The organism is Pseudomonas sp. LBUM1655, assembly GCF_059716085.1.
Genome location: NZ_CP166801.1, coordinates 4295057 through 4350112 on the forward strand (window position 1 = coordinate 4295057; position 55056 = coordinate 4350112).

57 protein-coding genes and 2 pseudogenes (1 of these 59 running past the window's edge) are annotated in these 55056 nt (G+C 59.5%); 23 read left to right on the top strand and 36 right to left on the bottom strand.

Annotated features, from left to right (window positions below):
• Nucleotide 1, top strand: a 1-nt sliver of a protein-coding gene (gene htpX, locus ACA074_RS19110) for a protease HtpX (protein WP_007908619.1). The gene continues 887 nt to the left of window position 1, outside the view; a 1-nt sliver of its 888-nt coding sequence is all that appears in the window; the start codon falls outside the window, past its left edge; only part of the stop codon is in view: it crosses the left edge, with 1 base visible at nucleotide 1.
• 125 nt (nucleotides 2-126) lie between these two features.
• Here htpX and ACA074_RS19115 read toward each other — a convergent pair whose 3' ends face one another.
• On the bottom strand, nucleotides 127-783 hold the full coding sequence (locus ACA074_RS19115; protein ID WP_497677603.1) for a thiopurine S-methyltransferase: 657 nt from the start codon (nucleotides 781-783) through the stop codon (nucleotides 127-129).
• 101 nt (nucleotides 784-884) lie between these two features.
• Here ACA074_RS19115 and ACA074_RS19120 point away from each other — a divergent pair, with 101 nt between their 5' ends.
• Nucleotides 885-1652: a DODA-type extradiol aromatic ring-opening family dioxygenase gene (locus ACA074_RS19120; RefSeq protein ID WP_497615066.1), complete on the top strand. Its 768-nt coding sequence runs from the start codon at nucleotides 885-887 to the stop codon at nucleotides 1650-1652.
• Between the two features lie 129 nt (nucleotides 1653-1781).
• Here ACA074_RS19120 and ACA074_RS19125 read toward each other — a convergent pair whose 3' ends face one another.
• Entirely contained in the window at nucleotides 1782-3455 is a 1674-nt protein-coding gene (locus ACA074_RS19125) for a DEAD/DEAH box helicase (RefSeq protein ID WP_008088238.1), read from the bottom strand.
• 424 nt (nucleotides 3456-3879) lie between these two features.
• On the opposite strand from ACA074_RS19125, the gene ACA074_RS19130 reads away from it, so the two are divergent.
• Nucleotides 3880-4671, top strand: coding sequence for a crotonase/enoyl-CoA hydratase family protein (locus tag ACA074_RS19130; protein ID WP_497677604.1), 792 nt, complete (start codon nucleotides 3880-3882; stop codon nucleotides 4669-4671).
• Nucleotides 4672-4768: 97 nt separating this feature from the next.
• Here the strand turns inward: ACA074_RS19130 and ACA074_RS19135 are convergent, their stop codons facing one another.
• Entirely contained in the window at nucleotides 4769-5524 is a 756-nt protein-coding gene (locus ACA074_RS19135; protein WP_497677605.1) for a spermidine synthase, read from the bottom strand.
• A gap of 151 nt (nucleotides 5525-5675) precedes the next feature.
• Between ACA074_RS19135 and ACA074_RS19140 the strand changes: the two genes are divergently transcribed.
• Nucleotides 5676-7022 carry a class II 3-deoxy-7-phosphoheptulonate synthase gene (locus ACA074_RS19140; protein WP_497677606.1) on the top strand — a complete coding sequence of 449 codons (1347 nt, stop codon included), beginning with the start codon at nucleotides 5676-5678 and terminating at the stop codon, nucleotides 7020-7022.
• Between the two features lie 43 nt (nucleotides 7023-7065).
• Here the strand turns inward: ACA074_RS19140 and ACA074_RS19145 are convergent, their stop codons facing one another.
• Together ACA074_RS19145 and ACA074_RS19150 are read right to left on the bottom strand one after the other, a co-directional pair.
• Nucleotides 7066-8292: a winged helix-turn-helix domain-containing protein gene (locus tag ACA074_RS19145; protein WP_497677607.1), complete on the bottom strand. Its 1227-nt coding sequence runs from the start codon at nucleotides 8290-8292 to the stop codon at nucleotides 7066-7068.
• A gap of 64 nt (nucleotides 8293-8356) precedes the next feature.
• Nucleotides 8357-8578: a DUF1127 domain-containing protein gene (locus ACA074_RS19150; RefSeq protein WP_187677670.1), complete on the bottom strand. Its 222-nt coding sequence runs from the start codon at nucleotides 8576-8578 to the stop codon at nucleotides 8357-8359.
• 97 nt (nucleotides 8579-8675) lie between these two features.
• Between ACA074_RS19150 and ACA074_RS19155 the strand changes: the two genes are divergently transcribed.
• Nucleotides 8676-9530: a LysR substrate-binding domain-containing protein gene (locus ACA074_RS19155; protein WP_187677831.1), complete on the top strand. Its 855-nt coding sequence runs from the start codon at nucleotides 8676-8678 to the stop codon at nucleotides 9528-9530.
• Here ACA074_RS19155 and ACA074_RS19160 read toward each other — a convergent pair.
• Nucleotides 9520-10266: a sulfite exporter TauE/SafE family protein gene (locus ACA074_RS19160; protein WP_497677608.1), complete on the bottom strand. Its 747-nt coding sequence runs from the start codon at nucleotides 10264-10266 to the stop codon at nucleotides 9520-9522. The genes ACA074_RS19155 and ACA074_RS19160 overlap by 11 nt on opposite strands.
• Before the next feature lie 113 nt (nucleotides 10267-10379).
• Here ACA074_RS19160 and ACA074_RS19165 point away from each other — a divergent pair, with 113 nt between their 5' ends.
• The 3 genes from ACA074_RS19165 (at nucleotide 10380) to ACA074_RS19175 (ending at nucleotide 12541) form a co-directional block, all read left to right on the top strand.
• Nucleotides 10380-11336: a LysR family transcriptional regulator gene (locus ACA074_RS19165; RefSeq protein ID WP_187677672.1), complete on the top strand. Its 957-nt coding sequence runs from the start codon at nucleotides 10380-10382 to the stop codon at nucleotides 11334-11336.
• Between the two features lie 73 nt (nucleotides 11337-11409).
• A complete protein-coding gene (locus ACA074_RS19170) occupies nucleotides 11410-11874 on the top strand; it encodes a MarR family winged helix-turn-helix transcriptional regulator (RefSeq protein WP_401271952.1) in 465 nt (154 codons plus the stop codon).
• 247 nt (nucleotides 11875-12121) lie between these two features.
• Nucleotides 12122-12541 (top strand): organic hydroperoxide resistance protein, encoded by a 420-nt coding sequence (locus tag ACA074_RS19175; protein WP_187677674.1) that lies wholly within the window; start codon nucleotides 12122-12124, stop codon nucleotides 12539-12541.
• Between the two features lie 74 nt (nucleotides 12542-12615).
• On the opposite strand, the gene ACA074_RS19180 is transcribed toward ACA074_RS19175, so the two are convergent.
• Together ACA074_RS19180 and earP are read right to left on the bottom strand one after the other, a co-directional pair.
• Nucleotides 12616-13185 (bottom strand): elongation factor P, encoded by a 570-nt coding sequence (locus ACA074_RS19180; protein WP_028619992.1) that lies wholly within the window; start codon nucleotides 13183-13185, stop codon nucleotides 12616-12618.
• A gap of 48 nt (nucleotides 13186-13233) precedes the next feature.
• Entirely contained in the window at nucleotides 13234-14376 is a 1143-nt protein-coding gene (earP, locus tag ACA074_RS19185) for an elongation factor P maturation arginine rhamnosyltransferase EarP (RefSeq protein ID WP_497677609.1), read from the bottom strand.
• Between the two features lie 125 nt (nucleotides 14377-14501).
• Between earP and ACA074_RS19190 the strand changes: the two genes are divergently transcribed.
• Nucleotides 14502-14909 (top strand): hypothetical protein, encoded by a 408-nt coding sequence (locus tag ACA074_RS19190; RefSeq protein WP_187677676.1) that lies wholly within the window; start codon nucleotides 14502-14504, stop codon nucleotides 14907-14909.
• A 2-nt stretch (nucleotides 14910-14911) separates the two neighbouring features.
• On the top strand, nucleotides 14912-15394 hold the full coding sequence (locus ACA074_RS19195; RefSeq protein WP_042607891.1) for a GreA/GreB family elongation factor: 483 nt from the start codon (nucleotides 14912-14914) through the stop codon (nucleotides 15392-15394).
• A gap of 9 nt (nucleotides 15395-15403) precedes the next feature.
• Here the strand turns inward: ACA074_RS19195 and cysB are convergent, their stop codons facing one another.
• From cysB to ACA074_RS19220, 5 genes are all read right to left on the bottom strand, one after another.
• On the bottom strand, nucleotides 15404-16378 hold the full coding sequence (gene cysB, locus ACA074_RS19200; protein WP_007908591.1) for an HTH-type transcriptional regulator CysB: 975 nt from the start codon (nucleotides 16376-16378) through the stop codon (nucleotides 15404-15406).
• Between the two features lie 113 nt (nucleotides 16379-16491).
• Entirely contained in the window at nucleotides 16492-16995 is a 504-nt protein-coding gene (locus ACA074_RS19205) for a universal stress protein (protein ID WP_187677677.1), read from the bottom strand.
• A gap of 98 nt (nucleotides 16996-17093) precedes the next feature.
• Nucleotides 17094-17999, bottom strand: coding sequence for a 5'-nucleotidase (locus ACA074_RS19210; protein ID WP_187677678.1), 906 nt, complete (start codon nucleotides 17997-17999; stop codon nucleotides 17094-17096).
• A 32-nt stretch (nucleotides 18000-18031) separates the two neighbouring features.
• On the bottom strand, nucleotides 18032-18985 hold the full coding sequence (locus tag ACA074_RS19215; RefSeq protein WP_497677610.1) for a putative 2-dehydropantoate 2-reductase: 954 nt from the start codon (nucleotides 18983-18985) through the stop codon (nucleotides 18032-18034).
• Nucleotides 18986-19372 carry a thioredoxin family protein gene (locus ACA074_RS19220; RefSeq protein ID WP_187677680.1) on the bottom strand — a complete coding sequence of 129 codons (387 nt, stop codon included), beginning with the start codon at nucleotides 19370-19372 and terminating at the stop codon, nucleotides 18986-18988.
• Here ACA074_RS19220 and ACA074_RS19225 point away from each other — a divergent pair.
• Together ACA074_RS19225 and ACA074_RS19230 are read left to right on the top strand one after the other, a co-directional pair.
• Nucleotides 19371-19814, top strand: coding sequence for a PilZ domain-containing protein (locus ACA074_RS19225; protein WP_401271956.1), 444 nt, complete (start codon nucleotides 19371-19373; stop codon nucleotides 19812-19814). The genes ACA074_RS19220 and ACA074_RS19225 overlap by 2 nt on opposite strands.
• Before the next feature lie 130 nt (nucleotides 19815-19944).
• On the top strand, nucleotides 19945-21021 hold the full coding sequence (locus ACA074_RS19230) for a 3-deoxy-7-phosphoheptulonate synthase (RefSeq protein ID WP_042560279.1): 1077 nt from the start codon (nucleotides 19945-19947) through the stop codon (nucleotides 21019-21021).
• A gap of 65 nt (nucleotides 21022-21086) precedes the next feature.
• Here the strand turns inward: ACA074_RS19230 and ACA074_RS19235 are convergent, their stop codons facing one another.
• Nucleotides 21087-21368: a GNAT family N-acetyltransferase gene (locus ACA074_RS19235; RefSeq protein ID WP_003226804.1), complete on the bottom strand. Its 282-nt coding sequence runs from the start codon at nucleotides 21366-21368 to the stop codon at nucleotides 21087-21089.
• 636 nt (nucleotides 21369-22004) lie between these two features.
• Here ACA074_RS19235 and oprI point away from each other — a divergent pair.
• Nucleotides 22005-22256, top strand: a complete 252-nt coding sequence (gene oprI, locus ACA074_RS19240) for an outer membrane lipoprotei OprI (protein ID WP_003199355.1) — start codon at nucleotides 22005-22007, stop codon at nucleotides 22254-22256.
• A gap of 122 nt (nucleotides 22257-22378) precedes the next feature.
• Here the strand turns inward: oprI and ACA074_RS19245 are convergent, their stop codons facing one another.
• From ACA074_RS19245 to ACA074_RS19255, 3 genes are all read right to left on the bottom strand, one after another.
• On the bottom strand, nucleotides 22379-23350 hold the full coding sequence (locus ACA074_RS19245) for a L,D-transpeptidase family protein (protein WP_187677683.1): 972 nt from the start codon (nucleotides 23348-23350) through the stop codon (nucleotides 22379-22381).
• A gap of 110 nt (nucleotides 23351-23460) precedes the next feature.
• Nucleotides 23461-23754: a hypothetical protein gene (locus ACA074_RS19250; RefSeq protein WP_007955656.1), complete on the bottom strand. Its 294-nt coding sequence runs from the start codon at nucleotides 23752-23754 to the stop codon at nucleotides 23461-23463.
• Nucleotides 23755-23811: 57 nt separating this feature from the next.
• Nucleotides 23812-24417: an arylesterase gene (locus ACA074_RS19255; RefSeq protein ID WP_489879079.1), complete on the bottom strand. Its 606-nt coding sequence runs from the start codon at nucleotides 24415-24417 to the stop codon at nucleotides 23812-23814.
• A 10-nt stretch (nucleotides 24418-24427) separates the two neighbouring features.
• Between ACA074_RS19255 and ACA074_RS19260 the strand changes: the two genes are divergently transcribed.
• From ACA074_RS19260 to greB, 3 genes are read left to right on the top strand one after another with little or no spacing between them, the layout of a single operon-like run.
• A complete protein-coding gene (locus tag ACA074_RS19260; RefSeq protein WP_187677685.1) occupies nucleotides 24428-25111 on the top strand; it encodes an ABC transporter ATP-binding protein in 684 nt (227 codons plus the stop codon).
• Nucleotides 25111-27615, top strand: coding sequence for an ABC transporter permease (locus tag ACA074_RS19265; protein ID WP_497677611.1), 2505 nt, complete (start codon nucleotides 25111-25113; stop codon nucleotides 27613-27615). The genes ACA074_RS19260 and ACA074_RS19265 overlap by 1 nt, the downstream gene beginning before the upstream one ends.
• A 34-nt stretch (nucleotides 27616-27649) precedes the next feature.
• Nucleotides 27650-28147, top strand: coding sequence for a transcription elongation factor GreB (gene greB / locus ACA074_RS19270; protein WP_305439016.1), 498 nt, complete (start codon nucleotides 27650-27652; stop codon nucleotides 28145-28147).
• A 6-nt stretch (nucleotides 28148-28153) separates the two neighbouring features.
• Here greB and ACA074_RS19275 read toward each other — a convergent pair whose 3' ends face one another.
• The 3 genes from ACA074_RS19275 to ACA074_RS19285 all read right to left on the bottom strand — a co-directional run bounded on the left by ACA074_RS19275 (nucleotide 28154) and on the right by ACA074_RS19285 (nucleotide 30676).
• Nucleotides 28154-28462, bottom strand: coding sequence for a class I SAM-dependent methyltransferase (locus ACA074_RS19275; RefSeq protein WP_497677612.1), 309 nt, complete (start codon nucleotides 28460-28462; stop codon nucleotides 28154-28156).
• A gap of 249 nt (nucleotides 28463-28711) precedes the next feature.
• Nucleotides 28712-29146, bottom strand: coding sequence for a DoxX family protein (locus ACA074_RS19280; protein WP_187677689.1), 435 nt, complete (start codon nucleotides 29144-29146; stop codon nucleotides 28712-28714).
• A gap of 108 nt (nucleotides 29147-29254) precedes the next feature.
• On the bottom strand, nucleotides 29255-30676 hold the full coding sequence (locus ACA074_RS19285; RefSeq protein WP_187677690.1) for an MltF family protein: 1422 nt from the start codon (nucleotides 30674-30676) through the stop codon (nucleotides 29255-29257).
• 235 nt (nucleotides 30677-30911) lie between these two features.
• Here ACA074_RS19285 and ACA074_RS19290 point away from each other — a divergent pair, with 235 nt between their 5' ends.
• The 3 genes and pseudogenes from ACA074_RS19290 to ACA074_RS19300 form a co-directional block, all read left to right on the top strand.
• Nucleotides 30912-31721 carry a TatD family hydrolase gene (locus ACA074_RS19290; RefSeq protein ID WP_497677613.1) on the top strand — a complete coding sequence of 270 codons (810 nt, stop codon included), beginning with the start codon at nucleotides 30912-30914 and terminating at the stop codon, nucleotides 31719-31721.
• Between the two features lie 101 nt (nucleotides 31722-31822).
• Nucleotides 31823-33304: a methyl-accepting chemotaxis protein gene (locus ACA074_RS19295; RefSeq protein WP_497677614.1), complete on the top strand. Its 1482-nt coding sequence runs from the start codon at nucleotides 31823-31825 to the stop codon at nucleotides 33302-33304.
• Between the two features lie 186 nt (nucleotides 33305-33490).
• Nucleotides 33491-33712 (top strand): annotated as a pseudogene (locus tag ACA074_RS19300) (terminase); the annotation flags it as partial.
• Nucleotides 33713-33716: 4 nt separating this feature from the next.
• Here the strand turns inward: ACA074_RS19300 and ACA074_RS19305 are convergent.
• From ACA074_RS19305 to ACA074_RS19320, 4 genes and pseudogenes are all read right to left on the bottom strand, one after another.
• Nucleotides 33717-34511 (bottom strand): acyl-CoA thioesterase, encoded by a 795-nt coding sequence (locus tag ACA074_RS19305; RefSeq protein WP_489879075.1) that lies wholly within the window; start codon nucleotides 34509-34511, stop codon nucleotides 33717-33719.
• Between the two features lie 127 nt (nucleotides 34512-34638).
• A pseudogene (locus tag ACA074_RS19310) lies at nucleotides 34639-34734 on the bottom strand (metal ABC transporter ATP-binding protein); the annotation flags it as partial.
• 16 nt (nucleotides 34735-34750) lie between these two features.
• Nucleotides 34751-35515 (bottom strand): CHAD domain-containing protein, encoded by a 765-nt coding sequence (locus ACA074_RS19315; protein WP_489879074.1) that lies wholly within the window; start codon nucleotides 35513-35515, stop codon nucleotides 34751-34753.
• 79 nt (nucleotides 35516-35594) lie between these two features.
• The gene (locus tag ACA074_RS19320; protein ID WP_401269573.1) at nucleotides 35595-35873 is read right to left on the bottom strand and encodes a hypothetical protein; all 279 of its coding nucleotides are present in this window, start codon (nucleotides 35871-35873) and stop codon (nucleotides 35595-35597) included.
• Nucleotides 35874-36088: 215 nt separating this feature from the next.
• On the opposite strand from ACA074_RS19320, the gene ACA074_RS19325 reads away from it, so the two are divergent.
• Nucleotides 36089-37141, top strand: a complete 1053-nt coding sequence (locus tag ACA074_RS19325) for a patatin-like phospholipase family protein (protein WP_187677696.1) — start codon at nucleotides 36089-36091, stop codon at nucleotides 37139-37141.
• 70 nt (nucleotides 37142-37211) lie between these two features.
• On the opposite strand, the gene ACA074_RS19330 is transcribed toward ACA074_RS19325, so the two are convergent.
• The 6 genes from ACA074_RS19330 to kdpF form a co-directional block, all read right to left on the bottom strand.
• Entirely contained in the window at nucleotides 37212-37910 is a 699-nt protein-coding gene (locus tag ACA074_RS19330; protein WP_187677697.1) for a response regulator, read from the bottom strand.
• 48 nt (nucleotides 37911-37958) lie between these two features.
• Nucleotides 37959-40610 (bottom strand): DUF4118 domain-containing protein, encoded by a 2652-nt coding sequence (locus tag ACA074_RS19335; protein WP_497677615.1) that lies wholly within the window; start codon nucleotides 40608-40610, stop codon nucleotides 37959-37961.
• Between the two features lie 130 nt (nucleotides 40611-40740).
• Nucleotides 40741-41286: a potassium-transporting ATPase subunit KdpC gene (gene kdpC, locus ACA074_RS19340; RefSeq protein WP_187677699.1), complete on the bottom strand. Its 546-nt coding sequence runs from the start codon at nucleotides 41284-41286 to the stop codon at nucleotides 40741-40743.
• 229 nt (nucleotides 41287-41515) lie between these two features.
• Complete coding sequence (kdpB, locus tag ACA074_RS19345; RefSeq protein ID WP_187677700.1) at nucleotides 41516-43573, bottom strand: potassium-transporting ATPase subunit KdpB; 2058 nt, start codon at nucleotides 43571-43573, stop codon at nucleotides 41516-41518.
• 24 nt (nucleotides 43574-43597) lie between these two features.
• The gene (gene kdpA, locus ACA074_RS19350) at nucleotides 43598-45292 is read right to left on the bottom strand and encodes a potassium-transporting ATPase subunit KdpA (RefSeq protein WP_401269561.1); all 1695 of its coding nucleotides are present in this window, start codon (nucleotides 45290-45292) and stop codon (nucleotides 43598-43600) included.
• Nucleotides 45293-45300: 8 nt separating this feature from the next.
• Entirely contained in the window at nucleotides 45301-45390 is a 90-nt protein-coding gene (gene kdpF / locus ACA074_RS19355; RefSeq protein WP_007899818.1) for a K(+)-transporting ATPase subunit F, read from the bottom strand.
• Nucleotides 45391-45790: 400 nt separating this feature from the next.
• On the opposite strand from kdpF, the gene eat reads away from it, so the two are divergent.
• The 3 genes from eat (at nucleotide 45791) to ACA074_RS19370 (ending at nucleotide 48146) form a co-directional block, all read left to right on the top strand.
• Nucleotides 45791-47155 (top strand): ethanolamine permease, encoded by a 1365-nt coding sequence (gene eat / locus ACA074_RS19360; RefSeq protein ID WP_497677616.1) that lies wholly within the window; start codon nucleotides 45791-45793, stop codon nucleotides 47153-47155.
• A 129-nt stretch (nucleotides 47156-47284) separates the two neighbouring features.
• A complete protein-coding gene (locus ACA074_RS19365) occupies nucleotides 47285-47452 on the top strand; it encodes a DUF2897 family protein (protein WP_103305695.1) in 168 nt (55 codons plus the stop codon).
• A gap of 136 nt (nucleotides 47453-47588) precedes the next feature.
• Nucleotides 47589-48146, top strand: a complete 558-nt coding sequence (locus tag ACA074_RS19370) for a TetR/AcrR family transcriptional regulator (RefSeq protein ID WP_497618275.1) — start codon at nucleotides 47589-47591, stop codon at nucleotides 48144-48146.
• Here the strand turns inward: ACA074_RS19370 and fabF are convergent.
• The 6 genes from fabF to ACA074_RS19400 form a co-directional block, all read right to left on the bottom strand.
• A complete protein-coding gene (gene fabF / locus ACA074_RS19375; RefSeq protein ID WP_489879071.1) occupies nucleotides 48143-49417 on the bottom strand; it encodes a beta-ketoacyl-ACP synthase II in 1275 nt (424 codons plus the stop codon). The two genes, ACA074_RS19370 and fabF, sit on opposite strands and share 4 nt — an antisense overlap.
• A gap of 32 nt (nucleotides 49418-49449) precedes the next feature.
• Complete coding sequence (locus ACA074_RS19380; RefSeq protein WP_497677617.1) at nucleotides 49450-50244, bottom strand: SDR family NAD(P)-dependent oxidoreductase; 795 nt, start codon at nucleotides 50242-50244, stop codon at nucleotides 49450-49452.
• A gap of 210 nt (nucleotides 50245-50454) precedes the next feature.
• Nucleotides 50455-50790, bottom strand: coding sequence for a ComEA family DNA-binding protein (locus tag ACA074_RS19385; RefSeq protein ID WP_489879069.1), 336 nt, complete (start codon nucleotides 50788-50790; stop codon nucleotides 50455-50457).
• A 110-nt stretch (nucleotides 50791-50900) separates the two neighbouring features.
• Nucleotides 50901-52895: a polysaccharide biosynthesis protein gene (locus ACA074_RS19390; RefSeq protein ID WP_497659670.1), complete on the bottom strand. Its 1995-nt coding sequence runs from the start codon at nucleotides 52893-52895 to the stop codon at nucleotides 50901-50903.
• 104 nt (nucleotides 52896-52999) lie between these two features.
• The gene (locus ACA074_RS19395; RefSeq protein WP_497677618.1) at nucleotides 53000-54022 is read right to left on the bottom strand and encodes an MraY family glycosyltransferase; all 1023 of its coding nucleotides are present in this window, start codon (nucleotides 54020-54022) and stop codon (nucleotides 53000-53002) included.
• Nucleotides 54019-54987 (bottom strand): UDP-glucose 4-epimerase family protein, encoded by a 969-nt coding sequence (locus tag ACA074_RS19400; RefSeq protein ID WP_497677619.1) that lies wholly within the window; start codon nucleotides 54985-54987, stop codon nucleotides 54019-54021. Before ACA074_RS19400 ends, ACA074_RS19395 begins: the two co-directional genes overlap by 4 nt.
• Nucleotides 54988-55056 lie beyond the last annotated feature (69 nt).

Sequence of the window (55056 nt, forward strand, 5' to 3'; positions counted from 1 at the left end):
ATCAGACTGGCGTAAAAACAAGAAGGCCCGCAGTGATGCGGGCCTTTTTTTGCTTAGAGTAATGGGTTGTTTCCACTGGCCTGATTGCTGGCTTGCCAACGATGAGGCCGGAACAGCCAACACAAACTAACGAGGCGAAATACGGTAAACCCGCTCCTCTAGCCGCGTCACCCCGGCCTGCAGAAACTTCCCGCTCTCACTCAGCACATCCTGCTCTTCCAGCACCTGCACCTGCCAAGCACCGCCCAACAACCGCTGCACCTCATCATCCACCACTGCAAACGGCGGCCCGGGCATCTGCGCCTGATCGTAATCCAGCGTAATCAGCAACCCTTGCACTCCCTGCGGCAGGATCTGCTGAAGATGCGCCACATAGCGCTCACGCATCGGCGGCGGCAAGGCTATCAGCGCTGCCCGGTCGTACAGCGCCGTGCAATCAGCCACATCCTCTGCCGTGAGCGTGAAGACATCACCGCACCACAATTCAATGGAGTCGGCACGATAGATCTTGAACCCGTCTGTCTCGCTAACCTGCGGCTGTACATGTTGCTCACTGAAAAAGGCCTCAATGGCCTTTTCCGACAACTCAATCCCGAGCACCTGATGGCCACGCCCAGCTAACCACAGCAAATCCAGACTTTTCCCACACAACGGAACCAACACCCGCGCCTGCGCAGGAATCGGGAGGTCAGGCCAGTGCCGTTGTAGATGCGGGTTCACCTCAGGCAAATGAAAACCGATCTGGTCCGAAGCCCACTTCTTGTGCCAAAACTCAGGCTGCATGAATCCCCCTAAAAATTCGATCAAAAAGCGTTAAAACTTATATTAGATTTAGATCAATGATGTGGCTGAAGATGAGTCATCTTAACGCTCAGGAACCCATCATGTTTCCCAGCCTGTTTATTTCCCATGGTTCACCCATGCTTGCACTGGAGCCCGGCGCGAGTGGCCCGGCGCTAGCCCGACTGGCCGCTGAACTGCCCCGACCTAAATCTATCGTGATCGTCTCCGCACACTGGGAGAGCCACGAATTGCTGGTCAGCAGCCATCCGCAGCCCGAGACCTGGCATGACTTCGGCGGCTTCCCTCGGGCGTTGTTTGAAGTGCAGTACCCGGCACCGGGCAATCCGCAATTGGCTGTCGAGGTCGCCGAGTTGCTGAGCGCCAACGACCTGCCGGCACGCCTCGATCCGCAACGGCCGTTCGACCACGGCGTGTGGGTGCCGCTGTCGCTGATGTACCCGCAAGCTGACATTCCGGTGGTGCAGGTTTCGCTGCCGAGTCGCGGCGGTCCAGCGCTGCAAACCCGTGTTGGTCGTGCGTTGGCAGGCTTGCGTGAACAAGGGATTTTGTTGATCGGCTCGGGCAGCATCACCCACAACCTGCGCGAGCTGGACTGGCATGCCGGTCCGGAAAGCGTGGAGCCGTGGGCAAAAGACTTCCGTGACTGGGTGATCGAAAAGCTTGCGACCGATGATGAAGCGGCGCTGCATGACTACCGACAGCAGGCACCGAACGCGGTGCGCAGCCATCCGAGTGATGAGCACTTGTTGCCGTTGTACTTTGCCCGGGGTGCCGGGGGTGAATTCAGTGTGGCGCATAAGGGATTCACCATGGGTGCACTGGGTATGGATATTTACCGCTTCGGCTAAAGGCAAAATCAAAAGATCGCAGCCTTCAGCAGCTCCTACCCTGCGATCTTTTGATCTTTCAAACAGGCAAAAAAAATCCCCGAACCAGTCGGGGATTTTTTATGTTCGATCAATCAGCCCAAGGGCGGATCAATCTTCACGATAGCGACGCAGTTTCAGCTGCTTACCGGCAACGCGAGTGTCCTTCAGCTTGGTCAGGAGTTTGTCCAGACCATCTTCCGGCAGCTCAACGAGGCTGAAGCTGTCACGTACCTGAATGCGACCGATCGCTTCACGGGCCAGACCACCTTCGTTGAGGATGGCGCCCAGCAGGTTCTTGGCGGCGATACCGTCACGCGCACCCAGCGCGGTACGGCAACGAGCACGGCCTTCGCCCAAAGGCATTGGCGCACGACGCTCGCGGTCACCACGATCCGGACGATCACCGGTACGCTCAGGACGGTCGCCACGCGGTGCGTTGTTCGGCACCAGTGGACGTTCCTTCTCGATTGCAGCCAGGTTCAGCGCTTGACCGTTAGTGGCCTTGCGCAGCAGAGCAGCAGCCAGAGCACGCGGGGTGCAGCCGATATCAGCGGTCAGACGATCGAGCAGTTCACCGTGAGTCGATTCGGCATCAGCGACCAGCGGCGACAGGCTGTTGGTCAGTTTCTTGATGCGCGCATCGAGAACAGCCTGAGCGTCCGGCAGACGAACTTCAGCCACTTTCTGACCGGTTACACGCTCGATCACTTGCAGCATGCGGCGCTCACGCGGAGTCACCAGCAGCAGCGCACGACCTTCGCGACCGGCACGACCGGTACGGCCGATACGGTGAACGTAGGATTCCGGATCGTACGGCATGTCCACGTTGAAAACGTGGGTGATGCGCGGAACGTCCAGACCACGAGCAGCAACGTCGGTCGCAACAACGATGTCCAGACGGCCATCCTTGAGCGAGTCGATCACGCGCTCACGCTGGTTCTGGGCGATGTCACCGTTCAGCGCAGCGGCTTTGTAGCCTTTGGCGTCCAGGGCACTGGCCAGATCCAGAGTCGCTTGCTTGGTGCGCACGAACATGATCAGAGCGTCGAAGTCTTCCACTTCCAGCAAGCTGAGAACGGCCGAAGTCTTCTGGTCAGCGTGAACCAACAGGTGAGCCTGTTCGATCGCGGTAACGGTCTGGGTCTTGGTCTGGATCTTGACGTGTTGCGGATCGCGCAGGTGGCGTTCGGCAATGGCGCGGATCGACTGCGGCAGGGTAGCCGAGAACAGAACGGTCTGACGGGTCGCTGGCAGAGCCTTGAAGATGACTTCCAGGTCATCCATGAAGCCCAGCTTCAACATTTCGTCAGCTTCGTCGAGAACCAGGTGGTTCACGGTCGACAGCACTTTCTCGTCGCGACGCAGGTGGTCACACAGACGACCCGGGGTAGCGACAACGATCTGCGCGCCATTACGGATTGCTTTCAGTTGCGGGCCCATCGGCGCGCCGCCGTAAACGGCCACAACGGTGACGCCTGGCATTTGCTTGGCGTAGGTTTCAAAAGCGGTTGCTACTTGCAGCGCCAACTCTCGGGTTGGCGCCAGGATCAGGGCTTGCGGTTCGCGCTTGGCAGGATCGATGCGGTGCAGAATAGGCAGAGCGAACGCGGCGGTTTTACCGGTACCGGTTTGCGCCTGGCCAATCATGTCCTGGCCGGCCATGATGATCGGGATCGATTGCTGCTGAATCGCCGAAGGCTCTTCGTAGCCGGTCGCTGCGACGGCTGCAAGAATATTCGGGTTAAGATTAAAAGCGGCGAATCCGCCGGTTTCCTGGGTCATGGGTCTGCCTCTAAGTGCATCCGCAAAGACCCATGCTCCAAAGCTGCGCATGCCGTGTTGAGACTCAAGAGTCGCCCTGGCAGCTTTGTCGGCGGGGATTTGCGAAAACGTATGAATGAAAAAAAAGAATCGTCCGGGAAGAGCCCGCAATGCGAACGTGCAGCCGAAGCTGACTTCGGGGAATTGCGCTACCTAAACGCGGCCCTGTTAAAGGCCGGCGCGCACTATACCGGATTTCGCCCAAATAGGGAGCTTTTTTTATTGCCTGAATGCGTGTGTCACCGCTGTGTAACGGGGTTTTGCGGATAATCGTGCGAAGGTCTATTTTTCAAAGGCCCGGCCACGCAGGTGATGACGCTTAAACGATTCATCGATCTGCGGCATACCGTCGCTGCACCCGCCCTTCCCGCCCGAGGAGTTATCCATGAATCAGCCCTGCCCCGGCCGCGTCAGCCGTGAACGTCGTGGCCATGTCCACCTGATCGGCCTCGACCGAGCCGCCAAGCGCAATGCTTTCGACCTCGACCTGCTCAATGAGCTGAGCCTGGCGTATGGCGAGTTCGAGGCGGATAGCGAGGCGCGGGTGGCAGTGGTGTTCGGCCATGGCGAACACTTTACCGCCGGCCTGGATCTGGTCAATGCCAGCTCGGCACTTGCCCAAGGCTGGATAGTTCCGACCGGCGGTTGTGATCCGTGGGGTGTTTTCGTCGGCCCACGGGTGAGCAAACCGGTGATTGTCGCGGCACAGGGTTACTGCCTGACCATCGGCATCGAGCTGATGCTGGCCGCTGATATCAACCTTTGCGCGAGCAATACCCGGTTCGCCCAGATGGAAGTGCAGCGTGGGATCTTTCCTTTTGGCGGCGCGACTCTGCGCTTTCATCAGGTAGCCGGTTGGGGCAATGCCATGCGGTGGTTGCTGACCGGAGACGAATTCGATGCACACGATGCCTTGCACCTGGGATTGGTGCAGGAAGTGATGGCCAGCGAGGATCTGCTGCCCCGGGCAATTGAACTGGCCGAACGGATTGCGCAACAGGCGCCGTTAGGGGTGCAGGCGACGTTGATGTCGGCGCGCCAGGCGCGGTATGAAGGTGAGACGGCGGCAGCACAGGGCTTGCCGGCGCTGGTGAAGAAGTTGCTGGCCAGCGAGGATGCCAAGGAAGGTGTACGGTCGCTGGTTGAGCGGCGGCCCGGGGTCTTCAAAGGCATCTGATGAAACGCACCAAATCCTGTAGGAGCTGCCGCAGGTTGCGATCTTTTGACTTTGATTTTTTAAAAGAAGGATCGCAGCCTTCGGCAGCTCCTACTGCTCAAGTCGCGGGACGAATCGCCTTGATCAACGACTGCAACGAATACCCCAACTGCGGCGCCAGCGCTTCAGCCCGGGCAGTCAGCGCCTGCATGTCCAGCGCCTGATCCAGATCCGCTGGCACAATCAGAATCACGTTGCCCTCCTTCACCGGCAATTCCCAGTAATGCCGGTGATAGAGCCCGCGCAACAACGCCGCGCCCAACGGTTTGCCATCATCGGTAGCCCACTGGTTAATCACCAGCCAGCCGCCCGGATTCAAGCGTTTCTGACAGTCGCCGAGAAAACTCCAGGCCAGATGCCCGACACCGGGGCCGACGTCGGTGTAAAGGTCGACGAAGATCAGATCGGCAGGCTCGGCGCTCGGCAGCAATTCAAGGGCATCGCCGACGCGGATGTACAGGCGCGGATCGTCATCCAGGCCAAGATATTCGATGGCCAGACGCGGCACGTCCGGACGCAGTTCGATGGCTTCGACATCTTCCAGCGGCAGAAACTTGAGGCAAGCCTGAGTCAGCGTACCCGCGCCCAATCCGAGGAACAGCGCACTCTCCGGATGCTCGTGGCACAGCGCGCCAATCAGCATCGCCCGGGTGTAGTCGTATTCCAGCCAGCTCGGGTCGGCAGTGAACACGCAGCTCTGCTCGATCGCATCGCCGAACTCCAGAAAGCGGTAATCGGCCACCTCCAGCACGCGAATCACGCCGAACTCGTCCTGTACCTCGGCGAGCAATAGCTCGGCGCGCTCCTCAGTCATTTCGTCTCCTGATGGTCACCGGGCGCGGTGACGCGATGGCACCGCTATGGCACCGTGGCAAAGCGGCGATTGTCGGCGATGGGGCGGGAACAGGTCACGCACTAATTTGCTGATACCATGGCGTTCCGTGCGTAGAACCTTAGAGACCGTGATGAGCCAACCCTGGAGCCCTGACAGCTGGCGCGCCCTGCCGATCCAGCAACAACCCCAATACCCCGACGCCGCGCATCTGCGCCAGGTCGAGCAAACCCTGGCCAGTTATCCGCCGCTGGTGTTTGCCGGCGAAGCGCGGGAGCTGCGTCGTCAGTTTGCCGAGGTGACTCAAGGCCGGGCGTTCCTGCTGCAGGGCGGCGATTGCGCTGAAAGCTTCGCTGAATTCTCAGCAGCCAAGATTCGCGACACGTTTAAGGTGCTGCTGCAAATGGCCATCGTCATGACCTTTGCCGCCGGTTGCCCGGTGGTCAAGGTCGGGCGCATGGCCGGTCAATTCGCCAAGCCGCGTTCGGCCAACGACGAAACCATCGACGGCGTGACCCTGCCGGCCTACCGTGGCGACATCGTCAACGGCATCGGCTTCGACGAAAAGAGTCGCGTGCCGGATCCGGAGCGTCTGCTGCAGTCCTATCACCAGTCCACCGCGACCCTGAACCTGCTGCGCGCCTTCGCCCAGGGCGGTTTTGCCGACCTGCATCAGGTGCACAAGTGGAACCTCGATTTCATCGCCAACTCCGCGCTGGCCGAGAAATACAGCCACCTCGCCGATCGCATCGATGAAACCCTGGCCTTCATGCGCGCCTGCGGCATGGACAGCTCGCCGCAATTGCGCGAAACCAGTTTCTTCACCGCCCACGAAGCGCTGCTGCTCAACTACGAAGAAGCCTTCGTGCGCCGCGACAGCCTGACCAACGATTACTACGATTGCTCGGCGCACATGCTGTGGATCGGCGACCGCACCCGTCAGCTCGACGGTGCTCACGTCGAATTTCTGCGTGGGGTGAACAACCCGATCGGGGTGAAAGTCGGCCCTAGCATGAACCCCGATGATCTGATTCGTCTGATCGACGTGCTCAACCCGAGCAACGATCCGGGGCGTCTGAACCTCATCGCGCGAATGGGCACGAACAAGGTCGGCGATCATTTACCGGCGTTGATCCGCGCTGTGCAGCGTGAAGGCAAGCAGGTGCTGTGGAGTTCCGACCCGATGCACGGCAACACTATCAAGGCCAGCAGCGGCTACAAGACCCGCGACTTTGCGCAGATCCTTGGCGAAGTGAAGCAGTTCTTCCAGGTGCACGAAGCGGAAGGCAGTTACGCCGGCGGGATTCACATCGAGATGACCGGGCAGAATGTCACCGAGTGCATCGGGGGCGCACGGCCGATCACTGAAGATGGCTTGTCGGATCGCTATCACACCCACTGTGATCCGCGGATGAATGCCGATCAGTCGCTGGAATTGGCGTTCCTGATCGCCGAAACACTGAAGCAAGTCCGTCGCTAAACCGCGTCACCTCCTTCGCGAGCAAGCTCGCGAAGGTGTCTGCTCAGTCACCACCGATCTGAGCCAATGCCGCCCGCAACCGCCCCGCACTCTCACGCTTACAATTCAGCTGCACCCTCTCCAACCCCAGCCAGTCCGCCATGCGCCGCAAATTCACCGCCAGCGCCAGCATCCCCTCTTCATCCAGCCCTGATTCCTCTTCATGCACCGCATGCACCGCCAGCCGCCCCGCCGCCCGCTCGGCACGCAGATCCACCCGTGCGGCTATCCGCTCATTGTTCAAAAACGGCAGCACGTAATAGCCGTAAACCCGCTTGTCCTGCGGCGTGTAGATCTCCAGCCGATAGCGAAAATCAAACAACCGCTCGGTGCGACTGCGCTCCCAGATCAACGAATCGAACGGTGACAACAGCGCACTGGCCGGCACTTTGCGCGGGATTTTCGGCTTCGGCAGGCAATAGGCGATTTGCCGCCAATCAGCGACTTCGCAGGACTGCAATTGTCCGGCCTCAACCAACTCGGCCAGACGCGGACGCGCATCAGCCGGATTCAGACGAAAGTAATCACGCAGATCCTTTTCAGTGCCTACGCCCAGCGCCTGCGCCGCATGCAGTAATAACCCGCGCTGAGCCTCAGCCTCATCAGGCAAAGGCTGCTGCAGGATCGCCGAAGGAATCACCCGCTCAGGCAAATCATACAAACGCTCAAAGCCCCGTCGCCCGGCCACCGTCACTTCACCAGCGGCGAACAACCATTCCAGCGCATGCTTTTCCGCACTCCAGTCCCACCACTGTCCGGGCTTGTCTTCACGGGTCGACAAACTGCCTGCGCCCAATGCCCCACGCTCTTGGACCGCATTCAGAACCCGGCGAATGACATCCTGCTGCTCAAGACCAAACTTCGCCAGTTGCTGATAGATGTCCTTACCTTGCCTGGCCCGCTGCATGCGCCAACCCAGCAACGGATACATCGACAGCGGTAGTAACGACGCCTCATGCCCCCAGTATTCAAAAAGCGTACGACGACGCCCCGAACTCCAGGCGGCCTGGTCGAGCAAGTCAGAAGAATAGGAACCCAGACGGGAAAACAGCGGCAGGTAGTGCGAGCGCACCACGGCGTTGACGGAATCGATTTGCAGCAGGCCCAGCCGTTCGATCAGCCGGTTGACGTGCGGCGCCTTGACGGTCGGCGGCTGGCGCCCGTTGAACCCTTGGGCAGCCAGCACCAGACGTCGCGCCTGTTTAAGGGAAAAGGACAGTGTCGCGGGCATGAGCATCTCCTTGTCTGCTCGCAACCTACCTCAGTCCAGAAGTGTTTGTGTAGCAATGGCCTCATCATTTATGCATCGGATCGTCCCAGAACGGCCGCACTGACTCGTGCTCGACGTCGGCACGACTGACCCCGATGTCTTTCAGCGCTTCGTCGCTCAGACTGGCAAGCAACTCTCGTTCACGGTGCAGTTCGTACCAGCGGCTAAACTTGTGCAGCAGGTCCGAAACCATATGGCCATGGCCGGAAAACGCTTCTTCACCTACAGACTCTCTTTGACCTTTCATCGTCTTGACCTCCGTTGTGGATGGCTCAAGTCTCGCGCCGGCGCTAAGATCAATCCAACGAATGTTTCTGATGGCATGCATCACGGAGATTCATCAATTGTCGGCCTACCCCAGTATCGATACCGATGTACTGCGCACCTTTGTCGCAATTGCCGATCAGGGCGGTTTCACCCGCGCTGGAGAGATGGTCAACCGCACGCAATCGGCGGTGAGCATGCAGATGAAACGTCTGGAAGAAGACGTGCTGCAGCGCCAGTTGTTCGAGCGTGACGGCCGGCAGGTTCGCCTGACCGCCGAAGGCCAGGTGCTGCTCGGTTACGCGCGGCGCATCCTCAAGCTGCACAGCGAAGTGTTCAACACTCTGCGCGAGCCGCACATGGTCGGCACCGTGCGCATCGGCACGCCGGATGATTACGTGATGCGTTTTCTGCCAGGGATCCTGTCGCGATTTGCGCAGTTCTATCCGCTGATCCAGATCGAAGTGCATTGCGAATCGACCAAACAGTTGTTGCAGCGCACCGATCTTGATCTGTCGATCGTCACCCGCGAACCCGGTAACGAGATCGGCCAGTTACTGCGCAAAGAACGGTTTGTCTGGGCTGAAGCGCAAAACTTCAGCGCCCATGAGCAGACGCCGCTGCCGCTAGCGATGTTCAACAGTGATTGTTTCTGCCGCTTGTGGGCCTGCAATGCGCTGGACGCAATGGGTCGCGATTACCGCATCGCCTACAACAGCACCAGTCTGTCGGCGCTGATGGCGGTGGTGAGCGCGGGTCTGGCGATCACCGCGCAACTGGAAAGCCTGATCACCCCGGACATGCGCATTCTGGGAGCCAACGAGGATCTGCCGCTGTTGCCCGAGGCCAGCATCATGCTCATCCGCAACTTGAACAATCCGTCGCCGATCACTGAATGCCTCGCCGAGCACATCGTCGAAGGCTTCAAACTTTAAAGGCAAGCATCACCGCGCACAGCACCAGAAACCCGCAGAACAGCCCACGCAGGAGTTTTTCCGGCATCGCGTGGGCAACTTTCACGCCCCAACTGATGCTGGCCAGACCGCCGATGGCCAGCGGCAGACCAATCATCCAGTCCACTTCGTGGTGCACCGCGTAGGTCACCAGCGTCACGCCTGTGCTCGGCAGTGCCAGCGCCAGCGACAAGCCTTGGGCGACCACCTGAGTAGTGCCGAACAGGCTGGTGAGTACGGGCGTCGCCACGACTGCCCCGCCGACACCAAACAACCCGCCCATGGTCCCGGACGCCGCACCGAGTACACCCAGCCACGGCCAGGAATAACGCATCTCGGACGTTGGCGCCGGGCGCTTGCCGAACATCTTCAGCAAGTTATAGGCGGACAATACGACCAGGAACGCGACAAACCCGATACGCATGGTTTGCGCATCGATGCCCACGGCCCAGATCGAACCGATCCACGCGAAGCAGAACCCCATCACCGCCAGCGGCAACGCATGACGCAGTTCGATGCGATTGCGCTGGTGATAACGCCACAGCGCCAGCATCACGTTCGGCACCACCATCACCAGCGCTGTGCCTTGAGCGATCTGCTGATCAAGGCCGAACCAGACGCCGAGCAATGGAATCGCGATCAAGCCACCGCCGATGCCGAAGATGCCACCGAGCGTGCCGAGGGCGGCGCCGAACAGCAGGTACAACAAAAACTCCATCACAGTCGAATTCCTCTTACGTCAGGCGAAACATCCTACGCAGTCGCGGCTGGCGGGGAAACGCATAGCAACGCACAATGGCTATGCCGAATTCGCACAAGCATTGAACCGACATGAATCCCAACCAATTGACCGATCAACTCGGATTGTTTCTCGATGTGCTGGAGAGTGGCAGCTTTTCCGCCGCCTCACGCCGTCATCCGCTGACGCCGTCGGCGGTTGCCCGGCGCATCGATAGCCTGGAAAGCGCGGTGGGCAGCCAGTTGTTCATTCGCAGCACGCATGCCGTACGCGCCACGCCGGCAGGTCTGGCCTTTGCCGAACGGGCGCGGCGGATCGTTGCCGAACTGCAACTGGCCCGCGCCGAAGCGGTGTCGCTGAGCAGTGCGCCGGAAGGTTTGATTCGCATCGATGCGCCGGCTGCATTCGGGCGCCGACACTTGGCACCGGTGATTGCCGACTTTCTGGTGTTGTATCCGGGGCTCGACGTGCAGTTGCACCTGATCGACAGTTTCGTCGACATGCACGGCTCGAATCTGGGCAAAGTCGATCTGGTGCTGCGTGCCGGACAAATGGCCGATACCCGACTGGTCGCCACCCCGTTGGCGAGCATGGTGCGCATCGCTTGCGCCAGTCCCGACTACCTCAAGCGTCGCGGTGTACCGAATCATCCTGCGCAGTTGAGCGAACATGACGGTCTGGATTGGGACGGTCTCGCCCCACCCTTTGCGTGGCGTTTCGAACAGGACGGGCAGATGCAATTACACCGCCCGGCGCGCATCCGCATGAGCGCCAATAACGCCGAGGCTCTGGTGTGCGGTGCATTGGCGGGGCTGGGCATCGCGCACCTGCCAACCTGGTTGGCCAGCGAATACCTGCTGCGCGGCGAATTGTTGCCGCTGTTTTGTGAAAATGGCCTGCCACGACCCGAATCCACCGGCATCTACGCCTTGCGGATGGAGCAGCAGACCCACTCGCGCAGCCGTTTATTGCTGGAGTATCTCAAGACCCGCTTCAGCCCGGTGCCACCCTGGGATCTGGCGCTGCAACGGGACTTGGGCCGGCACTAGGTTTCAGAGAATTATCTGGCGCATTAAAGATTCGAGCGCTAGATTCATGAGCATCATTGATCAAGGTTTACACATGAGCACCGAACGCAACACCCCAGACCACTGCGAAGACCTGTTGCTGGATAATCAGGCCTGCTTCGCATTGCATTCCACTTCGCTGATGCTGACCAAGGTCTACAAGCCGCTTTTGCAAGCGCTGGGCCTGACCTATCCGCAGTATCTGGCGATGATGGTGTTGTGGGAGAAGGATGGTTTGACGGTGGGAGAAATCAGCACGCGACTGTTGACTGATCCCGGCTCCCTAACGCCGTTGCTCAAACGTCTGGAAGGTGAAGGCTTGTTGAGCCGGACCCGCAGTCGTGAGGATGAGCGCGTGGTGATTGTTGAATTGACTGCGAAAGGCCGAGCACTCAAGGAAAAGGCCAAAACCGTTCCGCAATGCATTCTCGGTGCCAGCGGCTTTACCCTTGAGCGCCTGCAAAATCTGCAGGCTGAGCTGCAAGTGCTGCGCAGTCATCTGCAAGACAGCCTTATCTAGAACCCAAGGGATCTCTTTTTCTACCGAGATTTTGCCCGACCTGAACATTTTTTGCTGTCGGCTTTTGACCCTTCAACCTCTCTAGATCAATACATCCAGCGCGCTGAATCCCTCCACTTCGGCGCGCTCCTTCACTTTCCTTAAAAAATTATATTGCGCACTAAATATTTGCGGACTATATTCACCTCGAACTTACTTAGCGCGCAAACAGTTAGCGCAATCAATGACACTAAACGAGGCCCACACCATGCAAACTCTCTACACCGCAATCGCAACCTCCACCGGCGGCCGTGACGGTCGTGCGATCTCCAGTGACAACGTCCTCGACGTCAAACTCGCCACCCCGAAAGAACTCGGTGGTGCTGGCGGCGCAGCGACCAACCCTGAGCAACTGTTTGCTGCCGGTTATTCGGCCTGCTTCATCGGCGCGCTGAAATTCGTAGCCAGCCAGACCAAGCGCAAAATCCCGGACGACGCGGCGATCACCGCTCACGTTGGTATCGGCCAGATCCCTGGTGGTTTCGGTCTGGACATCGACCTGCACATCAGCCTGCCAGGTCTTGAACAAGCCGACGCGCAAAGCCTGGTCGACGCTGCCCACCAGGTCTGCCCGTACTCCAACGCCACCCGTGGCAATGTCGATGTACGTCTGCACGTCACCGTGTAAATAAAGCAAAAAATCGCAGGCACAAAAAAGCCCGACTCAATGGTCGGGCTTTTTCTTTCCGCAAAAAGCAGTGCTTATTTGGCACGGCCTTTGTAGGAACCGCCTTCGCGGGTGTCGATTTCGATCTTGTCACCGATTTCGATGAAGTCAGCAACTTGCAGCTCGGTACCGTTGCTCAGCTTGGCTGGCTTCATGACCTTGCCGGAAGTGTCGCCGCGAGCCGAACCTTCGGTGTAGTCAACTACGCGCACGATGGTGGTCGGCAGCTCTACGGAAACCAGACGTTCTTCGAAGAAGATCGCTTCGCAAACATCGGTCATGCCTTCTTCAACGAAAGGCAGAACAGCTTCGATGTCTTCAGCGTTCAGCTCGTACATGGTGTAGTCAGTGGTGTCCATGAACGTGTAGGTGTCGCCGCTGATGAAGGACAGGGTCGCTTCTTTGCGGTCGAGGATTACGTCGTCCAGTTTGTCGTCGGCGCTGTAAACGATCTCGGTCTTGTAACCGGTCAGCAGGTTTTTCAGCTTGGTCTTCATGATCGCGCTGTTACGGCCCGACTTGGTGAATTCAGCTTTCTGAACCAGCCAAGGATCGTTTTCGAGACGGATCACGGTACCGGGTTTCAGTTCTTTACCAGTTTTCATTGCGAATATCCGAATTTGGATGGGATTTACAAAAATCTAGGCCGCGTATCATATCCAATTTAGGTAAAACTGTACCAGCGCCGCGGCAAGATCGGCTTGCAAGCCCTGTTCCAGACACCATGCTTCTGCATTTTTCTGCAGTTGCGGCCAGTGCTTTCGGGCCGCTAGCCAGTGCTCGCCGATCGGCTGGCCGGCACTCCAGGCGCGCCACAGACCGTTCATCGCCTCGGCAGCAGCCGGTGAAAGTCCCTTTGTATAGAGCGCGAGGAAGGCATCGAGCTTGTCCAGATGAATGTCTTCGTCCTGCTGATAGATGTGCCAGAGCATCGGCCGCCCGGCCCACTGCGCCCGGACAAACGAATCCTCGCCGCGCACCGCGTTGAAATCGCAACACCAGAGCAAATGATCGTACTGATCCTGACGGACGAACGGCAACACCTGCACGGTCAGCGCCTGACGGATATGGATCGCCCCGACAGAGAGGGTCTCAACACCGAGCCATCGCGCGACGTCGCCGAGAATCCGCCCTTCCGGCACCAGCAACTGAGTCGGTGTGGCGTCTGCTGCCAACACGTCCAGCCAACTGGCCAGCCCGGCGTTCTCGTAGGCAAACAGGGAAATCAACTGGGCGTCAGGCGCGCGTTCAATCCCCAGACCTTGCAGGAATTGTCGCTGCGCTGCGGCATCCCGTTGAAACTGCTGACGCTGTGCAAGCAATCCTCGTTCACGCAGCAGCCCACCGGTGCCTGGCTGGAAGCCCGGAAAGAAGAAGATTTTCTGCACCGATTTGTACTTCACCGACGGCAGGCCGTGGCAGCCGGTGACCCAGTCTTCGGCACTCAAATAGTCGAGGTTCATCCATAGCGGCGGCTTTTCGCGCTCGGCCATGGCGTCCATGTAAGCACTCGGCAGTTGGCAGGCAAACGCGGCAATCACCACGTCGGCGGCGTCAGCATGGAGCCACTCGCTCGGCCAGTGGCGTACCTCGACGCCCTGCTGCCATTGCTGCGCTGCGCTGACGTCGATTTCCGGACAAATGCGCTCGAACGCGCGCAGATCATCGACCCACAGCCGCACCGTCAGCGAATGCTCGGCGACCAGTTGCCGGGCCAGACGCCAGGTCACGCCGATGTCGCCATAGTTGTCGACCACAGTGCAAAAAATATCCCAGCGGGTTTTCAGTGGCGGCATTCAAGACTCCCCGTTGGCAAAAGCAGCGATTGTCCGCATAAATGACGTCGTGCAGAAGAGCCGACGGCGATTAATCTTCGTGCGACAATCGCCACTTGCCCGTACCCATCCGCCAGGAGGCAGCCATGCCCTACCGTCCTAACCCGCGTCGCCCCTTGCCTGTTCAGCTTAGCGCGTTGCATTTGACCGGCAGCATTGCCCTGGGCATGTGGCTGGGCTTCCTCGCGATTGCGCTGACATGCTGGCTACTCTCGCGTTTTATGTTCAACGAACAACTCGCGCCGGTTGCCCAGGCGGTGCAGCAACTGGCCAATCCGCCAGCAGTGCAAGCCGTTCCGGAGATACCGCCGCAGAGCCCTCTGTTCGATCAGTACGAAGAAAACCTGCGCAAGAACGAGCAGCAGAATCGTCTGGATCAGGCGCGTAGCAGCAACCGCAATCAGTCGAACCCGAAATGCCAGTTCTGGCTGCAACAGGACCAAACCGCGCCAAGCGAAAAGAGCCGCGCCAACGTTTTACAATTCTGCGATTGATCATGAACAAGCACAGCGTCCACCAATTGATTCTCGACAAATTGCGCATCGACCTCGATATCGCCGAACGTGCGGCACAAACCGCTTACGAAACCGCGACCCACGAAGAGAACATCGCCGAAAACAAGTACGACACCCTTGGGCTGGAAGCTTCGTATCTGGCGGCCGGGCAAGCGAAACGCGTCGAGGAAATTCGTCAGTCGCTGGCGCTGTGCCAGAACCTGACACTGCGTGCCTATGACGAAAACCGAGGAATTGAGGTCGGCGCCCTGCTCGGCCTGGAAGACGAAAAGGGTCGTGAGCAATGGCTGTTTCTGGCGCCGGATGCGGCGGGCTTGAAGGTCGACGTGGTCGGCCAGCCGATTACCGTCATCACCCCGCGCTCGCCGCTGGGCAAAAGTCTGCTGGGCAAGTTCGAAGGTGATGAGGTGGAGATTCTGGTGGCGGGCACCCGGCAACAGTTTGCTGTCACCGAGGTGCTCTGAAGCAGGGACTTAGTGGACTGGCAGTTCGACGCCGTCGAACAGTTCTTCCAGCTCTTGCTTGTTGTGGCACTGAATGGCTTTGGCCATCACTTCGCGGGTCAGGTGCGGCGCGAACTTCTCAATGAAGTCGCACATGAAACCACGCAGGAAGGTGCCACGACGGAAACCGATCTTGGTGATGCTCGATTCGAACAGCTCGCTGGCATCCAGCACCACCAGATCGTTGTCGAGTTTGGTATCGACGGCCATTTTCGCCACGATGCCCACACCCAGACCCAAGCGCACATAGGTTTTGATCACGTCGGCGTCGGCAGCGGTGAACACCACTTTCGGCGTCAGGCCACGGTGGCTGAATGCTTCGTCGAGTTTCGAGCGGCCGGTGAAACCGAACACGTAAGTCACGATCGGGTATTCGGCCAGAGCTTCGAGGGTCAGCTTCGGCAGCTTGGTCAGCGGGTGGCCCTGGGGCACAACCACGCAGCGGTTCCAGCGGTAGCACGGCATCATCACCAGATCGCCGAACAGCTCAAGCGCTTCGGTGGCGATGGCGAAATCGACGGTGCCGTCAGCGGCCATTTCGGCGATCTGCATCGGCGAACCCTGGTGCATGTGCAGCGCCACGTCAGGGTATTGCTTGATGAAATTGCTGATCACCGGCGGCAACGCATAACGCGCCTGGGTGTGAGTCGTGGCAATCGACAGCGTACCTTTCTTCTCGTTGGAGAATTCCTGGGCGATCTGCTTGATGCTTTCGACCTTGCGCAGAATCTCACCGGCAGTGGTGATGATGCGCTCGCCGGCTGGCGTGACGCGGGTCAGGTGCTTGCCGCTGCGGGCAAACACTTCAACGCCGAGCTCATCTTCCAACAGACGGATTTGTTTACTGATGCCCGGTTGCGAGGTGTAAAGGCTTTGGGCTGTAGCGGAAACGTTGAGGTCGTGGTGCGCCACTTCCCAGATGTAGCGCAATTGTTGAAGCTTCATATGTATCCCTCAAAGCAGGTAGACGCCACGGGCATCAGCGACGGTATATAACTATATTAATGGTTTGAAGAATAAATCTAGAACTTTTTTGTCAAAGCGCCATTATTCCTGCCTCAGCGATCCTCCCGGCGCCGACGCTCCACCAGCGGCACCAGATAAACCGGCACCTTGGCCAATTGCAGTACCCGCGCCGCCGTGCGCCCCAAGGGTGTTTCCGCGCCTACCCCGTGGCTGTGACTTCCTACGATCAGCAAATCGACAGAGAGTTTCTGCGCCTGGTCGAGAATCACCTGCGAAGGATCGCCCTGTAGCACGCGCACCGCGCAAATCCGCTGCAGATCCTGCTCGCCCTCCTCGCCCAGTTCTTCACGAAAACTGTCGAGCACCCGCTGCTCGATATTGGCGATGACAGTTTTCAGACCCTGGCTGTGGAATTCGTTCAACGCCTGCTCGTCGAGATAACTCTGCAACACAGATTCGGCAAACAGCCCCATTGGTTCCACCGCATGCACTACATATAAGTCGGCATCGAACGTTCGCGCCAAGGCCAGGGCATGCTGCATCACAAACGGCGCGTACAGACCGAGGTCAGTGGCATACAGCATCGAACGAATCATATGACCTCCTCGCAAGCCAACATGGCGGAGATTTGATTCAGCTTAGCAGTGCCTTGGCGAGTACGACGTGTGACGCAACGTCTTGAAGCACAGGGCCTTTAGATCGATGGTTCGTTGCTGATGCCGTGTGGCACATGGCCGGTTGCAACCACTTCGCGGGCAAGCTCGCAGTGGCCGGCCTGATCGTCAAAGAACACGTCGGCGGCAAACGCTTCGAGAAACGCCGATTTGGTCAGGCCGCCGAGAAACAGGGATTCATCGAGACGGATATCCCACTCGCGCAGCGTGCGGATGACTCGTTCATGGGCCGGAGCCGAACGAGCGGTCACCAGCGCGGTACGGATCGGGCAGTCATCGTCGGGGAATTCGCGTTGCAGCAGATTGAGCGCCGCCAGGAAGCCCTTGAATGGCCCACCGCGCAATGGCTCACGCGCCGATTCGCGCTCCTTGGCCTGGAACGCTTCCAACCCGCCTGACTGATAGACGCGCTCCGACTCGTCGGAAAAGATCACCGCGTCACCGTCGAAGGCGATGCGCAGTTCGTCGCTGGCCGCACGGCTGGCGCCCCCGGACAAAATGGTCGCGGCGGCGAAGCCGGCATCCAGCGCCGCGCGAACGTCCTCGGCATGGGTGGAGAGAAACAGGTCGCAACCAAACGCCTTCAGATAGGGATAAGGACTGCGCCCGCCGACAAACGCCGCGCGGGAAATCGCCAGGCCGTAATGATGAATCGAATTGAACACGCGCAACCCGGTGTCGGCGCTGTTGCGTGACACCAGAATCACCTCGACCCGCGCGCGGCCGAGGCGACTGTTCAGGCTCAAGAGTTTTTCCACCAGTGGAAAGGCGTCACCGGGCGCGAGGATCTCGTCTTCGTGCTCGATCTGGTATTGCCGGTAGGCTTCGACGCCGCTCGACAGGTAGACCTTGTGGCTCTCGCTCAGGTCGAACAAGGCGCGCGACGAAATCGCCAGCACCAGTTTGTCATCGATGTTCTTGGCCATGCCTTCCCCCGCCCCCACAACAAAAAACCGACTTAAACGTTACGTCGGTCGATAAAACTCAAATTGCGATACAGCGCCTCGATGCGCGGCAGCTCACAGCCTGCCTCTCTCGCCGCCACCAGTGGTCGGGCATAAATCGCCTCCAGCTCCAGCGGTCGCTTATGCAGAAAGTCGTGGTACATGCTCGGCCAGTAGTCGGGCATTTTCTCGGTCATCATGAACAGGTACTCGGCATAACCGGGCAGGATCTCGTGACCGCAAGCCCGCGCGCCCTGCACCACTTCGGCCATAAGCGCCTGGATCAATGCGCGACTGTCGTCGTCGGCCATCAGTGGCGTAGTGCTGGCGCCGAGTAACACCGAGAGACCGTTGTAGGGAATATTCCAGACCAGTTTCTGCCAGCGTGCCTGATGTAGATTGGGCATTGCCTGGGAGTCGATACCCGCGGCACGGAACAGTCCGGCGCCCTCTTCGACCAACGCCATGCGCGCCGCGTCATCGACTGCCGGGCCGCTGTGATAACCGACGTTTACTGCGCCGAGGGCTTGGTGGGTAATCTGCCCGGGCCCGTCGCGATGCACGCAGACCAGGCACAGACCACCCAACACATGCAGGGACTCAGGCAACAACTCACGCAGACTGTCCTCGACGTCCAGACCATTTTGCAGCACCAGCACTTTCGCATCGGGCCTGGCCGCTTGAATGATCGCCGGAGCGAGGCCTACCGAACTGGTGGTCTTGGCACCGACCAGCAGCCAGTCGCACTTGGGCATGTCTTCAGCAGCAGAATAGGCCTGCACCGGATTCAGCATCAGCTTGCCGTGCACCGCGCTGTCCACCTGCAAGCCGCGCTCGGCCACAGCCGAAAACTCACTGCGCAACAGAAAGTGCACATCGAATCCGGCGCGTGCCAGCATCAATCCGTAGAACCCGCCGATGGCGCCAGTACCGATGATCCCCACTAGCGGTTTGTTGATTGTTCCCATTTATGGCAATTCCTCTGCAATTCGACCCAGCGCCTGCGCCAGCGAAGCGTTCAGCTCTTCGGCCGTAAGGCGCGTATGCAATGCCCCAAAGAACTCACCGTCGCGCACCACAAACAGCGCCGGCAAATGAAAGACCTGGTAACGCTCCACCAGCCCGCCGTTGTCACTGGCGTCGATCCAGCACAGCCGATCCACCGCCAAGTCGAAACCGGGCAATACCTCACGGGCATAGCGGCAACTGGCGCAGCCGACGCTGGTGAAAATCACCAGAGAAACGCCACTCATCGCCAGCAGCCGCTGGTCGGCGTCGAAATCGGTCAGTTCGGATTCGACCACTATACTGGGGGAAACAATGTCAAATGGCCGACACAGGGAGTCTGTGCTCATGGGACGTTTCATTCCTCATCCGGACGAAGTGCCGGTTGAATTAACCTTACTCAAGCCTGAGTGTATTTCCAGGCAACGGCTGCACACTATCAGCCTCGGCGGGATCGCTTGCAATTACCACCGTGCCTGGCGCCACGGTACGGCCCTGCAAGTGCGCATGCCGACGCTCAATGCCGACATCTGTTTTCCGGGGTACGTGGCGTGGTGTTTGCGCCGCAAAAAAGGCTATCTGCTGGGTATCGCCTTCACCGACGAACAAACGCTGTTCAGCGCGCGAATGGGTGAGCAGGTGTGTCAGATCGAACGCTACTGCCGCATGAACGACACCCACGACGACCTGCAGGATATTCAGGCGCTGGCCCTGCAATGGGTCGAACAGCACGCCGACGAGTTCTCCCAGGACAGCGTTCGCAAGGCTTTTGCCCAGCCAGTGCTGGATTAAAGCGGCGTTTGCCCATTGTCGAGCAGCGCCTGACGCGCTAAGGTTCCGTTCCCCCGACGCGCTAAAATCTGCTGTGCTCCGCCGCGCGGGGATCGCTGGCGGCCGGCACCCGTGACCTGACGAGTAAACGATGGCTGATTTACCGATCAACGACCTAAACGTCGCCTCTAACGAGACCCTGATCACTCCCGATCAGCTCAAGCGTGATATTCCTCTGAGCGACGCTGCCCTGCGCACCGTCACCAAGGGCCGCGAAGTCATTCGCAACATTCTTGATGGCACCGACCACCGTCTGTTCGTAGTGATCGGTCCGTGCTCGATCCACGACATCAAGGCTGCCCACGAATACGCCGAGCGCCTGAAGGTGCTGGCTGCGGAAGTCTCCGATACCTTGTATCTGGTCATGCGCGTGTATTTCGAAAAGCCGCGCACCACTGTCGGCTGGAAAGGTCTGATCAACGATCCGTATCTGGACGACTCCTTCAAAATTCAGGACGGTCTGCACATCGGTCGCCAGTTGCTGCTGGACCTGGCGGAAAAAGGCCTGCCGACCGCTACCGAAGCCCTCGACCCGATCTCCCCGCAGTATCTGCAGGACCTGATCAGCTGGTCGGCTATCGGCGCGCGCACCACCGAATCCCAGACTCACCGTGAGATGGCTTCCGGCCTGTCCTCGGCAGTCGGTTTCAAGAACGGCACCGATGGCGGTCTGACTGTGGCGATCAACGCCTTGCAGTCGGTTTCCAGCCCGCACCGTTTCCTCGGCATCAACCAGGAAGGTGGCGTGTCGATCGTCACCACCAAAGGCAACGCCTACGGTCACGTAGTGCTGCGCGGTGGCAATGGCAAGCCGAACTACGATTCGGTCAGCGTTGCCCTGTGCGAGCAGGCGTTGAACAAGGCGAAGATCAAGCCGAACATCATGGTCGATTGCAGCCACGCCAACTCCAACAAGGACCCGGCCCTGCAACCGCTGGTGATGGAGAACGTCGCCAACCAGATCCTCGAAGGCAACCAGTCGATCATCGGCCTGATGGTCGAGAGCCACTTGAACTGGGGCTGCCAGGCGATTCCAAAAGACCTCGCCGATCTGCAATACGGCGTGTCGATCACCGATGCTTGCATCGACTGGTCCGCCACCGAAAACACCTTGCGCAGCATGCACGCCAAGCTCAAGGATGTTCTGCCAAAACGCCAGCGCAGTTGATACGCGGTTTACAGGCATAAAAAAACGCCGGGCATTGCCCGGCGTTTTTGTGTGTGGCGTATGGCTCAGATCTTCGCGGCGCGACGCTGATGACGCTCCATGTAGCGCTCGACGTAGGAGCACGATGGAATCACCGTGTAGCCCATTTCTTCGGCGTATTGCAGCGCGCTTTCGGTCAGCGCTGCGGCAATACCACGGCCGCGCAGGGCGTTGGGCACAAACGTGCGATAGATGTCCAGGGTCTGTTTCCCCAGATCCATATAGGTCAGGTAGGCACGATGACCGTCCACATTGGTCTCGAACTGATGACCAGCCTGGTCATGGTGGATGGACAACGCCTCGCTCATCACTACTCCTCGCGGGTCTTGAATTCTGACCCCTACCTTACCGATGTTTTTCCGGCGAAGGAACATCTACGCCACCCCGTGCCTGTCGGACACCGAGAAGAGACACACCGATCTCGCACAACCGAGCACGTAATAAATAGTAGGCACCATTGGCGAAATTGCTCAAGGTGCGCTCGTCATCACGCTCAAAGACCGGGGTTGCTCCGATGGACGCAGGGTGGCTGGGGGAGAAGATCTCCCCGGCCGACTACCTGAACATTGCCGGATGTTGAGACTTAAGACGTGCGACCTTTTTTAAAGTCACCTCAACATGGACAAAGATAAGCGAAGCAGCACACAAATCCGGAACAAAAGTATGGACGAAGTCATATAGACAGACTTTAGCCACTACCTGCAATACAGCACGAGACACCGGGAACTTTTTCTCAATAACTCGCTCTGCGCGGGGCTTGCAGCTGGATACTTTTTAAACAGCTCAGTTAAAAGTTGCTCGAAAAAGAATCAACGCCTACAATTTTTTTTGCTTCTTGCCTTACGTCAGTTTACTTACTACAAGTAATGGGTAGTATGTACGCCGGCTATTTCCTCAATCGGAGGAGACAGCCACTTAATTGAAAGTCCTTGAAGGGGAACACGATGAACAACGTTCTGAAATTCTCTGCTCTGGCTCTGGCCGCAGTTCTGGCTACCGGTTGCAGCAGCGCATCGAAAGAAACCGAAGCACGTCTGACCGCTACTGAAGACGCAGCTGCTCGCTCCCAGGCTCGTGCAGACGAAGCTTACCGTAAAGCTGATGAAGCTCTGGCTGCTGCTCAAAAAGCACAACAGACTGCTGACGAAGCTAACGAGCGTGCTCTGCGCATGCTGGACAAAGCTAGCCGCAAGTAATAATCCCTCGGGATTGTTATCAAGCCGACCCATTTTTTGGGTCGGCTTTTTTGTGCCCGACGCTTTTGTCCGGGCATAAAAAAACCCGCCGATGCTGACATCGGCGGGTTTTGTTTTTCAGCTTACTGTTGCAGGTCGATCGGCGCAGTCGAAACAATCGGTGCCGAAGTACTCGGCGTACCGATTTCCGTCGGCAGGCCGTCTTCGGCCGCGACCACATCACGTACCACATCCCAGTTCATGCGCAGGTTGTTGGTGACGTCTTCACGCTTGAGCATCGCGTTGATCACCGCGGTGTGCTTGTCGACCACCGACGGGTTGCCCTTGTCGTCGATCGGCGTGTGCGCTTCCAGATAGACCTTGCCACCACTGCGACCGAACTTGTACGCATCGTTGATGATACGCACCGAGGTACCGACCGGGACCATGCCGGCCATCTCCAGCACGTTGTTGTTGAACATGCGGAAACAGCCATGGCTGGTGCGCATACCGATACCGAACTTCTTGTTCGAACCGTGAATCAGGTAGCCCGGAGTACCCAGGGTGAACTTGAACGGCCCCAGAGGATTGTCTGGACCTGCCGGCACCACGTTTGGCAGCGGATCACCATCAGCGGCGTGTTCGGCCTTGATCGACGCTGGAGGCGTCCAGGTAGGGTTCGGTGTCTTCGCCGTGATCGAGGTGTGCGCGATGGGCGAACCCCAGCCCTCACGACCGATACCCAGCGGGAAGGTGTACACCACGTTCCGGCCTTTCGGGAAGTAGTAGAGACGGTATTCGGCAAGGTTGATGACGATGCCTTCACGCGGGCCTGGCGGCAGAATGAAACGCGTCGGCAGGACGATTTCGGTACCGGCACCCGGCAACCAGGCATCGACGCCCGGGTTGGCCGCAACCATTTCCGAATAACCCAGATCGTAGGTTGTGCCCAGATCGGCGAAAGTGTCTTCGTACTTGGCTTTGATCACCTGCACCTGGCCGATGATGTCCTCACCGGGAGGGGGCAGGGGAAGCTCCAATGCAGCAACGGGACCGGCCACACACAGGGCGGCAAGTGACAGGCAGCGGGTGACGGCAGGAAAGCGCGGCAACATCCGGAAAATCCTTCGCATGATCAACAAGGGTATAAGTGCGCGATTGTACACCGCGCCTCGGGAATTCGGGGAGATGCGCCGATAGACCGTGCAAAGCGGCCTGAATGGCTTTAAAGCTCGAAGCGCAACTCAGGCCAGATCGGCGAAGTGCCGCGCTTCTGCGACTCCAGGATTGCCCGGCACAGCGAACACAGACGCTGGTCCTGGAACACCCGGCGATCCACGCTCGACCAGCGCGGCTGTGCCGGCAGCAGACTGCCGCACAGGGTGCGATCGGCCGAGCCGCCCAATTCGAGTTGACGGGTCACCAGATGCACCCGCACTTCCTGGCAGGCGAACAGATCCAACTGCTCGTCAGGCTCGATCAGTTGGTAGGCAAACAGGGACCAGGCAGAACGCGGCATTGGGGGCTCCAAATAAGGGGGCGCCACATTAGCCGAAAGCCTGCCGCTAGAAAAGCCTCATAACAGGGGTTTTAGCGTAGGCCAGACATTTTCCAGCAACTTGCCCTGAGCCCCGGCCGCCGGGTGCAGACCATCGGCCTGCATCAGGTCTGGATGACCGCCTACACCGTCGAGAAAAAACGGCACCAGCGGGATCTTTTTATCCTCGGCGAGATTGCCGTAGACCTTGGCGAAGGCATCGGTGTAGCGCTTACCGTAGTTAGGCGGCAATTGCATACCGAGCAACAGCACCTTGGCGCCGCTTTGGCGAGAGCTGTCGATCATCGAGGCAAGATTTTGTTGCAATTGCGTTGGCGGCATTCCGCGCAAGCCGTCATTGCCTCCCAACTCGAGAATCACCAGCTCAGGCTTATGCTCTGCAAGCAGCGCTGGCAGGCGCGCCTGGCCTCCGGCACTGGTGTCGCCGCTGATGGAGGCATTCACTACTTTGTCGTCGAAACCCTCCTGTTTGAGCCGTTGCTCAAGCAACGATACCCATCCCAAGCGGGTATCCAGTCCGAAACCGGCGCTGATACTATCGCCAACGATCAGGACAGTACCCGCCGCTGCGTTCTGGGCCATGCACATCAAGGCCAGGCCAGCACTCAAAAACCACACACGCATCGGATTCTCCATGGGCGCAAGCATTCTCACCGCGAAGAACCTCAGCAAAGTGGTTCCCAGCGCGGAAGGTGAACTGACTATCCTGCACGAACTCAGCCTGGAACTGAACAAGGGCGACAGCCTGGCCATCGTCGGCGCGTCCGGTTCCGGCAAATCCACCCTCCTCGGCCTGCTCGCCGGACTCGATTTGCCTAGCAGCGGCGAAGTCATTCTCGCCGGCCAGGCGTTAAGCAATCTCGATGAAGACCAGCGCGCGCGCATCCGCGCCGAGCATGTGGGTTTCGTTTTTCAATCGTTCCAGTTGCTCGACAGTCTCAACGCGCTGGAAAACGTCATGCTGCCGCTGGAACTCGATGGCCGCAAAGACGCCCGCGAGCGCGCCACCGAGTTGCTTAAGCGAGTTGGCCTCGGCCAGCGTCTGACACATTCACCGCGCCAGCTCTCCGGTGGCGAGCAACAACGCGTGGCGATTGCCCGAGCGTTTGCAGCCGAACCGGACGTGCTGTTCGCCGACGAACCCACCGGCAACCTCGACAGCCACACCGGCGAGCGCATCAGCGACCTGCTGTTCGAATTGAACAAGGAACGCGGCACCACTCTGGTGCTGGTGACCCATGACGAACGCCTGGCGCATCGCTGCCGGCGCCTGATCCGTCTTGAAGCCGGGCTGTTGGTCGCCCCTCTGGAGCCTTGATGGCACGCCTGCCGCTGTTGCGTCTGTTCAGTCTCGCCATTCGCCAACTCATGCGCGATGCCCGCGCCGGAGAATTGCGGGTGTTGTTCTTCGCTCTGGTGGTAGCGGTGGCGGCGAGTACCGCCATCGGTTACTTCGGTGCCCGCCTCAACGGCGCGATGATGTTGCGCGCCACTGAGTTTCTTGGCGCCGATCTGGTTCTGGAAGGCAGCTCGCCGGCCCGAGAGGAACAGATCAGGAGCGGTACCGAGTTGCGCCTGATCCACGCGCAAGTGGTGGAATTTTCCAGCGTCATCGCCACCGACAACGCCATTCAGTTGTCGAGTATCAAAGCGGTCGATCGCGCCTACCCATTGCGTGGCGAACTGAAGAGCGCTCCGGCGCCATTCGCCACTGAGGAGCCCGGCGGCGAACCACAACCCGGTGAAGCCTGGGTCGAGGCACGTCTGCTGACCGCGCTGGATCTGAAGATCGGCGACAGCATCGATGTCGGCATGAAGACGTTGAAGCTGACACGGGTGCTGACCTATGAACCGGATCGCGCCGGTAACTTCTATAGCCTCACACCCCGAGTGATGATCAACCTCGACGACCTCGTCGCGACCGGCGTGGTGCAGCCCGGCAGCCGGGTGAGCTATCGCGAACTGTGGCGCGGCGAACCGCAAGCGCTGGAAACCTATCGGCAGCTGATCAAACCAGGGTTGGCGGCGAATCAGCGAATTCAAGATGCCCGCGACGGCAACCGGCAGATTGGCGGTGCGCTGGGCAAAGCCGAGCGCTATCTGAACATGGCCAGTCTGGTCGCGGTGTTGTTGGCCGGGGTGGCGGTCGCGCTTTCGGCAAACCGCTTCGCCAGCCGCCGCTTCGATGCCAGCGCCCTGCTGCGCTGCCTCGGCTTGTCACGCCGGGAAACCATGGTGCTGTTCAGTTTGCAGCTGACTGTCCTCGGATTGCTCGCCAGCCTCAGCGGTGCCTTGCTGGGCTGGCTGGCGCAACTGGGTTTGTTTGCATTGCTGAACGACCTGCTGCCGAGTGATGTGCCACCGGGCGGTCTGTTTCCGGCGATCGCCGGGATCGGCACCGGGCTGGTAGCGCTGGCAGGGTTCGCCCTGCCGCCACTTGCCGCGCTGGGTCGAGTGCCGCCACTGCGAGTATTGCGCCGCGACATGCTGCCAATCCCGTCGAGCACCTGGATGGTTTACGGTGCCGCATTGGGCGCGCTCGGCCTGATCATGTGGCGTCTGAGTCTGGATCTGCTGCTGACGTTTGCCCTGCTGGGCGGCGGTGTCGTGGCGGCAGTCATTCTTGGTGGATTGCTGCTGTTGCTGCTGAACAGCTTGCGCCGCCTGCTGGCCCGGGCTTCCTTGCCGTGGCGTCTTGGCCTCGGCCAATTGTTGCGCCATCCGTTGGCGGCTGCCGGCCAAGCGTTGGCGTTCGGTCTGATCTTGCTGTCCATGGCATTGATCGCGCTGTTGCGTGGCGAACTGCTTGATACCTGGCAGAACCAATTGCCGAAAAACGCACCGAACTACTTCGCTCTGAACATCCTGCCCGCGGACAAACAGGCCTTTACGGATCACCTGATCAAGGTGTCGGCGCAAGCGGCGCCGTTGTACCCGGTAGTGCCGGGCCGGTTGATCAGCATCAACGGCGACCCCGTACAGCAAATCGTCAGCAAGGATTCGGCGGGTGACCGCGCAGTTCAACGGGATCTGAGCCTGACTTGGGCTGCTGACTTGCCCGCTGGCAATAAACTGACTGCCGGCTCATGGTGGAGCTCGCAACCGTCGGACGAAGTACCGGGCGTGTCGGTGGAAGGCAAAGTCGCCGAGAGCCTCAAACTCAAACTCGGCGATCACATGGTGTTCAACGTCGGTGGAGTCAACCGTGAAGCAAAAGTCACCAGCCTGCGCGAGATCAACTGGGACAACTTCCAGCCGAACTTCTTCATGATCTTCCAGCCCGGCACTCTGAAGGATCTGCCGGCTACCTACCTCACCAGCTTCTATCTGGCCCCCGGACACGACCAGCAGATAGTCGAACTGTCGCGCACCTTCCCGGCTGTGACCATCCTTCAAGTCGAAGCCCTGCTTGAACAGCTGCGTAGCATCCTCGCCCAGGTCACCCTGGCCGTGGAATATGTGTTGTTGTTTGTTTTGGCGGCGGGGATGGCCGTGTTGTTTTCCGGGTTGCAGGCGACGCTGGATGAGCGTATTCGCCAAGGCGCGCTCTTGCGTGCGCTGGGGGCGGAGCGGCAATTGCTGATCAAGGCACGGCGCATCGAGTTCGGCTTGCTTGGCGCGGTCAGCGGTTTGCTCGCGGCCATTGGTTCGGAAGTGGTGAGTCTGGTGCTGTATCGCTACGCATTCGATCTGCCGTGGCACCCGCATCCGTGGCTGCTGGTGCTGCCGCTGATTGGCGCAGCGTTGATTGGCGGCGCCGGCGTGTTCGGCACGCGCAGGGCGCTCAATGCAAGTCCGCTGACAGTGTTGCGCGAGGGTTGATAGACTCCAGCCGTCTCTCTCACAAGAAGTTGCCATGAGCCGTTATCGCCCTCCCCGCACCGCCGGCACCGCGCTGATCACCCCAGAAGGTGAAGCGCGGATGCGCGCCGAATTCCATGAGCTGTGGCATGTGCGCCGTCCGCAGGTGACGCAATCGGTCAGCGAGGCGGCGGCTCAGGGTGATCGCTCGGAGAACGCCGAGTACACCTACGGCAAAAAGATGCTGCGCGAAATCGACAGTCGCGTGCGCTTTCTCACCAAACGCCTGGAAGCGCTCAAGGTTGTCAGCGAAAAACCCAGCGATCCGAACAAGGTTTACTTCGGCGCGTGGGTGACCATCGAAAACGAGGAAGGCAAGCAGTCGCGCTACCGCATCGTCGGCCCGGATGAACTGGATCTGAAGCTGGGCCTGATCAGCATCGATTCACCTCTGGCGCGCGCCTTGATCGGCAAGGCGCTGGATGCCGAAGTGCGCGTGCAGACGCCGACCGGCGAGCAATTCGTGTACATCGTGGCGATCGATTATCCGTAATCGGGATCAGCGACGAGTAATCAATCCCTGCCGCGCGACGCGGATCAGTTGCTTGATCATTTGCGGGGCGTCTTCCTGGCTGGGCGCCTGAATCACGGCCAGATCGAAACTGTCACTGGCAAAACGCGCCAGCGACTCACCGTCTTCAACAAACTGGATCAAAAACGCGGCAGGACCGCCGCTGCGCCGTGGCCAGCCATCGATATAACGCAACAGCGTCGGCTGATGTTTACCGCCAAGGAGGATTTTTGGATTGCGCTGGGTGATATGTGCCGTGATCGGCGCGGGACGTGCTGGAGGGCGTAGTGCATTCATCGTGTCGTGTCTCAGCCTCAAAAAGTCTGCATGGCAGGTGAGAGGCAACACCGAACCAGCGCTTTAGCGGTATTTCGAAGCCCTGTTCCGGCTTCTGACGGCAACTGTTGAAGTCACCTGGCGCCCCGCAAGTAGCTGTTTAAATCGGCGCATGAGCAACATCCTAGAGAACGTGACCGATCAGTGTCAAGAATCGGCAGCAACAAAAAAGGCCCGCACAATGCGGGCCTTTTGCTTGAGCCAGAGCGTTCAACCGGCGATGGCGCGGTCCACCGAGAGCTTGCCGGCACCTTCGATCAATACCGCGAGGCTGCCACCGAGCAGTGCCAGGGCGAACTCGTAACCGTTGTTGGCCATGAACAGACCGTTGCTGATGTGCACGGTGAAGATCGCCACCAGCGACAGGAAGGTCAGACCCAATGCCGCCGGGCGAACCAGCAGACCGATGATCAAGGCCAGACCGGCGAAGAACTCGGTACCACCGGCCAGTGTGGCCATCAGATAGCCCGGGGTCAGACCGATGCTTTCCATGTACTGCGCGGTGCCGGCCAGACCGTAACCACCGAACATGCCGAAGAGTTTCTGCGCACCGTGAGCGGCGAAGATCACGCCGACCGCAATGCGCAGAATGGTCAGGCCGTAACCGGCGCGGGTAAACAGTACCTTGTTGATCAGAGTGCTCATTGTGTATTCCTTTTTTTGCGAGAAGTGTGTGTTGGTTGGCCGCTATATTAATCAGTTAATTTCATGTTAAAAGCGCAAATAATGCGCCATAACAATCAATTTATTTGATCATTTGCGTGAGACAACTTTCTGTCCCCGGGGCTCCAACGACTCTCGCTCCCGGTCGAACGCCAAGTAATACTTGTTCACGCTATTAACATAGCTGACGGCGCCCATTCCCACCTGCTCCATGGCAATGCGCTCGACCTGAAAAAACCACTGATTGGGATTCAGCCCCCGCCGCCGCGCTTCGGCACGCATGCCTTGCACCCGCTCCGGGCCGATGTTGTAGGCCGCCAGCGTGAAGGCCATGCGTTCGCGCTCATTGAGCTTGGGACTGCTGAAAAACTTGCGACGGATCATTGCCAGGTACTTGGCCCCGGCCTGCACGTTCGCATCGAGATTCTGGATGTTATTCACGCCGACCCGTTGCGCCGCGGATGGGGTGATTTGCATCAGCCCGGTCGGGCCGCTGCCACTGCGGGCATTGGGTTGCAGGGCGGATTCCTTGAACGCCAGTGCGGCCAGATTCAGCCAGTCCATGTTCTGCGCTTCGGCATGTTTCTGCAGGGTTGGCCGCAGCTTTTCCAGACGCTGGCGATCGGCCTTGGCCAATGGATAGTGAACTTGATAGAGACGGCGATAGATGCGCAGAAACGCTGCGTCTTCGTTCGAAGGCTTTTTGTACCCCGTCAGGAAGCGATCAATGCTCGCCCGCAGCATCGACGCATCACGGCGCACAAACCAGTACTCCTCGCCGGGCTCGCTGATCATCAACTGCCGATCAAAGCGCAGCTTGGGCAGGATCTTGCCCCAGCGTTCGGCAATCGGTTGCTCGACGATGGTCAGGTGGAAGATCCCGCCCTGGACCATTTCCAGTACATCTTCGACTGCGAGCGTCGGATCGACCCATTCGATGTTGATCGGTGCCAGTTTGTGCAGCGCCAGTTTCTGGTTGATCTGACTGACCGCGTCCCCTGCTGCACTGCCGGTTGGCAACGCGAGGGTTTTCCCGGAAAGTTGCTCAACCTTTGTGTAGCGCCGCTCGCCCTTGATCCCGACCAGCACTAACGGAACATTGCTGGCAATCGGCTCACTGCTGACTACCGCATAACCCGGTTGCAGTTGCAGTAATTCGCCAGGCGCAACCAGATCCCCCTCGCCGCGCTGCAAGGCGCCGAGCAGTTGATCCTTGGCTTTGGGAATGATCTTGAGGGTGACTTCCTGACCGTCACGGGCGTGGCCATTGAGGTATTGCTCGAAGGCGCGCAGGCGATGGTATTCGACGCCGATGGCCTGACCCTGGACTTCGCCGGAGCTGTTACGGCTCTGGTTGACCAGTACGCGCAACACCCGGCTGCTGCGAATCTCCGAAAGGTCGCGCACTTTCGCCGCCGGCACGGCTTGCAACGGCCCGGGCAAGCGCGCAACCGCCGTCATCGGCAGCAGCAACGATCCACACAACAGCAACAAAACCGAGGGACGAATCATCCACTCTCCGGAAAGAATGCGGGGTGAACTCACCATTAAACGGTCGAAATCACCGTCGAAAACAGAGCGCCTGAGCGCTGATAAAGTGCGAGAGACTGGCACAGTGATGGCTATTACGCCAACACGAGCGGTCTCGCGGCCTCAACAGACAGTCATAAGCCGTTGTAGTTCTTGGCTTTTCTTATGAATCTACAGCTCTGGTATGCTTCCCGGCCTTCGGCCCGAGGTAGCAACCATGCAACTCATCGATATCGGCGTCAACCTGACCAACCCAAGTTTCGCCGACAAACACCAGGCCGTGCTCGACCGCGCCTACGCCGCCGGGGTCTGCCAACTGGTGCTGACTGGCACCAGCGTCGAAGGCAGCGAACAGGCTCTGGAGTTGTGCCAGCAACTGGATGAGAGCGGCCAACGACTGTTCGCCACAGCCGGAATTCACCCGCATTCGGCCAGTGACTGGAACGCTGACAGCGCCAGCCGCCTGCGCAGTTTGCTGAACGAATCGAATGCGGTCGCGGTGGGTGAATGCGGACTGGATTTCAACCGTGATTTCTCGCCGCGCCCGCAGCAGGAAAAAGTCCTCGAAGAACATCTGGCGCTGGCCGTTGAGTTGCAATTGCCTGTGTTTCTGCATGAGCGCGATGCCAGTCAGCGCCTGCTGGAGATTTTAAAGGACTTCCGCGATCAACTGCCCGCGGCCGTGGTGCATTGCTTTACGGGTGAGCAAAAGGCGTTGTTCAGCTACCTCGATCTGGATCTGCATATCGGTATTACCGGCTGGATCTGCGACGAGCGCCGGGGCACGCATTTGCATCCGCTGGTCAAGGAGATCAAACGCGGACGACTGATGCTGGAAAGCGATGCGCCGTATCTGCTGCCACGCACGCTGAGGCCGAAGCCGAAGAACGGGCGCAATGAGCCGGCGTACCTGACTGAAGTGCTGCGCGAAGTGGCGTTGCATCGGGGCGAGACCGAGGAAGATCTGGCGGCGCATACCACCGCGTGCGCCCGCGCGTTCTATGGCCTCCCCGATCTTCCAGCGTAGGACTACGTTGCCTGTTGACCCATATCAAGTTCTTCCTCGTTGTATAGCGGCACAATGCTGGCACCTTGCCAATGCTGTTTCCGCTATCAGAGAAAACCTCCATGGGTGCCTGGCTTAGCAATATCTCGCTGAAATACAAATTCTGGGCGGTCAATGCGGTCGCCTTCGTCACCACCCTGCTGCTGGTGTTGTACGCCGTGCAACTCGAACAGCAGGCTCGCAGCCACGCCGCACAAGCCTCGGCGCAAGCCCAGGCGCAATTGCTCAAGGTTTGGCCGGCCGGGGCGGTGCTGCCCAAGACTGATCAGGTGCTGACGTTTAAACGCGGCGAAGCCCCACGCCTCAATGACCAACCTCTGCTGGAGATCACCGACAGCAACGGCTGGAACGAGATCAATCACCTGCCGCTGTTCGGCGATAACCCGCTGATGGGCGCCGAAGTGTTCAGCCGTGCCGACGGCCAACAAGTAGCGGTCATCGCTTATGGACCAAGCCTGACGCAAGTGTTCGGCGAGCGTTTTGCCAATTACGCGGTGGCGGTATTTATCCTGATGCTGGCGATGCTCGGCGCCTCGCAACTGCTGATCCGCTTCCTGCTCAGCCAACTCAACACGCTCAAGGACGTAATGCTGCACGTCGAGAAAAGCGGCGACTTGTCGGCCCGTGTGCCACTGGCCGGCAAGGACGAAGTCGGGCAGATGGCCAATGCGTTCAACGCCATGCAAGCGGGTTATCAGCGAGTGGTGACTACCGTCGCCAACACCGCACGGCAACTTGATGTCGGTGCGGCGCGCCTGGCGAAGAGCATGAACGAAGTGCGTCACGGCATGCTCGGCCAGCAAAGCGAAACTGATCAGGCCGCCACCGCGATCAACGAGATGACCGCCACCGTTTACCACATCGCCCAACACGCTGGCGCCACCCGCGATTTATCACAGACCGCCGACGGCCTGGCCGGCAGCGGTCAGCAGGTAGTTGCGCGGGTGCAGCATTCGATTGCCGGGCTGTCCAGCGGCGTGCAGCAAACCGCCGAGATGATTCAACGGCTGGCCGAAGACAGTCAGAAGATCAACGGTGTGGTCAGCGTGATTCACAGCATCGCCGAGCAGACCAACCTGCTGGCACTCAACGCCGCCATCGAAGCGGCGCGGGCCGGCGAAATGGGCCGTGGTTTTGCGGTGGTCGCCGATGAAGTGCGCAATCTTGCCAAGCGAGTGCAGACGTCGACCGATGAGATAACCACCATGGTCTCGGCGTTGCAGGCCGGCACCCGCGATGCGGTGGATTTCATGCAGGAGAGTTCGTACAAGGCCGACGACTGCGTGCAGCAGGCGCAGGAGGCTGGTGAGGCGCTGGCGGAAATCACCGGAGCGGTGGCGCAGATGCACGAGAGCAACACACAGATTGCCGTGGCGGCGGAGCAACAGAGTCAGGTGGCCGAGGAAATGAATCGCGCAGTGGTGAGTATTCGCGATGTGACCGAGAACACCGTGCAGCAGACGGTGGATTCGGCGACGACCAGTAATGAGCTGGCGACGTTGGCTGGGGAATTGAGCAAGGCCATAGGGCAGTTGAAACTCTGAAGATCAAAAGATCGCAGCCTTCGGCAGCTCATACATTGGAATGCGAACCTGTAGGAGCTGCCGAAGGCAGCGATCTTTTTGGACAATCACACCTATCACACCTATAGCCAACGTTGATTCGCCGCCCTCCCCGCCCCGGCCTATTCTTCAACCCATGTGTTCAACATGGATCGAGGAGTAGTCAACATGGGCAAACGTCACCCCAACCTTCCCGCGTGGCAATGGCGCGCGTACCCGAACAATCATCAGAGTCCGACCAATCTGGGGCTGCACCTGATTGCCATGCCGTTGTTCATCGTTGCGTTTCTGTTGATCGTATCCGGCGTGTTCAGCCTGAGTCTGGAGAGTGTGGCCATCGGTGTGATCGGCATCGTCGCGGCGCTGGGTTTGCAGCGCCGGCCTGGGCATTGACTCAGGCAAAGATCGTGACGGTCTGGCGACTCATGGCGATCAGTTCTCCTTCAGCGCTCCAAAGCTTGGCGGCAGCATGGCCGTAGCCGTCGACGGCGTACTCGGTTTCAACCCGATATTTGCACCAGTCCAGCGTGCTCACATCGCGCAACGGCTGAACGAATTCGATAGTCCAGGTCAGCGTACTGCCCGCTGCCACTTTCTTCAGGTGCGGCAACAGTGACGGCGGCCAGGCATCCACCAGTGCCAGAATGTGCGACTCAGTGACCGGCTCTTCTTTCACGTCCCCACGCAAACGCACCCAACCGCCCATGTCGCGCGACGTGTTGCCCGTAAATGGCAGACCGCCCACACTCCAGCGCATTGCCAAATGGCGCATGAACTCCGGGGTCACACCTTTGATATACGGCAGTTCCTGACAATCGTCCCAAGGCTTCATCTCGGGAGCAGGAAACGCTGGCACAGCCACTTCCGATGGGCGCGAGGCGCCAAAACTGCCTTGCACCAGTGTCACCACCTGACCATTCTGCATCGCCCGGCCCAGCACTTGGCTTACGGCTTTGCCTTCACGCAACACATCGACCTCAAAACTCACCGGCACTTCTGGCTCGACCGGGCCGACAAAGGTGATCGCCAGCGAACGCACCGGGCGATCCGCCGGCACCCTGGCGCGCATGGCTTCGTATTGCAGCGCGGCGACCAGGCCACCGAAACTGGCGCGGCCCTGCGCCCATTCGGCGGGAATGGTCAGCTCCGGTTGGCGGCGGACGGCATCGAGCAAATCGCAAAAGCGCATGGCAACCTCAAAAAGCGAAAAGTGAATGCGAGGATCTTAACCAGCCCTGCGAAGCGCCGCAGCGTCTATTCCGGTCAAATGGGCTGACAGATAGGCCTTACGCCAATTTCAAACCAAATGAAAACCACTGTGGGAGCGAGCCTGCTCGCGAATGCGGTGGGTCAGACAACAATGATGTCGACTGACATGACCTCTTCGCGAGCAGGCTCGCTCCCACAGGGATTCAGGGCGATTCGAGATTATTTGAAGCAGGTGGAGCTGAGCTTTTCCAAGACCCGATCCGCTTTGGTTTCAGCCTTGACCATGGTCGCCTGCCACGTCGCGACACACGGCTGCAGATCTGTTTCCAGCTCAGCCCGAGCCAGCCACTGCCAGCAATCGTGCCAGTCGCCCAACGCACCTTGTGCCGACTTCAAGCGCTCCAGCGCCGGCTTCGGTAAGCGATCCAGTTCGGGATAGGCCTCGATGCCGTAACGCACACGCTTGATCAGCAGACGCAGGCGATGCCGGTCGTGGGCTGGATCGTGCAGTGCCTCATCGAGTTTCTGCCATTGCTTGCCGAGGCGTTTTTCGATGCGCTTATCCAGCCCTTTGAGCAAACCCTGACGCTGGGACGCACGCAGGAAACGCGGGAAAGCGTCGAGGATCATCAGCAGCGAAACCACCTCGTGACTCGCCGCCAGCGCTGGATAGGCTTCGGCCATTTGCGCCATGCGTTTTTGCGCAGCTTCGGGTTGAGCATGCTGGAGCAGATACGCCGCCAGCACTTCGCGATCGCGCCACGGCGTAGTCAGTTGGCCTACCGCCGACGCCGCGCCTTCCAGTTGCTCGACACCCGGCAAACCGCGCAACGGCCGCAACAGACTGCGCAGCCGCCGCACCGTGGTGCGCAGATCATGCAGCGCCTCGGGATCGGTGCGCGCTGTCATTCGCGCCTGACAGGCCAGCAGCCGCACTTCCAGGCTCAGGACATGAGCCACCAACCGGTCAACCAACGCAGACATCACTTGCTCCTGATTCAAATGGCTTCAGAGATGAGTCTGCAACTTCGCAGCCTCAACCCGCTTGCGCTATGTCAGCAGCTTAGCGACCGGCGCGAGATTCGCGAATGTAGAAACGCGCCTTCTCGGCCTTGCTCGCGCAACCTTCGAAACCTTCGAATTGCTGCTGGGTCTTGGCTGCCGTCAGCAACGACAAGGCTTTGGAATAACTGACAGTGCCGGCAAAGCCTTCGGCCTTGGCCAGGTCCAGCTCATGCCACGCAGTGTCGAGCTGGCTGCCGCAACTGTCACGGTAGGCGGTTTTACCGGCGCAACCGGCCAATGCCAGGGCCATCAACGGCACACAGATCCAGGCTTTCATCACTTACACCTCAAAATAGGTCAACAGTCGTGCAGGTAAGACGGTCGGGCGGCAAAAAAGTGCCTTGCCCCTGCCTGAATCTGCGGTGGCAAGAGGATAGCGCCGAGAGACCATGGAGTATCGAAAAAACGACGTCACCGGCGCACAGGGCGACCTTGGCGATTGAGCCGTCCGCTCGATGGGTGCATTGTGCAACCTTGTCGGGAGGAAGTTTGATGAAAAAGCGTGTCGCACTGGTGCTGGGTTCCGGAGGTGCCCGGGGCTACGCCCATATCGGCGTCATTGAAGAACTGGAACGCCGCGGTTACGACATCGCCTGTATTGCCGGTTGTTCGATGGGCGCGGTAGTCGGCGGAATCTATGCCGCCGGCAAGCTCGATGAATACCGCAACTGGATCGAAAGCCTGGATTATCTCGACGTGCTGCGCCTGGTGGACGTGAGTTTCCGTCTCGGCGCCATTCGTGGCGAAAAGGTCTTCGGGCAGATCCGCAAGATCGTTGGCGATATCAACATTGAGGATCTGCGCATCCCCTACACGGCGGTCGCCGCCGACCTCACCAATCAACAGGAAATCTGGTTTCAGGAAGGCTGCCTGCATCAGGCCATGCGCGCCTCGGCGGCGATTCCCAGCCTCTTCACTCCAGTGATGCAAGGCAACCGGATGCTGGTCGACGGCGGCATTCTCAACCCGCTGCCGATTGTGCCAGTGGTGTCGAGCCACTGTGATCTGATCATTGCGGTCAATCTCAACTCGACCAACCAGCGGCATTACAAATTGCCGGTGATCCAGCGCCCGCCAGCCTTTCGTTCACGCTTCGACAGCCTGATCAGTTCGCTCGGTTCGAAGATGCCGTTCCGTCGCACCCAGGCCGAACAATTACTGCGCCTGGAACAGGAAGCCCTGAGGGCCGAAGCGGCAGCCATCAATCCGTGGCTCGAAGGCGCCGAGCCTGAAGCCCAGCAACCCGCCGCAGCCCCCGAACGCGAAGGCGAAGGCGCACCGAAATCCGCCACCGGCTCGTTCATCATCGATAACGTCGGCCCGGCCTCTTTGCTGGACTTGATCAACCAGAGTTTCGAGGTGATGCAGACCTCGCTGGCGCAGTACAAGATTGCCGGGTATCCACCGGACATCCTGATCAACGTGCCGAAGCGGGTGTGCCGGTTTTTCGAGTTTTACAAAGCGCCGGAGTTGATCGCACTGGGGCGGGAGATTGCTCGGGATACGCTGGATCGGTATGAGAGTGAGCAGAGCAGAGAGCCCTGAAGATCACGGCTGACTGATATGGCCTCATCGCTGGCAAGCCAGCGATAGCGTCAGTCTGGTCGACACAAGACTAAAGGCTGTTCTCGCTAATCAGCCGATACCCAACCCCCGCTTCCGTCACGATAAATCGCGGCCGGGTTGGATCATCCGCCAGTTTCTGACGCAAGTGCCCCACCACAATCCGCAAGTAGTGGCTGTCCTCGGTATGCGTCGGCCCCCAGATATCCTTGAGCAATTGCTGCTGGGTGATCACCCGCCCCGGATGCCGCGCCAGTTGCGCCAGCACGGCGTATTCCTTGCGGGTCAGCGCCACTTCGACGCCATCGAGCAGCACTCGCCGATAAGCCAGATCGACCGTCAGCGGGCCGAAATTCAGCGCCGCTTGTTGCGCCTCTCCCGCCGGCGCCTGACGCAACAACGCGCGCACCCGCGCAAGAAACTCCTGAATGCCGAACGGCTTGGTCACGTAGTCATTGGCACCGCCATCGAGTGCCTGGACTTTCTGCCCTTCGCTGGCGCGCACCGACAGCACCAGCACCGGCGCCGTGGCCCACTCGCGAAACTCGCGCAGCACTTGCTGGCCGTCCATGTCCGGCAGACCCAGGTCGAGCACCAGTAGATCCGGTTTGTTCAGCGCCGCCTGGGCCAGGCCTTCGGCCCCCGTGCCAGCCTCCAGCACCTTGTAGCCTTGTGAAGCGAGGCTGATGCGCAGGAATTTGCGGATCTGCGGTTCGTCGTCGATGACCAAAATGGTCGCGGTCTGGCTCATGAATTCACATCAACAGAAAAGATTGGCAAGAGAGTAGCGCAGTCAGAATCAAGCTTCATCGTCCATCCCCGGTTGCGCCTGCAACGGCAGGTGCAAGGTGATGCAGGTGCCGCGCCCGTCGATGCCGTCGGCGACACTGATGCGCCCGCCGTGAGCGCCGACCATGCCCTGACAGATCGCCAGCCCCAGACCTGTGCCTTGGCCGCCGCGATCGCCCCGTGCAGCGGTGTAGAACATGTCGAAAATCTTCGCCCGCTCGTCTTCCGGAATCCCGGGGCCTTCATCGCTGACCGAGAAGAAAATCTCTTCGTCATTGGCACCTGCGCTCAGTTGCAAGCGCCCGTGGACGGGTGAGAAGCGCGCGGCGTTTTCCAGCACATTGACCAGCGCCTGCTCGATCAGCGCCGCATGCACGAACAGCAACGGCAACTCCGCCGGCACATCAGTACTGACCTGCAACGGCGCCAGCACGGCGCGCAGACGATTGAGCGAACTGCCAACGATGTCGGCTGGCGACACCCAGTCCCGCGCCAGCTTCAGCGCGCCGTGGCCGAGGCGAGTCATGTCGAGCAGGTTCTGGATGTAGCGGTCGAGGCGCTCGGCTTCATCGCGGGTGCCTTCGAGCAGTTCACGACGATCCTCCAGCGGGATCGCTTCGCCCAAGGCCAACAGGCTGTCGATGCTGCCGCGCATCGACGTCAGCGGCGTGCGCAAATCATGGGATACCGAGGCCAGCAAGGCGCTGCGCAATTGCTCGGTTTCGCCGTGCAGGCGCGCAGCCTCCAGATCATCCGCCAGTTGCGCACGGGCCAGCGCTTGCGCCAATGGCTGACTCAACGCCGTGAGCAAGCGACGGCGCTGGCCGCTCAAGGTCTGGCCTTCTTTGGCGCAGACGCCGAGCAAGGCCAACGGCCCGTCCTCGACGGAAAGCGGCCACCACCACCAACGCCCGAACGGCAAGGTGCCGGTGCCCATGCCGGCCGGTTGATCGTGCTGCCAGGCCCAATCAGCGGCAGCACGTTCAGACTCGGTGAACTCCAGCGGCCCGCCGGTCTCGACTTTCCAGCCGCCCTGCCCGTCGCGGTTGAGCAGGCACAGCTGCAAATCGCTCCAGCCGTTGAGGTGTTGCGCAGCGGCGCTGACCACGGCTTGGCGGTCGGTGGCGGCAGTGAGTTTGCGCGACAGATCGAGCAGTTCGGTGGTCTCTTCCTGGGTGTCGCGCAACGCCTGCAACTGCCGGCGCTGACGTGCCGCGAGGTTACCAGTGAGCGCCGCCATCAGCAGGAAGAACAACAAGGTCAGCACGTCTTCTTCACGCTGGATGGCGAAGGAAAAATTCGGCGGGATGAACAAAAAGTCGTAGGTCAGAAACGACAACGCCGCACACGCCAGCGCCGGGCCGAGGCTGCTGCGCACCGCCACCAGCAACACCGCCGCGAGGAACACCAGCGAGATGTTCGGCAGCGGTAACACACTCGACACCGCCCACGCCAAAGCGGTGGCCAACAACGTGGCGACCAGCGCCAGCGCATAGTCGAACCACACCAGCGTCGGCGCTGATCGTTGGCGCGGCTGATGCTGCTCTTGATCGCTGTCGAGGACGTTGATTTCCAGACCATGGGCCTGACGCAGCAACCGTGCAGCCAGACCGCCACCGAACAGGCGACGACGCAGACCCGGCCGGGATTGCCCGACCAGCACCAGACTCGCGCGACGTTCGGCGGCATGCTGGATCAGGGTTTTTGCCACCTCACCGGCGCGCAGCAACACCACTTCGCCGCCAAGGCGTTCGGCCAGTTGCTGGGCGCTTTGCAGGCGCAGACGCGATTGCTCGTCGCGCACCGTGCCGTTGTCGACGTGTACCAGACTCCACGGCAGATGGCGCCGTTGGGCAACGCGACTGGCGTGACGCACCAGGCGCTCGGCGTGGGCATCGCCATCAACCCCGACCAGCAAACGACCGCGCACGGCTGGCGCGGCTTGGCCGAGTTGGCGATAGCCTTGGGCGAGGTCGTTATCGACTTGCGCCGCCGCGGTTTGCATGGCCAGTTCGCGCAGTGCGGTGAGGTTGGTCTGGGTGAAAAATGCATCGATGGCCGCCCGGGCCTGCTCCGGCACGTAGACCTTGCCTTCGCGCAGACGCTCAAGCAGTTCGCGCGGCGGCAGGTCGATCAGCAGAAGTTCGTAGGCTTCTTGCAGCACCCAGTCCGGCAGGGTTTCGCGTACTTGAACGCCGGTAATGCCGCGCACTTGATCGTTGAGGCTTTCCAGATGCTGGACGTTGACCGTGGTGAACACGTCGATGCCAGCGGCGAGCAGTTCCTGAATGTCTTGCCAGCGTTTGGCGTGACGGCTGCCGGGGGCGTTGCTGTGGGCCAGTTCATCGACCAGCACCAGTTTTGGCTTGGCAGCGAGGATGCCGTCGAGGTCCATTTCTTCAAGCATCACGCCACGGTATTCCGAGCGCACCAACGGCTGCTGCGGCAGGCCACCGAGCAGTGCTTCGGTCTCGGCACGGCCGTGGGTTTCGACGACACCAGCAATGACTTTCACGCCTTGGCGCAGCTGGGTATGGGCGGCCTGGAGCATGGCGTAGGTTTTGCCGACGCCGGGCGCGGCACCGAGGAAAACCTTGAGCCGGCCACGGCCGTCGCGGGACAGGTCTGCTAACAGCGCGTCGGCGCGGCCGGAATCGCTCATGCTTGATGCTCTCTCTTCCTGATAGTTATGCGGTGTTCTTTCGGCCCTCTTCGCGAGCAGGCTCGCTCCCACATTTGGAACGCGTACAGCTGTGGGAGCGAGCCTGCTCGCGAATGGCCGCGCCGCCGATTCAGAGTTTTTCCAGTGCCATGTTCAGCTCCAGCACATTCACCACCGGTGGCCCCACCAGCGGCTGTTCGATATGCGCATCGAGCAACTGCTGCACGGTCGACACCGGCAGATTGCGTGCGGCTGCAACTCGCGCCAGTTGATAGGCAATTGCCGCCGGTGGCAAGTGCGGATCGAGGCCGCTGCCGGAGGTGGTCAGCAACGCCAACGGCACCGGGCCTTGCCCAGGAACTTGCAGTTTGTTGGCTTCGTCGATCACTCGCGTGGCGAGTGCCGGGTTGCTTGGCGCCAGGTTGCTTGCGCTGCTGGACACGGTAGCAAATGCGCCCGCCGAAGGACGCGGATGGAACCACGCATCGCCGACGAAATCCTGTGCGATCAGGGATGAGCCGCGGACCTTGCCGTCGGCGTCCTGGACCAGACTGCCATTGGCTTGAGCGGGGAACGCGACTTGCGCGACGCCAGTGACTACCAGTGGGTAGGCGACGCCGGTGACCAGGGTCATCAGCACCAGCAGGCTCAGGGCCGGACGTATCATTGTGGACATTTCAAAATCCTCGAATTCGTTGGGCAAACTTTTGCGGGGTGTCAGGGAAATCTTTCCCCCTCACCCCAGCCCTCTCCCCCAGGGGAGCGAGGGGGAAAGGGAGCCGATCTTTTTTCAGTTCAAAACCTGAGTTCGGCTCGATTTTTCAGGTCGGTGTACCTCAAACATTCAACTCGATCAGTCCCCTCTCCCCCTGGGAGAGGGTTAGGGTGAGGGGCTCTTCACAGCCTCAAACCAGATGCAACGCCGTGAGCAACATATCGATCGCCTTGATACCCACGAACGGCACCAGAATCCCGCCCACGCCATAGATCAACAGATTACGGCGCAACAACGCCGCCGCACTCGCCGCCTGCACTCGCACACCGCGCAGGGCCAATGGAATCAGCACAACAATGATCAAAGCGTTGAACACAATGGCCGACAGAATCGCGCTCTGCGGACTGGTCAATTGCATGATATTCAGCACGCCCAGTTGCGGATAAATCGAGGCGAACAGCGCTGGCAGGATCGCGAAGTATTTGGCCACGTCGTTGGCGATGGAAAAGGTCGTCAGCGCACCGCGAGTCACTAGCAATTCCTTGCCGATCTGCACCACGTCGAGCAGCTTGGTCGGGTCGCTGTCGAGGTCGACCATGTTCGCCGCTTCGCGCGCCGCTTGGGTGCCGTCGTTCATCGCCATGCCGACGTCAGCCTGAGCCAGTGCCGGGGCGTCGTTGGCGCCGTCGCCGCACATGGCGACCAGACGACCGTCGTTTTGCTCGTGACGAATACGGGCGAGTTTTTTCTCCGGGGTGGCTTCAGCCAGCACATCGTCGACGCCTGCTTCAGCGGCGATGGCGGCAGCGGTCAGCGGGTTGTCGCCGGTAACCATTACCGTGCGAATCCCCAGCTTGCGCAGTTCGGCAAAACGCTCGCGGATGCCAGGTTTCACCACGTCCTTGAGGTGGATCGCACCAAGCAGTTTGCCGTCGACGCAGACCAGCAACGGTGTGCCGCCGCTCTGGGCGATTTTGTCGATTTCTCGCGACAACGCCGGGGCGAGATCGGAGCGTTTTTGGCCGATGAAACTCAGCAGCGAATCCACCGCGCCTTTGCGATAGACGCGGCCCTGATAGTCGACACCGGACAAGCGGGTTTCCGCGCTGAACGGCACGGCAGTCAGGGTTTCCGGCGACGGCTCGGGCTGCGGATGCAGACCGCGCAGGTACTCGACGATGGACTTGCCTTCGGCAGTTTCATCCGCCAGCGAGGCGAACAGCGCGCCCTCGGCCAGATCACGACCACTGACGCCCGGCGCGGCATACACCGCGCTGCAACGACGGTTACCGAAAGTGATGGTGCCGGTCTTGTCGAGCAGCAGCACGTGCACGTCACCCGCCGCCTCTACTGCACGGCCAGACTTGGCGATCACGTTCAGGCGCACCAGACGATCCATCCCGGCGATACCGATCGCCGAGAGCAGACCGCCAATGGTGGTCGGAATCAGCGTGACCAACAGCGCCACCAGGAACACCAGCGGCAGGCTGCCGTTGGCGAAGCGGGCGAACGGTTGCAGGGTCACGACCACGACTAGGAAGATCAGGGTCAGGCCGATCAGCAGGATGTCCAGCGCGACTTCGTTTGGGGTCTTTTGGCGCTTGGCACCTTCGACCAACGCGATCATGCGGTCGAGGGTCGACTCACCGGGGTTGGCGGTGATCTTCACCAGCAGCCAGTCCGACACCAGTCGAGTGTTACCCGTGACCGCAGAACGGTCGCCGCCGGACTCGCGAATCACCGGTGCCGATTCACCGGTAATCGCCGCTTCGTTGACCGCCGCGATGCCTTCAATGACTTCGCCGTCACCGGGGATCATCTCCCCCGCTTCGACGCGCACCACATCGCCTTTGCGCAAGCTGGTGGCAGGTACCACCTGAAAGCTGCCGTTGGCCTGTTTACGTCGGGCGCTGAGGCCTTCGCTGCCAGCCTTCAGGCTGTCGGCGCGGGCCTTGCCGCGACCTTCGGCCAAGGCTTCGGCGAAGTTGGCGAACAGCACGGTGAACCACAGCCACAGAGCGATTTGCGCGGCGACGAACGTCGGCACATCAGCGTCCGGAATGAAGCACAGCACGGTGGTGAAGATCGCGGTCAGTTCGACCACCAGCATCACCGGCGAACGCTTGAGCTGCCGTGGGTCGAGCTTGACGAACGCTTGCACCAGCGCCGGGCGCCACAGTGCCGAGATCGCGGTTTTCGCTTGTTCCGGTGCTTTTGCAGCAGCGGGTTTGATTGCAGGCATATTCATGATGCAGCTCCTAAATAGAGAGGCTTAGAAGCCCATGCTCAAGTGTTCGGCGATAGGGCCCAACGCCAGAGTCGGCAGGAAAGTCAGGCCGCCCACCAGCAAAATGGTCACGGTCAACAGGGTCACGAACAGCGGGCCGTGAGTCGGGAAGCTGTTCTGGCCGATCGGTGCGGTTTTCTTCATCGCCAGGCTGCCGGCCAATGCCAGAACCGGGAGGATGTAACCGAAGCGACCGATCAACATGCCCAGACCGAGCATCAGGTTGTGGAACGGTGTGTTCGCGCTCAGACCACCGAACGCCGAACCGTTGTTGGCACTGGCCGAGGTGTAGGCGTACAGCAACTGACTGAAACCGTGCGGGCCGGGGTTGCTGATGGTCGCTGCCGGGCCTGGCAGGACAGCGGCAATCGCGCCGAGCACCAGTACGCCAACCGGCATCACCAGCAGGGTCACCACCAGCAATTGCACTTCCCGCGCCTGCAGTTTCTTGCCCAGATATTCAGGTGTGCGGCCGATCATCAGGCCGGCGAGGAACACCGCGATCAACACGTTGAGCAACATGCCGTAGAGCCCGGCACCGACGCCACCGAAGATCACTTCGCCAACCATCATGTTGACCAGCGCGACCATGCCGCTGAGCGGGTTGAGGCTGTCATGCATGGCGTTGACCGAGCCGTTCGACGCCGCAGTGGTGGTCACCGACCACAACACAGTGGCGGTGGTGCCAAAGCGCGCTTCCTTGCCTTCCAGCGGCGCGGTCTGTTCGACGGCGGCGTTGTTCAGGGTCGGATTCGGTTGATATTCGGCCCACAGAGAGGTCGCGCCGCCAATCAGGAACAGCGCCAACATGCAGGCGATGATCGCGCGGCTCTGACGCAAGTCTTTGACGTAGTGGCCGAAGGTGAACACCAGCGCGACCGGGATCAGGATGATCGAGGCGACTTCGAACAGGTTGCTCCACGCAGTCGGGTTCTCGAACGGGTGCGCCGAGTTCACGCCGAAGAAGCCACCACCGTTGGTGCCCAATTGCTTGATCGCAATCTGGCTGGCGGCCGGGCCGAGCGGAATCACCTGATCAACACCCTGCATGGTCACAGCGTTCACATACTGAGCGAAGGTTTGCGGTACGCCCTGCCACACCAGGTACAGCGCCAGCAGCAAGCACAGCGGCAGCAGGCCGTAGAGGGTGGCACGGGTCATGTCGACCCAGAAGTTGCCAAGGGTCTTGGTCGACTTGCGACCGATACCACGGCACAGCGCAACCAGTACGGCGAGGCCAGTGGCGGCGCTGACGAAGTTCTGCACGGTGAGGCCGACCATTTGGCTCAGGTAGCTGAGAGTCGCCTCACCGCTGTAGGACTGCCAGTTGGTGTTGGTCATAAAGCTGACCGCGGTGTTGAACGCCTGGGTCCACTCCTGGCCCGGCAGGTTCTGCGGGTTCAGCGGCAAGTGATCCTGGAACAACAGAATCGCGAACAGCAGCAGGAAACCGGCGAGGTTGAACGCCAACAGCGCCAGCGTGTATTTCTGCCAGCTCTGCTCAGCCTGCGCATCGACACCGGCGATGCGATAGCAACCGCGCTCGACCGGGCCGAGAATCGGCGTCAGCCAGGTGCGCTGACCTTCCATCACTTTGTAGTAGAAGCGCCCGAGGAACGGCGCCGGCAACAGAACCACCGCGAAAAACGCGAGGATCAGCCAATAATCATAACTGTGCATAGCCGCTCCTAGTTCCGATCCGCGCGCAACAGCGCAACCAACAGATAAATGAACAGCCCCACTGCCAATAGCAGTGACACCCCGTCCAGAACGCTCATGGAAGATCTCCGTGTTACGGCGTATTGCCGCGTGTGGAGGCATTGTCGGAAAGGAGGCTGTAAAGGAACGAGATCGAGGGGTGTGGCGGGGCATAAAGAAAGCGTAAAGAGTGGGTTTATGCGGGCTTTACGGGCGATTTATGCGGTGCTTGGGCTGGCCTCTTCGCGAGCAGGCTCGCTCCCACAGGGGGAACGCATTTCATAATGTGGGAGCGAGCCTGCTCGCGAAGGCGGCGGCGCAGACAACATCGCACTCAACTGGCGCACAAAACCCATGCATCCACCGCCAATCATCCCCCCTGCGACAGCTTTGAACTCATTACGACTTGTTTCACCGCGATGGCACGCCCACTGCACACGCCCTCCCCCGAGCTTTCCAAACCGTTCAGGGAGCAAACGCATGAACACACAACTCAAACCCACACTCGGCACGCTGCACCTGTGGGGCATCGCCGTGGGACTGGTGATTTCCGGGGAATACTTCGGCTGGAGTTACGGCTGGGGCGTGGCCGGAACGCTGGGTTTCCTGGTGACCTCGTTCATGGTCGCGACCATGTACACCTGTTTTATCTTCAGTTTCACCGAACTGACGACCGCGATTCCTCACGCGGGCGGGCCGTTTGCCTACAGCCGTCGTGCCTTCGGGGAAAAAGGTGGATTGATCGCCGGGCTGGCGACGCTGATCGAATTTGTCTTCGCACCACCGGCAATTGCCTTGGCCATCGGCGCCTACTTAAATGTGCAGTTTCCGGCCCTCGATCCGAAACACGCAGCAGTCGGTGCGTATATCGTCTTTATGGGATTGAACATCCTTGGGGTGAAACTGGCGGCAACCTTCGAGTTGATCGTCTGCGTGCTCGCCGTCGCCGAACTGCTGGTGTTCATGGGCGTCGTCGCACCAGCCTTCAGCTTCAGCAACTTCGCACTGAATGGCTGGGCCGGTTCGGATGTGTTCGGGGCACCCGCAATTGCCGGGATGTTCGCCGCGATTCCGTTTGCGATCTGGTTTTTCCTGGCGATTGAAGGCGCAGCGATGGCTGCCGAAGAAGCCAAGGATCCGAAACGCACGATTCCAAAGGCCTACATCAGCGGCATCCTGACGCTGGTGTTTTTGGCCATGGGCGTGATGTTCTTTGCTGGCGGCGTGGGTGACTGGCGCACCTTGGCAAACATCAACGATCCGTTACCGCAGGCGATGAAAACCGTGGTCGGCGATAACTCTGGCTGGCTGCACATGCTGGTATGGATTGGCCTGTTCGGGTTGGTGGCGAGTTTCCACGGGATCATCCTCGGCTATTCGCGCCAGTTCTTCGCCCTCGCCCGCGCCGGTTATCTGCCCGCTTCGCTGGCCAAGCTGTCGCGCTTCCAGACACCGCACCGGGCGATCATCGTCGGCGGCATCATCGGAATTGCCGCGATCTACAGCGACGGCCTGATCAACCTCGGCGGCATGACCCTCACTGCCGCGATGATCACCATGGCGGTATTCGGCGCAATCGTGATGTACATCATGAGCATGCTCAGCCTGTTCAAGCTGCGTAAATCCGAGCCGAACCTGGAGCGAACTTTCCGCGCGCCGTGCTACCCGCTGGTGCCGATGATTGCACTGGTGCTGGCGGTGGTGTGCCTGGTGGCGATGGCGTGGTTCAACACCTTGATCGGGCTGATTTTCCTCGGCTTCATGGCGGTCGGTTTCGGCTATTTCATACTCACCGGGCAACTACGCGCCAACGCGCCAGCCGATGCGATGCTGACCGGGCGTTAAGGGACTTCGGGTGCGCAGGGCATAACGCGCCTAGAATGGAACCACTGCGAAGTCGCTTCGCTCAAATGTGGTATGCAGCGTCGCACGGCGAAATCCTCGCCCGTCGATCTGCCATTAAGGAGAGCCGTTATGCCTTGGTATGCCTGGTTGATTCTGGTTGTTGCAATCGGCTCGATCGTTGGCGGACTGATGATGTTGAGAGACACCGCCAACAAGGTCGAACTGACCGATGAAGAACGTAAGCGCGTTGCGCAACGCAACGCGGAAATGGATGCAAAAGAAGCACAAGATCGTTAACAAAAACCCCGCCTGATTGGCGGGGTTTGTTTTTCAGATCCGTATCGGCGTTTCCGCACGCTTTTTAGAAGTAGAAGTACAGTCACCATTTAATTTTCCTTGGTTAAGATGGCGACATTGTTGCGGAGAGTTGCCGATGCGTTACTCGCAGGATCATAAAGCCCAGACCCATCAGCGCATTATCAAGGAAGCGTCGGCACGATTTCGCAAGGACGGGATCGGTGCAACCGGACTGCAGCCTTTGATGAAAGCTCTGGGACTGACCCATGGCGGCTTTTATTCGCACTTCAAATCCAAAGATGATTTGGTCGAAAAAGCACTGCAAGAGGCAAGCGATCAAGTCGATGGGTTATGCGCTGAAATTTTTGCGCAGGACAATCCCCTGCAGGTGTTCATCGACACCTACCTGTCCGAATGGCATCAGACCTCGCCACATGAGGGCTGCCCCCTGCCGACGATCTCCTCGGAACTGGGACTGCGCGGACAACCCAGTCCAACCAGCGACGCCGTACTCAACGCGCGACTGAGCCAGATCGAGAACACCCTGCAAGGTGACAACAGCGCCGACCGAGCCATCGTCATCATGTCGACTTTAGTTGGCGCTCTGTTACTGTCGCGCAGTGTCGCGGATGCCGAGTTGGCGCAGCGCATTCTCGACATCACCCGCGACCATCTCAAGCAAGCAGAAGGCTAAGCCTGCCATCGCTTGAACAACACGCTGGCATTCACCCCACCAAAGCCAAAGCCGTTGGACAATGCATATTCGATCGGCATTGATCGGGCCTGGCCATGGACGATGTCCACGCCTTCACTGGCAGGATCGGGGTTGTCGAAGTTGAGCGTCGGCGGTACCACCTGATCGCGAATCGCCAACAGCGTGAAGATCGCTTCGAGCCCACCGGCAGCGCCGAGCAGATGACCGGTAGCGGATTTGGTCGAGGTCACGGCGATTTTGTTCTGCGAGCCGAACACACTTTTGATTGCTGCCAGCTCGCCAAGATCACCCACCGGTGTGGAAGTGGCATGAGCGTTCAGGTGCTGCACCTGATCCGGCGCGATACCGGCCTGCGCCAAGGCCAACTCCATTGCACGCCGTGCACCGCTGCCATCTTCAGGGCCGGCGGTCAGATGATAGGCGTCGGCGGTGGTGCCGTAACCGACCAGTTCGGCCAAGGGTTTCGCACCGCGTGCCAAGGCGTGTTCCAGAGACTCGATCACCAGCAGGCCCGCGCCTTCGCCCATGACAAAGCCGTCACGACCGCTGTCGAATGGACGTGAGGCGCGCTCCGGGGTTTCGTTATAGCCGCTGGACAGCGCTCGTGCCGCGGCGAAACCCGCAAGACTGACCCGGTCAATCGCAGCTTCCGCCCCGCCGCACACGGCGATATCCGCTTCACCGGCCCGAATCATTCGCGCAGCGTCGCCAATCGCCTGAACCCCGGCGGCGCAGGCCGTTACCGGCGCGCCCAATGGACCTTTGAGGCCGTGCTGAATCGACACGTGACCGGCCGCCAGATTGACCAGAAAGGATGGAATGGTAAACGGCGACAGACGGCGGGGGCCGCGACTGTCAGTCGTGCGAACGGCGTCGGCTATGGCACCAAAGCCGCCGACACCGGAACCGATGATCGTCGCTGTGCGCTCCTGATCCCTACCCTCTTTTGGATGCCAACCGGCCTGCTCCAGCGCCTGTCGGGCCGCCTCCATGGCAAACATGATGAAGCGGTCCATCTTCTTCTGTTCTTTGGGTGGCGTGGCCCGATCAGGATCGAACCCCGCCTCGGCATCGTCTTCCAGGGTTGGCACGGCGCCACCGATTTTCGCCGGCAAATCAGCGACCACCGCATCCGGCAAGCTGCGCAATCCCGAACGCCCGGCGAGCAAACGCTGCCAAACGACTTCGACGCCGCTACCCAAAGGTGATACCAGGCCCATGCCCGTGACGACTACTCGACGCTGATCCATACCGCGTATACCTCTCACCGATTCAGAAGAACTTATTTGTAACGACTGGCTGCCGAACTGCGCGACAGATTCGGTGCCATCACGTGACGCGCTGCGACAAACGCATGCCACTCGTCTGCATCCGGCAAGGAAGGGATGGTAATGAGTTCGCCTTGATCCAGACCGGCCAGCGCTGCATCCACCATCTCGCCGGCCTCCATCACCATTTCTGCCGGGATGCCGCTGGCGTCGATACCGGAGCGCTCCCAGATTTCCGTGCGGGTGACGCCGGGCAGTACCGCTTGCACCTTGACCCCTGTGCCGTCGAGTTCGGCATTCAGCGATTGGGTGAGGCTCAACACGTAAGCTTTGCTGGCGCTGTAAGTGGCATTGAAGCGCTCAGGAAACAGCGCCACCACCGAGGCGATGTTGATGATCGTGCCGCGCCCGGCCTTGGCGAAACTCGCCGCAGCGGCCGATGCCAGTCGGGTGACCGTAGTGACATTGAGCTGGATCAGACGCTCCAGATTCTCCAGATCGGCGTTGGCCAACAGACCGTCAGCCGCAACACCTGCGTTGTTGACCAACAGGCTGATGCTCGAATCACTGCGCAGACGCTGCTCCAGCTTGAGTACGTCATCCTTTAGCGTCAGATCCGCCTTCATCACTTCCACCTGAACGCCATGAGCCTCGCGCAACTGGCTCGCGGCATTTTCCAGGCGCTCCAGATCACGGGCGACCAACAACAGATCGAACCCACGCGCTGCCAACCGCTCAGCGTAAATCGCACCGATACCGGACGATGCACCCGTGACAAGAGCCGTACCTTGGGCTGCAACAGAATTCATGACCGTACTCCTGAAATGCTTGAGGGATCGCCTCTGAATCCTTTTGATGCAGAGCGCGTGGAAATTATTATAGGCATAATTCAAAGCCAATATGATAGTCGTAATTTTTTGCTATCCGACGAGCGTCCCCTTCGCCTTCCCTGCCAAACTCGCGAACAGAAAAACAAAAAGGCCGGTCAATGACCGGCCCCTTGGCGTTGAACAATCAGCTTAGTTCACTTCCAGCTTATCGCGATTGCGATCCAGGATCGCCTTGCCGATCCCCTTCACTTCCAGCAACTCATCGACCGAGGAGAACGGCCCGTTTGTTTCGCGATACGTAACAATCGCTTTGGCCTTGGCCTCACCTACGCCTGACAGTTCCTTTTGCAGCGTCGCCGAGTCGGCTTCGTTGAGATCGATTTTTGCAGTCTGGGAAGATACCGCTGTATCCATCACCAAAGGCGCTTTGGGCGATTCCGCTGGCGCAACAGGTGCGGCAATAGCGGCGATCGAGGCGCTGGTGAGAAAGGCAAAAACCAAAGAGTAGAAGTAACCGGTACGCATAAGTGACGCTCCATCATCGTTTGAGAAAGCAGCTTTTCCGAAGCTGCTCCTCAAAAGTAGGTGATGGTTGGCGCATGTCAAAAATGCGTGCGTTACAGGATGTGAAACAATCAGGGTTCGAGACGGCGCTGCTGGTAGATCCAGTCGACGATTTCGCCGTCGGGGGTGTAGCCGCTGACGGTTTCTCGGAGGAGTTGGCGGACGCGGGAGTAATCATCCTTTTCAACCGCACTCAACAGATCGCTCAGCCTGGCCTTCAAAACTTCCCAAGGCAGATGATCTTCATTGGCGGACATGATCATCGGGTGGGAGGTCGCAGCGACGTTGTCACCGATCAACAGCTCTTCGTAGAGCTTCTCGCCCGGCCGCAATCCAGTGAACTCGATGGATATGTCGCCTTGAGGATTTCGCTCGGAACGAATGCTCAAACCTGACAGATGGATCATCTTCTCTGCCAACTCGACAATCCGCACCGGCTCGCCCATATCCAAAACAAACACATCGCCACCCTGCCCCATCGAGCCTGCCTGAATGACCAACTGCGCGGCCTCGGGGATAGTCATGAAATAGCGAGTGATCTTAGGATGCGTCACCGTCAGCGGTCCACCGGACTTGATCTGACTATGGAACAGCGGGATGACCGAGCCGGATGAGCCCAGTACATTGCCGAACCTGACCATGGTGAAGCGCGTTTTATTGACTCGGGAAACATTCGACTTATCGCCAAACAGGACGGGCGCAACCTCGCGGCTCAAAGCCTGCAAAGTCAATTCGGCCAGACGTTTAGTGCTACCCATGACATTGGTCGGGCGAACGGCTTTGTCGGTAGAGATCAGCACAAAATTCGATACACCAGACTGCAGCGCAGCCTGAGCGGTGTTGAGCGTACCAATCACGTTATTCAGAACACCTTCAGCGATGTTGTGCTCGACCATGGGCACATGCTTATAGGCCGCGGCGTGATAAACAGTGTCGACCTTCCAGGTTTTCATCACATCAAGGAGCTTGTCCTGATGCCGGATCGATCCGAGGATTGGCAGCAGCCTGACAGGCACCGACTCTCGAGAGCTCCGCTGCTCCAGTTCGGAAAGAATGCTGTAGAGGTTGAATTCACTGTGTTCGAACAGCAGCAGCGTGGTAGGCCCCAAGGCAAAAATCTGCCGGCACAACTCGGAGCCGATCGAGCCGCCCGCTCCCGTTACCATCACGGTCTTGCCTTTGATGCAGCGCTCCAGAAGATCAGGCTGCGCGGGCACGGAGTCACGCCCCAGCAAGTCGGCAATATCGACCTCCTGGATATCCTCGACCTTCACTCTTCCGCTCGCCAGATCGGTAAAATTAGGGACACTTCTGACATGCAGCGGGAAACCTTCCAGCAGATTCAGAATTTCCCGGCGCCGGGCACGCGTCGACGACGGAAGAGCAAGAAGTATCTCCTGAGCACCGGTGACATCGATCATCTGCTGAATATGTTTGGGTTTGTAAACATGCAAGCCGGATATAGAACGCTCGGCAATGCTCGCATCATCATCAACGAATGCAACCGGACGCATCACCTTGCCCATGCGCAGCGCCGCCACCAGTTGATTACCAGCGACCCCGGCGCCATAAATCGCGACCTTGGTCAAACCGTTGTCGCGGTTAGTGAACGGCACATGCTGGGCTGCGGTAAACCAGTCCCCCATGAAGTACTGACGCATGCATAGGCGCAGTCCGCCGATGATCACCAGACTCAGCCACCAATAATTGAAAATGATCGAGCGCGGCACCACCGCTTCATGGTTGCTGTACCAATAAACGACAACGGCCAGAATCAACGATGACAAACTCACGGCTTTGATGATGGCAATCAACGCATCATTACCGAAGTAACGCATTACGGCCCGATACATGCCAAAGCGAATAAACAGAGGGATGGCAACGATCGGAGCAAAAGCGAACAGCCAGAGATGCACCTTGAAAGGGTTGTACATGTCATCAATGCCAAGACGGACTATAAAGGCCAACCACAGCGCAACCCAGACAAGAACAATGTCCGTAGCTACCTGGATCATGCGTTTACGGCGCCTAGGCAGGCCTAACAGTCGCTCTCTGATTTTATCCATTGACTCCTCAAACACCTCAGTACCTCCCTTTAACTGCTGCATCGCGTTGGTTACCCTGGCGCGTACCCTGCACTCTAAACCGTTATGACCCATTCGTTAGCGAGTTATTCATTAATCCTTTCAAGTTCGCCAGCGCGAAACATGACTGCAAGCAATAGCAAAGGAGCATAGGCCACTATCAGCCCCACACTGCCGTCCAGTCCGAAATGTGATACAGCCACGGCAACCGGCAGTAACCAGAGCATATTGATCAATGCGACGGCGAGCGTTACCGGTAGATGACTGCCAAACCGACGAGAGGCAAACTGATAAGCATGGCTGCGATGCGCTTCATAAACTTTGTCGCCGCGCAATACACGCCGAAACAGGGTAAAAGTGGCATCGACAATAAATACCCCAAACAGGATCAACCAGGCCCACAGAAGATCCGCCGAGACCGTTGCTGCCTGCAAGGATAAGCCTCCCAGCACTATCCCCAGAAAACCGCTCCCGGCATCGCCCATGAATATGCGCGCAGGAGGAAAGTTCCAGAACAGAAACCCGGCGACGCATACCGACAACAATAAGGGTGCCCAGACCAATTGGGGCCACCCGCCCAGCCAGCCAAGAAAACAGGCTCCGAGACACACACAAATGGCTTCTACGCTTGCAATGCCGTCGATGCCGTCCATGAAGTTATAAAGGTTGAGCAGCCAGACCAGATAAAACGCCGCAAGAATCTGGCCCACGGCGCCCAGGTCGAACTCGACACCCCATAAACGGATCGCCGGCAAGCCGCCCATCCACACCAGCAGCCATATCGCGGCCGCAAAGTGACCCAGCAAGCGCCAGCGTGCCGCGATATGTCCATGGTCATCCATGAAGCCGAGCAACGCTACCAGGCTTCCAGAGCCGGCAATGGCCCAAAAATGGGCTGGAGCGATCAACTCCCGCCATAGCAGAAACATCATCGCCAGAAGGAATGCCAGCACTATCGCGACACCACCACCACGAGGGGTCGGCACCGAGTGCGAGCTTCGCGCATTGGGAACGTCCAGCAGGCTGCGCGACAGCGCGTAATGGCGCAACACCCAGGTAAGACTGAATGCGAGCAGAGCGATGACGGGAATAATCCATCCGTAGTTCATGGTTGAGCAGAATCCAGAAAATGCTGCGCCGTCAGACTCAGAGCGCGATCAAGTGTAATCGGAGGTATCCAGTTCAACAGCTTTCGGTTTTTTTCGATATCAACCTGCAAGGAACCGAACAGCCTTTGCGACAATGCGTGACGCCCCAGCAGGCTGGCCACACTGCTCATCAAACCAACTGGCACCGGCAGCAGCCGGGCGGGATGCCCCAGCGCTGCCGCCAGCTTGCGCAATAACTGCGTGGTTGAGACATCCTCGCCATCACTGCCCAGGAAGATCTGATTGGCTGCTGCGGGGTGCTCGGCACACGTCAGAATCAGATCGACCAGATTGTCGATGGCAATCAGGCTACGTTGATTGCGAACTGCACCAAACGGCAACGGCACGCCGCGATGGAGCCAGCGAATCATGCTGAGGAAGTTGGCCTTGACACCTGGCCCGTAGACCAACACCGGACGGATGATGACTACCTCCATGCCGGTATCGGCCGCAAGCGCCTGTAGCGCCCGTTCAGCTTCGAGCTTGGAAATACCGTAAGGATCACCGGGTGCGGGAATATCGTCCGCGGTGTAAGCCCGACCGCCAGTGGTGCCGTCTCCGTTCACCTTGATCGAACTGATAAAGATAAATCGCTTGACCCCAATCGCCGCTGCCTGACGCGCCAGATGCAAGGTACCGTCGACATTTACCTGACGAAAAGCGCTCAAAGGGTCGGCGCAAACTTCATTCATGACGTGCACTCGCCCGGCTGCGTGAACGACACAGTCAATACCGCTCAACATCGACGTCCAGTCCTGCCGGTTATCGAGCCCGGCGTATGCCATCGAACGCACCCCACGCGGGAATTCCACTGACATGTCGCGCACCGGCGCCAGCACAGAGCATTGAACATGGACCAGTCGTTCGATTAGTGCACGCCCGACGAAACCGGTTCCACCAGTGACCAGGAATGTCTTGAAGTTCATGGGCGACCCTTTGGGAAAACATTAATGACTGCAGAGAAACAGCAGCAAATCTGTCAGTGAGGTAAAGAC

Excerpts from the sequence above, each read along its gene's own strand:
- ACA074_RS19150 (WP_187677670.1), bottom strand. The coding sequence starts at position 8,578 with ATGAAAGGTCAAAGAGAGTCTGTAGGTGAAGAAGCGTTTTCCGGCCAT.
- ACA074_RS19235 (WP_003226804.1), bottom strand. The coding sequence starts at position 21,368 with ATGAGCGAGGCGTTGTCCATCCACCATGACCAGGCTGGTCATCAGTTC.
- ACA074_RS19305 (WP_489879075.1), bottom strand. The coding sequence starts at position 34,511 with ATGCGCTTTTGCGATTTGCTCGATGCCGTCCGCCGCCAACCGGAGCTG.
- ACA074_RS19130 (WP_497677604.1), top strand. The coding sequence starts at position 3,880 with ATGAATCAGCCCTGCCCCGGCCGCGTCAGCCGTGAACGTCGTGGCCAT.
- ACA074_RS19295 (WP_497677614.1), top strand. The coding sequence starts at position 31,823 with ATGGGTGCCTGGCTTAGCAATATCTCGCTGAAATACAAATTCTGGGCG.
- ACA074_RS19315 (WP_489879074.1), bottom strand. The coding sequence starts at position 35,515 with ATGTCTGCGTTGGTTGACCGGTTGGTGGCTCATGTCCTGAGCCTGGAA.
- ACA074_RS19325 (WP_187677696.1), top strand. The coding sequence starts at position 36,089 with ATGAAAAAGCGTGTCGCACTGGTGCTGGGTTCCGGAGGTGCCCGGGGC.
- ACA074_RS19160 (WP_497677608.1), bottom strand. The coding sequence starts at position 10,266 with ATGGAGTTTTTGTTGTACCTGCTGTTCGGCGCCGCCCTCGGCACGCTC.
- ACA074_RS19400 (WP_497677619.1), bottom strand. The coding sequence starts at position 54,987 with ATGAACTTCAAGACATTCCTGGTCACTGGTGGAACCGGTTTCGTCGGG.
- ACA074_RS19320 (WP_401269573.1), bottom strand. The coding sequence starts at position 35,873 with ATGAAAGCCTGGATCTGTGTGCCGTTGATGGCCCTGGCATTGGCCGGT.
- ACA074_RS19365 (WP_103305695.1), top strand. The coding sequence starts at position 47,285 with ATGCCTTGGTATGCCTGGTTGATTCTGGTTGTTGCAATCGGCTCGATC.
- ACA074_RS19385 (WP_489879069.1), bottom strand. The coding sequence starts at position 50,790 with ATGCGTACCGGTTACTTCTACTCTTTGGTTTTTGCCTTTCTCACCAGC.
- ACA074_RS19215 (WP_497677610.1), bottom strand. The coding sequence starts at position 18,985 with ATGGGAACAATCAACAAACCGCTAGTGGGGATCATCGGTACTGGCGCC.
- ACA074_RS19265 (WP_497677611.1), top strand. The coding sequence starts at position 25,111 with ATGGCACGCCTGCCGCTGTTGCGTCTGTTCAGTCTCGCCATTCGCCAA.
- ACA074_RS19255 (WP_489879079.1), bottom strand. The coding sequence starts at position 24,417 with ATGCGTGTGTGGTTTTTGAGTGCTGGCCTGGCCTTGATGTGCATGGCC.
- ACA074_RS19335 (WP_497677615.1), bottom strand. The coding sequence starts at position 40,610 with ATGAGCGATTCCGGCCGCGCCGACGCGCTGTTAGCAGACCTGTCCCGC.
- ACA074_RS19275 (WP_497677612.1), bottom strand. The coding sequence starts at position 28,462 with ATGAATGCACTACGCCCTCCAGCACGTCCCGCGCCGATCACGGCACAT.
- ACA074_RS19140 (WP_497677606.1), top strand. The coding sequence starts at position 5,676 with ATGAGCCAACCCTGGAGCCCTGACAGCTGGCGCGCCCTGCCGATCCAG.
- kdpC (WP_187677699.1), bottom strand. The coding sequence starts at position 41,286 with ATGTCCACAATGATACGTCCGGCCCTGAGCCTGCTGGTGCTGATGACC.
- ACA074_RS19280 (WP_187677689.1), bottom strand. The coding sequence starts at position 29,146 with ATGAGCACTCTGATCAACAAGGTACTGTTTACCCGCGCCGGTTACGGC.
- ACA074_RS19390 (WP_497659670.1), bottom strand. The coding sequence starts at position 52,895 with ATGGATAAAATCAGAGAGCGACTGTTAGGCCTGCCTAGGCGCCGTAAA.
- ACA074_RS19120 (WP_497615066.1), top strand. The coding sequence starts at position 885 with ATGTTTCCCAGCCTGTTTATTTCCCATGGTTCACCCATGCTTGCACTG.
- ACA074_RS19195 (WP_042607891.1), top strand. The coding sequence starts at position 14,912 with ATGAACAAGCACAGCGTCCACCAATTGATTCTCGACAAATTGCGCATC.
- ACA074_RS19290 (WP_497677613.1), top strand. The coding sequence starts at position 30,912 with ATGCAACTCATCGATATCGGCGTCAACCTGACCAACCCAAGTTTCGCC.
- oprI (WP_003199355.1), top strand. The coding sequence starts at position 22,005 with ATGAACAACGTTCTGAAATTCTCTGCTCTGGCTCTGGCCGCAGTTCTG.
- ACA074_RS19170 (WP_401271952.1), top strand. The coding sequence starts at position 11,410 with ATGAGCACCGAACGCAACACCCCAGACCACTGCGAAGACCTGTTGCTG.
- ACA074_RS19190 (WP_187677676.1), top strand. The coding sequence starts at position 14,502 with ATGCCCTACCGTCCTAACCCGCGTCGCCCCTTGCCTGTTCAGCTTAGC.
- ACA074_RS19125 (WP_008088238.1), bottom strand. The coding sequence starts at position 3,455 with ATGACCCAGGAAACCGGCGGATTCGCCGCTTTTAATCTTAACCCGAAT.
- ACA074_RS19395 (WP_497677618.1), bottom strand. The coding sequence starts at position 54,022 with ATGAACTACGGATGGATTATTCCCGTCATCGCTCTGCTCGCATTCAGT.
- ACA074_RS19285 (WP_187677690.1), bottom strand. The coding sequence starts at position 30,676 with ATGATTCGTCCCTCGGTTTTGTTGCTGTTGTGTGGATCGTTGCTGCTG.
- kdpB (WP_187677700.1), bottom strand. The coding sequence starts at position 43,573 with ATGAATATGCCTGCAATCAAACCCGCTGCTGCAAAAGCACCGGAACAA.
- ACA074_RS19250 (WP_007955656.1), bottom strand. The coding sequence starts at position 23,754 with ATGCCGCGTTCTGCCTGGTCCCTGTTTGCCTACCAACTGATCGAGCCT.
- ACA074_RS19225 (WP_401271956.1), top strand. The coding sequence starts at position 19,371 with ATGGGACGTTTCATTCCTCATCCGGACGAAGTGCCGGTTGAATTAACC.
- ACA074_RS19370 (WP_497618275.1), top strand. The coding sequence starts at position 47,589 with ATGCGTTACTCGCAGGATCATAAAGCCCAGACCCATCAGCGCATTATC.
- kdpA (WP_401269561.1), bottom strand. The coding sequence starts at position 45,292 with ATGCACAGTTATGATTATTGGCTGATCCTCGCGTTTTTCGCGGTGGTT.
- cysB (WP_007908591.1), bottom strand. The coding sequence starts at position 16,378 with ATGAAGCTTCAACAATTGCGCTACATCTGGGAAGTGGCGCACCACGAC.
- ACA074_RS19260 (WP_187677685.1), top strand. The coding sequence starts at position 24,428 with ATGGGCGCAAGCATTCTCACCGCGAAGAACCTCAGCAAAGTGGTTCCC.
- ACA074_RS19210 (WP_187677678.1), bottom strand. The coding sequence starts at position 17,999 with ATGGCCAAGAACATCGATGACAAACTGGTGCTGGCGATTTCGTCGCGC.
- greB (WP_305439016.1), top strand. The coding sequence starts at position 27,650 with ATGAGCCGTTATCGCCCTCCCCGCACCGCCGGCACCGCGCTGATCACC.
- ACA074_RS19205 (WP_187677677.1), bottom strand. The coding sequence starts at position 16,995 with ATGATTCGTTCGATGCTGTATGCCACTGACCTCGGTCTGTACGCGCCG.
- ACA074_RS19220 (WP_187677680.1), bottom strand. The coding sequence starts at position 19,372 with ATGAGCACAGACTCCCTGTGTCGGCCATTTGACATTGTTTCCCCCAGT.
- ACA074_RS19165 (WP_187677672.1), top strand. The coding sequence starts at position 10,380 with ATGAATCCCAACCAATTGACCGATCAACTCGGATTGTTTCTCGATGTG.
- earP (WP_497677609.1), bottom strand. The coding sequence starts at position 14,376 with ATGCCGCCACTGAAAACCCGCTGGGATATTTTTTGCACTGTGGTCGAC.
- eat (WP_497677616.1), top strand. The coding sequence starts at position 45,791 with ATGAACACACAACTCAAACCCACACTCGGCACGCTGCACCTGTGGGGC.
- ACA074_RS19180 (WP_028619992.1), bottom strand. The coding sequence starts at position 13,185 with ATGAAAACTGGTAAAGAACTGAAACCCGGTACCGTGATCCGTCTCGAA.
- ACA074_RS19145 (WP_497677607.1), bottom strand. The coding sequence starts at position 8,292 with ATGCCCGCGACACTGTCCTTTTCCCTTAAACAGGCGCGACGTCTGGTG.
- ACA074_RS19175 (WP_187677674.1), top strand. The coding sequence starts at position 12,122 with ATGCAAACTCTCTACACCGCAATCGCAACCTCCACCGGCGGCCGTGAC.
- ACA074_RS19330 (WP_187677697.1), bottom strand. The coding sequence starts at position 37,910 with ATGAGCCAGACCGCGACCATTTTGGTCATCGACGACGAACCGCAGATC.
- ACA074_RS19380 (WP_497677617.1), bottom strand. The coding sequence starts at position 50,244 with ATGAATTCTGTTGCAGCCCAAGGTACGGCTCTTGTCACGGGTGCATCG.
- ACA074_RS19115 (WP_497677603.1), bottom strand. The coding sequence starts at position 783 with ATGCAGCCTGAGTTTTGGCACAAGAAGTGGGCTTCGGACCAGATCGGT.
- ACA074_RS19135 (WP_497677605.1), bottom strand. The coding sequence starts at position 5,524 with ATGACTGAGGAGCGCGCCGAGCTATTGCTCGCCGAGGTACAGGACGAG.
- ACA074_RS19230 (WP_042560279.1), top strand. The coding sequence starts at position 19,945 with ATGGCTGATTTACCGATCAACGACCTAAACGTCGCCTCTAACGAGACC.
- kdpF (WP_007899818.1), bottom strand. The coding sequence starts at position 45,390 with ATGAGCGTTCTGGACGGGGTGTCACTGCTATTGGCAGTGGGGCTGTTC.
- fabF (WP_489879071.1), bottom strand. The coding sequence starts at position 49,417 with ATGGATCAGCGTCGAGTAGTCGTCACGGGCATGGGCCTGGTATCACCT.
- ACA074_RS19245 (WP_187677683.1), bottom strand. The coding sequence starts at position 23,350 with ATGTTGCCGCGCTTTCCTGCCGTCACCCGCTGCCTGTCACTTGCCGCC.